This window comes from Candidatus Doolittlea endobia, from assembly GCF_900039485.1.
Taxonomy (GTDB): domain Bacteria; phylum Pseudomonadota; class Gammaproteobacteria; order Enterobacterales; family Enterobacteriaceae; genus Doolittlea; species Doolittlea endobia.
Map to the genome: position 1 here is coordinate 1 of NZ_LN999833.1, position 57671 is coordinate 57671.

Below are 57671 nucleotides of genomic sequence, written 5' to 3' on the forward strand. Positions count from 1 at the left end.
ATGAAAAATATACGTAACTTTTCTATTATTGCCCATATCGATCACGGCAAGTCAACTCTATCTGACCGTCTGATACAAACCTGTGGTGGTCTGAGCAAACGTGAAATGAAGGATCAGGTGCTAGACACTATGGATCTGGAGCGTGAACGCGGTATTACCATCAAAGCGCAAAGCGTGACGCTAGACTATAAATCCCCTGATGGTTATGTTTATCAGCTGAATTTCATTGATACCCCTGGGCATGTGGATTTCTCTTATGAAGTTTCACGATCACTTGCAGCATGCGAGGGCGCACTACTGGTAGTGGACGCTGGACAAGGAGTAGAAGCTCAGACGTTAGCCAACTGCTATGCCGCAATGGAAATGGATGTAGTAGTAGTCCCGGTGCTAAACAAAATCGACCTTCCCTCTGCCGATCCCGATCGCGTGGCGCAGGAAATCGAAGACATCCTCGGCATTGATGCTACTGACGCAGTCCGCTGTTCGGCTAAAACCAGCGTCGGCGTATCTAATGTACTGGAACGGCTGATTCGCGATATACCCCCACCGTTGGGTGATCCTAATTCGCCTTTACAAGCGTTGATTATCGACTCTTGGTTCGATAATTATTTAGGCGTAGTTTCGCTAATACGTATCAAGAATGGTACATTGCGAAAAGGTGACAAAATCAAAGTAATGAGTACCGTTCAACTCCACAATGCGGACCGTCTTGGTATTTTTAACCCAAAACGCATCGATCGTGATGTGCTTAACTGCGGAGAAGTCGGATGGCTGGTCTGTGCTATGAAAGATATTCACGGCGCGCCGGTAGGAGATACTCTAACGTTAGCGCATCAGCCGGCTGATAAGGTGCTACCAGGCTTTAAGAAAGTGAAGCCGCAGGTTTATGCTGGTCTTTTCCCAGTAAGTTCTAACGATTATGAGATATTTCGCAACGCTCTTGACAAGCTTAGCCTAAACGATGCCTCGCTATTTTATGAACCGGAAAATTCAACTGCGCTCGGCTTCGGCTTTCGGTGCGGTTTTCTTGGCCTGCTTCATATGGAAATCATTCAGGAGCGGTTAGAGCGCGAATACGGTCTTGATCTGATCACAACCGCACCGACGGTGATTTATGAGGTGCTGATGACCAATAATAGGACGGTATATGTAGATAGTCCTTCCAAATTGCCGCCGCTGAACAATATTAACGAATTGCGTGAACCTATTGCTGAATGTCATATAGTGCTTCCGCAGGCTTATTTGGGAAAAGTCATTACGCTATGTGTTGAGAAGCGTGGTGTTCAGATCAATATAGTTTACTATGGCAACCAGGTGACGATGACCTATGAAATCCCCATGGCAGAAGTGGTACTGGATTTTTTTGATCGACTAAAATCCACCTCACACGGTTATGCGTCATTGGATTATGGGTTTAAGCGTTTTCAGAACTCGGATATGGTTAAAATCGATATGTTAATTAATGGCGAACGGATTGATGCTCTAGCGCTGATTACCCATCGGGATAATGTGCCGTATCGCGGTCGCGAGTTTGTTAATAAGCTCCAGGAGCTTATACCGCGCCAACAGTTTGATATCATCATTCAAGCAGCCATCGGAAACCATATTATTGCTCGTTCTACCGTCAAACAACTGCGCAAAAACGTGCTGGCAAAATGCTATGGTGGAGACGTGAGCCGCAAAAAAAAGTTGCTGCAAAAACAGAAAGAAGGTAAAAAACGTATGAAGCAGGTAGGCAAGATTGAGCTGCCACAGGAAGCCTTCCTGGCAATTTTGCATGTGAGTAAAGACAGCAAATAGGTTTAAGGAGATTGCATGGACAATGTGTTTCCCTTGATACTAGTAATCGCGACGCTTGTCACTGGGTTTCTTTGGTGTTTGGAACACTTTAAACTGACACCGATCCCCCGCTCTTTGGAACCACAGCGAGACCAGAAAAGGCCAGACGCAGTAAGAGGAAAGTGCGGGCACAATAACGTTGCGGTGAAAATCAGCCATAAGTCTGGCTGGGTTAAAACTTGCTCGTCGATTTTTCCGGTTTTGTTTTTAGTTTTTGTCTTGCGCTCATTTATTTTCGAGCCGTTTCAGATTCCCTCAGGATCAATGATGCCTACACTTTTGGTCGGCGATTTCATTTTGGTGGAAAAATTCTCCTACGGCATTAAAAATCCCATTACTCAAACTACCTTAATTGAAACCGGCCATCCAAAACGTGGCGACGTAGTGGTGTTTAAATTTCCGCTCAACCCAAAGTTGAATTATATTAAACGTGTTGTGGGATTGCCTGGCGAACGAATCAATTATGATCATCTCAATAAGTGCTTAACGGTGCAACCTGTCTGTAAAAACGGTCAAAATTGTGCTACGTCGGTGCCAATTATTTACTGCGGTCTTGCACAAAATGATTTTGAACAAACCCATAATTTGACCGGAGCAAGAGAAGCTAGCGCCGGCTTCCTACAGATACCATCTACTCAGAAAGTAGATGGCGCTATACGATTAGTGCAGCGTCAAGAATCGTTAGGTGGTGTAGTGCATAACATTCTGACGATGTCGGGGAAACAAGATCGACTGGGGAGTTATTATCAACAGCAGGGTAGTTCTTTATCAGAGTGGGTAGTACCTAAGGGTGAATATTTTATGATGGGCGACAATCGGGATAATAGCTCTGATAGCCGTTTTTGGGGTTGCGTACCAGAAAGGAACTTGGTAGGTAAAGCGACGGCAATCTGGATGAGTCTCGAGAAGCAAGAAGGCAAATGGCCAACAGGTGTTCGTTTGAACCGTATTGGTGGTATTCACTAATTCCTTCTTTGTAAAAACCGCTTACCGATATAAAATAATTCTCAAATAAAATTATTTTCCTTCAAAGTAAGTACTTCAAACGAAACAATTTTAGATAAGCGAGTAAAGCTCAGGATTGTTTCGTTTGCTACGATTTTTGACTCATAGTTAAATTATTGATAACACATGAATCCAATTCTAACAAATAAGCTCCAGAAGAAACTGGGGTACACTTTTCAACAGCACGATTTATTGTTACAGGCCTTAACGCACCGCAGCGCCAGCTGCAGACATAATGAACGGCTGGAATTTTTAGGCGATTCTATACTGAGCTATGTTATTGCCAACGCGCTTTATCAGCGTTTCCCCCGTGTTAACGAGGGAGACATGAGTCGAATGCGTGCGACGCTGGTCCGTGGTGAAACGCTAGTAGAAATAGCGCGTGAGTTTGAGCTGAACAAATGCTTACGTCTTGGACCAGGAGAGTTAAAAAGCGGCGGTTTTCGTCGTGAATCAATTTTAGCTGACACAGTGGAAGCGTTAATCGGGGGTGTATTCTTGGACAGCAATATCCAAATCGCCAACAAATTGATTCTTGACTGGTACCGCTCCCGTCTAGATGGAATCAGTCCAGGTGATAAACAAAAAGATCCGAAAACCAGATTACAGGAATATCTCCAGGGACGCCATTTACCACTCCCAACTTACCAAGTAGTTCAGGTGCACGGCGAAGCACATGATCAAAAGTTTACTATACATTGCCCTATCAGCGGGCTGACACAGCAGGTAGTCGGTAATGGATCAAGTCGTCGTAAGGCCGAACAAGCCGCGGCAAAGCAGGCGCTCAAATTGTTGGAGCTTGAATGAGCGAACAGACGACATATTGTGGATTTGTAGCAATAGTGGGCAGGCCAAACGTTGGCAAATCCACCCTCCTAAATCAGTTGTTAGGACAGAAAGTCTCTATTACTTCTCGCAAACCGCAAACTACCCGCCACCGTATCATGGGGATTTACACCGACGGACTATATCAGGCTATCTATATAGATACTCCAGGACTGCATATTGAAGAGAAACGGATGATTAACCGGTTAATGAACCGCGTGAGTAGCAATTTAATTGGCGACGTAGAGTTGCTGATTTTCGTGGTGGAAGGTACCAATTGGACTCAAGACGATGAGATGGTGATGAAAAAACTGCGTAATGTTAACTGTCCGGTTATATTAGCAATCAACAAAGTTGATAACGTAACTAATAAACAACAACTTCTTCCTTATATTCAGTTCCTCAGCCAGCAAAAGTCGTTCCATCATATCGTACCAATCTGCGCAAAAAACGGTATGAACGTCGCAATCCTGGCCGAGATTGTAAGAAAAGCATTACCAGAAGCGGTGCACCATTTCCCGGAAGATTATATTACTAATTGTTCCAGACGTTTCATAGCTTCGGAAATTATACGCGAAAAGTTAATGCGTTTTCTGGGCGATGAGCTTCCTTATTCTATCACGGTAGAAATTAAGCGTTTTTCCAGTAACAATTTCGACGATTATGACATTCACGGGGTTATTCTGGTGGAGCGAAACGGCCAAAAGAGGATAATTATCGGTAATAAGGGTAGCAAAATCAAAACTATCGGCATTGAAGCTAGGCAAAACATGGAAGCTATATTTAAGACTCGGGTGCATTTAGAACTATGGGTAAAAGTGAAACCTGGCTGGACCGACGATGAACGTGCCTTATGTAGTCTAGGTTTCTAGGGGCAATGCCTTCTGGCCAAATTGATGTTATTTGGCCTTAAACATTTATGAAACACTCTAGCTTCTTCTATATCAAGACGTCAACAGACATAAGGGAGGCTACTTTCGGTAGTTCTAGATCCAAGATAAGTATTGGGAATAAGCCTCAATACTGTTCTGATAAATTTCACCACAGCAGGTTACTGATAGCATGTAAAATCATGCCCTGTCTCAATATTTAGAGCTAAATACACTTTACAGAAACATTAATGATGTTCAGAAAATTCACATAGCTTTTATAATTGATGTATGTTATTGAACTTATTTATCGGCTAGGAGAATACATATCTACATCCGTTTTAACTACCATACTATTTAATAGTAGTACATGAATTGGATTCCATCCAATAATTTGTATCATTTCTAATCTTAGTAATAGTTGCCCTTAAATCTTCTTCTTGATGTGTAGATACCGAATACAAAAGAGCAATTTGCCAGTGGCAAGCACTACTGGCTGTAAGAGGAAGCATTACGTCTATGTTCGGTAGTAGCCTATAGCTGCTTTTCGAATGCTAAAACATAGAGATCAGTGTGTCTTGTAAGATATTTAATTCTTGGCTTTCCGGCCGCATATGATTAAATAATCGTCGCAGCTTGCTCATCACTAGTCCCGGATAGACACTGCAAATGCAGCCCGTACTGAGATATCGCCATTTGAATGCTTTTCACGCCGCATTCACACGGCTCAAGCATGGCAGTTAAGCTACCGCTCACCCAGCGCGAAGCTTGCCCAATATACCGCTATAGTTAGAGGATAAGGCGATAGCTTGCGCATTGAGCTGATGAAGGGATTGACTAAATATAGATTACTTGGTTTTCAATTCGTGAACAGTGGAGCTAATAGTTCCAGTATAAAACATTTAAAACAGAGAAAATGTGAGAAACGTCATAGCATATCCGTCAATTTTTTTGACATTCTGTTATACTTTACACCGTTTTAGTTCTTTAACATTCTAGCGGACGATACCCATGCATCCAATGCTCAATATCGCTATTCGCGCTGTTCGAAAAGCGGGTAATTTGATTGCTAAATATTACGAAACCCTTGATGTAGTCGAAACCATCCAGAAAGGCACTAATGACTTTATCACGAATGTTAATCTGGAAGTGGAACGTTTGATTGTTGAAGTTATCTACAAGTCCTACCCGCAGCACGTCATTAGGGTTAAAGGAAACGTTGTGCGGGCCGGCAAAAACAACGAAGTAGAATGGATTATTGATCCACTGAGTGGCGCCACCAATTTCGTCAAGCGTTTCCCCTATTTTGCTGTTTCCATCACTGTACGCATCAAAGGCCGAACAGAAATTACCGTAGTTTATGATCCTATGCGCAACGAGCTGTTTAGTGCATCCCGAGGTCAAGGTGCTCAGTTGAACGGCTATCGTCTGCGTGGCAGTACAGCACGGGATTTAGACGGTACTATATTGGCTACTGGTTTTCCGTTTAAAAACAAACAGAATTTCACAAATTATACCAACATAGTAAGTGAATTATTTATTCAATGTGCAGATTTTCGCTATACCGGTTCAGCTACGCTGGATTTAGCCTATGTAGCCGCTGGACGAGTCGACGGATTTTTTGAGACCTGCATGAAACCTTGGGACTTCGCCGGCGGCGAACTACTAGTCCGTGAAGCAGGGGGGGTAGTGACCGATGTCACTGGTGACTATAATTACCTACGTTCCGGCAATATCGTGGCCGGTGGCAACCCCCATGTGGTAAAATCAATGCTATTGATTCTTCGTGCTGCACTGAGCGAAGCATTAAACATCAGTTAAAGTTGGCATGGATCTAAGTATAGTGTGTTTACAGAGCAACTTTCTTATTCTACGGCTTCGAGACCTCCATGATCCATAAATATTCCTTGTCTCTAATTTTAGAAGTAAACGCTTTTATAAGAAAGATGCTTGATGTTAGTATGTATATTCAAATTATGTTGCTATGCACATATGTTGTGCCTAAGTAGAAACAGCATACAGCATATCGATCTGGTACATGCGTTAGTTTTACGACCCAATATTAAAGCAAACCGTATTGTTGCACGAATAATACGTTGGCATGATACGCCACATTATAATCTCACCACCTCATCACTCTTTGGCACTGAGGTTGAGCTTTCTTTTGTTAGAAGCATGCATCTACACTTCAGCGAAAAATGACGGGCCTGTTAACAATAAAACCATGTTACACTTCGGTTCTGCATAAATTGACTTCGGACAAATGATAGAACACAATCATGACTACAAGGATTAAAAACTATGGGTTTTCTTACCGGTAAGCGCATTCTGGTGACCGGCGTTGCTAGTAACCGTTCAATCGCATATGGGATCGCCCAGGCCATGCACCGTGAAGGTGCAGAGTTGGCTTTTACTTATCAAAATGATAAATTAGAATCACGGGTAAAAGGATTTTCCGCCGATTTCAATTCTAGCATCGTACTTCCATGCGACGTAGCGGAAGATGCTAGCATCGACGCGATGTTCACCTGTCTAGCCGATATCTGGTCAAACTTCGACGGCTTTGTGCACGCTATTGCTTATGCGCCTAGTGACCAATTGGACGGCGATTATGTTGACGCTGTTACACGGGAAGGTTTTGCCATCACGCACGATATCAGCGCCTATAGCTTCGTCGCTATGGCTAAAGCTAGCCGAAAAATGCTTAACTTCAACTCTGCCCTGGTAACACTGACTTATTTAGGCGCAGAACGCGCTATCCTCAACTACAACGTCATGGGGTTGGCCAAAGCCTCATTAGAAGCCAATACGCGCTACATGGCCAACGCTATGGGCTCACAGGGCATTCGAGTGAATGCCATTTCTGCAGGTCCTATTCGGACTTTGGCCGCATCAGGTATTAAGAATTTCAAGAAAATGCTGTCTCATTGCGAGTCGATAACGCCGATCCGGCGTGTGGTGACCATTGAGGACGTTGGCAATACCGCCGCTTTTCTGTGCTCTGATTTATCGGCAGGGATCACCGGCGAGGTAGTGCATGTAGACGGCGGCTTCAATATCGTCGCTATGAACGAGGTTGATATAGATTAACTTCCTCCGCTATACCAATTAGATACGTATAAAATCTTAGTACTGATCAATTGCGATATCATATATCTGGTAATAGATGATTCTTCGACATTATGTCGCGCAAGCATCCTCTTCAACGCTAAAGGATTCAATGATAATTTAATTACATGATTTTAGCTATAAAATACGATATTTTTCGACACGGGAACCTTCTAGAAACGAATTTTCTGGTGCCATTTTCCTGTTTAGTGCCCTTATACTCAGATCGCCAAATTAGTCCTGTCAAACTGATACAGAGCCTAACGTTGCCGACTTGTGGCATTTGTAATTTTAGTCGGCCGCATCTGCTCAACGACAGAGAGCTGGCTTATCGCCCGTCTCTTTTTTCTGGAAATTGCCTCTGTTAACCAAGTGTTTTTAATTTCATACGAACAGGAAACTTGCTGCTACAGATTAATTCGCGTAAAATTATTTGTGATAGTTGAGATGATATAATACATTTTATGTTTCATAGATATGAAAGCACAGCTAAAACAGCAGTTCCATTCTCTTCCTACGTGTCGTAGGTGTAATTAAAGGGATGGAGAAAGAGTTTGATTTTTTTAGATCGATGCCACCTTATAAGAGGTAAGGTGCAGCGGTAAATTTTTAGAACTGGAAAACTCATTGAATCCTTTCTCACACTTTTATAACGACCTAAGTGCGGAGTTAACCAGACGTTTCAAATCAGCGATTGAGTGATGTCCGGTCCTAGCGTGCCGGATTACGATGAACTCTGACGGGACTTTAGACGGCAATGCACGATTTTACCACCTGTGCCTAACGCGTAGTACCTGTCGACAGGTCGTGCTGGATAAGCCGCTACTATAGCAGAATAGGTAATTGCTGTTCTACGCACTCACCAGATCGATCGAGAACAGCTCCACCGAGCTGCTGACGCTGAAAGGCTTTTGTGCTCTGCAACTGCGGTTGGATACCCAACACACAGACTATCTTGACAGATACATTCACCGCTTTCAGACTTTCGCCAGAATTAGCACGATGTCTAGATTCCGGTTTAGTTTTAGAGTGGACGCCAATGCTATTTAGACATCCCAATCTGTAAATACAGCGACATGACAAATCACTGTCTACCTAAAGTGCTGATTGGTATTGACGACGCTGAACGGACAGATGAGGCAGTCATATTGTATTTTATGATTCGTCACCACCGGAACCTCATGGTAGAATAGGATGTTGGCATTGGTTGTATGGCGTAGTGGCATACGGGGTATGTTGGCTTAAAAACGGCACGATACAAGTAAAAGACATAGTGTTATACCCTTAGCATGACTTCACTGAAATACGGATAGAAAACAGCTCACTGATGGGCTCGGCCAGTTTAAACCTGTCTTTAGCGATACGCCGAAAACGTAGCTAATCTCCATTGTGTTTAAGACGGGCGATCGGAAACCACGAATTTGTTATCTACCGTTCTTTTGTAGGAAATAACGATTTGATGTGTAGGTTGAAACAATAAAATAAAACTTACATAAGAAACTTAACAGCAAGTTACACCAAGCTGTCGGCACACAGTGTGTCATTTAGATCCATCTGAATGGAGATAGCAGTGTTATCGAGCTTTCCAGCGTATCCTGCGCCTTACGTTCGCAATCGTACTCATTGCAGATGTGCCGTCAACACCAAGAGGTGGTGACATAAAGAACACAGGACTAGCCATGCCAGCAATAAAAATACAGGCAATACACAAAAGCATATAGCAAGGATTAATATGATTTGCTCTCGTTGTAATGCAACCGATGAAGTGCGATGTACGGTCATTTGGCATTAGGAGCGCAACGCTAAATCTGCAAGCTTCATTTTCTATCGAAACGCTCAACTAGCCATACATCAGATTATTGTCGTATGGAGTTTTGAATGCAGGGATATATTTGCCTGTTTTTAACGCATGACGTTAGACGATCAATTCCGGCTGAGCAACTTTTCCGTGCTACTGTGTTACGTAAATAGGTTGGTTTTGCAAGCGTCACTGGTTGAATACTGCCCTGTTGATAAGACTGCCGCGCTAGCGGTAGTATATTCCGCGCGCTGGACAACAACGTATTCCCTGAAACCAGCGTTAAACCAGCATGATGCAGAAGCATCGGATAGGTCTGCCAACCAGTACCGGCGGTAGCCCAGCAGCCAGATAGCATCGCGCCTAACGACGTTATAGCCTCAGGCGAGGCTACCGTTTCGCACTCTTCACCAAGCCAAACACCCGCCTTGCGTTGATAAGGAGCCCAATACACCTCGCCCATACGGGCGTCGATAGCAGTTAATACTTGACAAATACCTGTTTGTCGCCAGGCGCCTTCTGCTAGCGCCGCTAGAGTAGACACACCGATAAGTGGCAGATTAGCTCCTAACGCCAGTCCTTGGGCAATGCCGATGCCAATGCGGATCCCAGCAAAACTGCCAGGACCGCGACCGAATACCAGCGCGTCTAGACTCTTTAGAGTTGTGCCAGCTTCCACCAGCAAACTATCCACCATGGGAAGAATATGCAGCATATGCTCGCGCGGAGAGAAAGTACAGCGTTCCAGCAAGACATCGTCGTTGAGCATCAGCGCGGCAGAACAAGCTTCAGTCGCAGTATCAATAGCTAAAATACGGATAGACATCTCAAACCTCGATCGGGAATACAACAATTTTAACAAATGCTTATAATAGCACAGCTGTTGCTACAAGGAGATACACTGCTCAGTCGAGGCCTAGAAAAGCAATGGGGGTATACAAGAGAGCAAGTGAAGCACTCAGTAAAATCTTGTTAAGCGCTAATCGCAAATAATCAGCACGCCAAGGTTATCGATATAACGTATCGACCTGCAGACACTTTCTTTCAAGGCGATGATCACCTCTTTAGATATATCTCAGAATGTTCGCTGCCACATAGTTAGCAATAATAAAAAGCAGTTTATCGATCGGAGAACGGGACATCGCCGCGCATGTCCACTGCTTTCTAAAAACTATTGGTCGCCACCAATACAGCAAAACTGGTCCTAACAAACTAGCGAAAGATTTCGCGTTTACTGGTTCCAGTCTATACACGAAGATCAGCAGCGACCGCAAGATCTAGCATCATCTGATGGTAATCGCAAGTTAGGCTGCAGAACCAAACAGATTTAAAAGCAATAGAAATATAGCGTTTTCAAACTCCGTGTGCTTCGTGAAATATTTTAATTAGCTTACCGATAAGGTCGGCGAAGAGAAGTCGCGATTACGGTATGGAATGAATTTAATCTAATTTAGGCTTTAAGTATATTAAAGCCAAGATTACTATCTTACAGGCGCCGTTAATTTATATTGTTATGACATTTCCGCTTTGTCTACCATGTCAAAATAGTGTTCTCTGACTGTCGCGCTTCATCGTACGTGCATCTACATTACTTTCAATCGGTGGCGATTGCTCTTGATCGACAGTTTTGTGCAAGATTCAAGCGGCAACTGCACTTTTTCACGCAAGTAATTTATTGTCGCAAGTGATAGTTCAGCCCATCCTCCACGAGGAAGCCCTTTCGGCAGCATAACGCCGCCGTAACGCACACGGATAAGCCGATTGACCTGCATTCCAACTGCTTCCCACAGACGCCTCACTTCACGATTGCGACCTTCCTTCAAGGTGATATTGTACCATTTGTTGAGACCTTTGCCCCCCTTGAAGGTTAAACTACGGAAAGCCGCCTGGCCATCATCCAGCTGCACGCCGCGGATTAACTGACGTTGCTTGTCAGCATGCAATGTGCCAAAGACACGGACAGCATATTCACGTTCAATTTCATAGCGAGGATGCATTAAGCGATTGCTTAGTTCCCCGTCTGTAGTGAATAACAACAATCCTGAAGTATTGATGTCCAGTCGTCCAATAGCTATCCAGCGGGAATTATTGAGATGCGGAAGGCGATTAAACACCGTTGGTCGACCTTTAGGATCGCGGTACGCACACAATTCGCCTATCGGCTTATAATAAGCCAATACGCGGCATACAGTATTTTCTCGCGGTCTAATAGAGATAATTCGCCCATCAATACGGATTTTTGTGCTGCTAAAGACGTCAACTCGACCACCGAGTATAGCAACTTTGCCGTCAACACTGACGCGGCCTTGCTCGATTATGGCTTCAATTTTTCGGCGAGAACCCTGCCCGACGCGAGATAAAACTTTTTGAAGTTTTTCGCTTTTGCTCATAGCGAACCTCGCAATACATTAAATATTTAAGTATGCATAAAGAATAAACAACATAGTTCAATCCTTGCTTTCGGCAAGCGCGATCAATATGACAAGGTCACCACCACACGGCCTTATTGAGCCACCGAAGGTCAAGTCTAGCACGCGCTAGCTAACGCTTATTACTCATAAGCCAGCAAAAAAACTTCCTGGCTAATTGGATTATACACGGTTTAGTGCTGCATTTGCGCGAGCCAGGCACTAACTATGTACCGAATACTTATCTCGCTAGATTATTACACTCCTTAATTTACGTGAATGCCGCCAGTAAAGCAAATACCTTGGAGGAATAAGTCGGAGATAGTTAGGAGGACTTCCACAGATTTTGTTTTGATATAGTGTTAACATTGAGCATTAAGGGAATCGAGCTGGTTGCGGTTGTTTGCAACGTTAAGGACTCCTATATCAGCAAAACCAGCAGTATTACCCGCCAATGACAACGATTTAGTACCGTTAGTTATTCTAACTTATTCCATGAACGTCCGTCTCGAGTAATCATTGTGACGGAGGCAATCGGCCCCCAGGTGCCGGCTTGATACGGTTTAGGCATCTCATGATTTACCTCCCAGGCCTCCATGATCGAATCGACCCATTTCCAGGCCTCTTCCACTTCATCACGGCGGACGAACAGCGCTTGAATACCGCACATAGTTTCCAGCAGCAATCGTTCATAAGCATCAGCCTGATTAAAAGTTTCAGTGAAACTCAAATCTAGCTTAGTGGTCTGCAGGCGATTTCTATGATCTAATCCAGGTACTTTGTTCAGGATCTGAATATCCATTCCCTCGTCTGGCTGCAAACGAATAGTTAATTTATTCTGGGGCAACTTCTGGTAAGAATCCCGGAACAGATTAAGTGTCGGATTTTTGAAATAAATCACGACTTCAGAACATTTAGCTGGCAACCGTTTTCCGGTACGCAGATAAAATGGCACGCCTGCCCAACGCCAATTATCAATATCGACTCGGATGGAAACAAAAGTTTCAGTGCGGCTATTTTTATTGGCGCCTTTTTCTTCCAAATAACCTGGTACCTTTTCTCCTTGCACGAAACCGCCAATATATTGGCCGCGTACCGTAGTATCACGCACATTGCTGAGATCGATGGGGCGCAGCGAGCGCAGTACTTTAATTTTTTCATCGCGGATACGATCAGTAGTTAAATCTAAAGGCGGCGACATGGCTATCATAGTCAGGATCTGTAAGATGTGACTTTGAATCATATCGCGCATTTGACCAGCTTTGTCAAAATAGCCCCAGCGCCCCTCAATACCGACTTCTTCAGCTATCGTAATCTGCACATGATCGATGGTGCGGTTATCCCAATTGGAAGCGAATAGTGAATTGGCAAAACGTAGGGCCAGCAGGTTTAATACTTTTTCTTTCCCGAGATAGTGGTCAATACGGTAAATTTGGCTTTCATGGAAATACTCCGCAACTTGATCATTTATCACTCGCGAAGATACTAGACTGGTACCCAAGGGTTTTTCCATAACAACGCGGCTTGGTTTACTGTTTAATTTCGCTTCGCCCAGGCCTTTGCAAATAGCACCAAATGTGCTAGGTGGCATAGCAAAGTAGTTCACTGTTACTCTGGACTGTTGGTCCAATTTTTTACCAAGTCGACTGAAATGTTCAGTTGCATCTACATCCAAATTACAAAAATCCAGTCGTGCGCCTAGCGTTTTCCATAATTTGTCTTCAATAGGTTCCTTCATGAAGGTTTCTAGTGCTTCACGTACGACTTTGGTATATACCGCGACATCCCAATCCGCACGTCCGACCCCAATAATGCGAGTGTCTGGATGGAGCGAACCTGTTTTTTCCAGCTGATACAACGAGGGCAACAACTTACGCCGCGCTAGATCACCTTTTGCGCCAAAAATGACCAGATCACAGGCCTGGGCCATAGATATTCCCGCCATGTTCTTCTCCTCATGCAGGATTTGTAATTTTATTTACATAATTGGAGTATCTTGTGACATTGACCGACAAAACGTCAAAAATAATATATTTCCCTCTTTTTTGACAATTATATCTGTATTTGTTTTCAACAAGTGCCATTAATTAACAATATTGTGCTTGTCTTACCATCTTGTAAGTTCGACACAGATCTGCCTTTGACTACAAGTCTTATAAAGATATCTTCATAAGGCAAAACATCAGGAAAATAATATATTTACGATTCAAATTATGGCCAAAATTCATCTAGACCATATCAGCATGATGAACACTTTGATTAAACTTAAAATGTATGGGCTACTCAAAAGTAGTGTTCGAAGTCAATCATTTTCATTACCGAGGCACTTAACTGAACATACACTAGACTGTTGTCGATATGGTCTGATTCTGGATGCAGAGATACTACACAAGTATTGTGCCGTTCTTATGCAATTTTAAAATTACGCTAAAGGAGGTAATTGGAGGAATATATAGCTAGCGACAGACCTCTGTCTCTGACCGAGAAGTTTGCATTGCCGGTCAATATGCATAACTAGACGATATTGACCGTAATGATTTGCACTTTTTTATAAAGTCGGCGAGACTTGACGTTCTTTCCGTGAAACGATCCACTAGCTGTTCGGCGATATACAAGAACGGTGTTTACCTCCAGCGCAGCCTATCCTCATCGTAAGATAGGGAAATTATAGACTTCAGTATGATGATTCAAAACACCACCACATGCGATCCAAGTTGGTCATCGGCCTGAGCTTATGTTCCCAGTATGGATTAGGTAGAAACGTATATCGTAGTTTTGCATCGTGTAGTCGAAAGACTCAAACATTATGGTCAGTTCCTTCTCGCACTTACCAAGCAGGCGAGTACCCAATATTTTAGTGAGTTCATACATTGATAGCTTTGATGCGTCGATCATGAGATCGACGCATAATCGCATACGAATCATGCAATAAGTTCTTTGCATCAGTATCGCTTTTCAGCGACAGGCTGTGAGCGGAGAGAAGATGCAGCCATCTGATGTCGCTATAGCGACGGATAAGGGAATTGTGATTGACGTTCAGAAATAGCAACTGTAGAGAAAAGCTTGTGGACCGGTTATTTTGGGATATTACGTACGTCAATGTTTGCTAACTATTGTTCGTCGCTAACATGCTGGTTAACTGCGTCAGTAACTCCACTGGCAAGTTATCAACGCAGTAAAAACCCATGTCTTCTAGCGTAAAGCACAACGGATTAAACTGATCTACCGCTGACTGTTATTAACACCATAAATACACCGCTCTGCCTTATGATAGTACCGTTTTCTCAGTTGCTGTCTTTCTTTTCTGTCATAATCTGGTATAGTTCTTTATCGTTTTGCGCGGTGCGTAAACGGCGGTAGACGGTTTTATCCGCTAATCGCTTGGCTACAAGCGAAAGAGTCTGCAAATGAATTTTGCACTGTTTTATCGGCATCAGCAACGCGAACAGTAAGTCCACGGGTTGATTATCGATTGCATCAAACGCGATGGATTGTTCGAGCCGAATAAAAACCCCAACCGCGTGCAGTGTGTTTTCTTCTATCTTACCGTGCGGCATGGCGATGCCGTTGCCAATACCGGTACTTCCCATACGTTCACGCGTTAATACGGCGTTAAACACCACTTGCGGCTCCAGGTTAAGTTGTCTTGCTGCCAGCTCGCTGATAATTTCCAGTGCTTTTTTTTTACTTTGGCAGTGAACGTCGTTACGGGTGCATTCAATATTTAACACTGAATCAATTTGCATTGCTGTATCGTTAGTCATTTCGGGTCACTCAATCGTTGGTTAACCTTTAAGACTCATCGGCTTGTTCCGTATGGACGATGAGCCGATGTGAGGTTTAGGGAGCGTTGTCATCTACGGTTTAATTAATATGGTTTAGCTTTTCTTTATACTTATTCGACTGCCGCGTGAGCTTATTGATTATCAATAAGCTATCCGGTCATGTTGAGTTGCATAGCGTCCTCCTTCTCTGTAGAGATCAAACTAGTTATCTTGCTAATTCAAAAGCTGGATTATAAAGACGTTCGGTACTGCGCTACGGTACACGCCGTGACACTATAATGTCTTATTTAGACACCAAATTGGTAAGTTGACTGTCGCTAATCGGCTGCGCCGGGTTTCCATGGGCGATCATTAGGGCTAAGATAACCGTCTAATATTGATGTGGCTTCAATTTAAAGATACCCTGTGGTGCCAGGGTATTGCTTGCAAGCATCAACTCGTGCACCGACTAGGTGCTATTCGCCAACAGCATTACCCCAAAGCGCTATCTGATGTGTGATAATACAGCGTATCATCTTTAATAAGTTTTCATGGCGGCTATCTAGATCTTTAATTAGCGAACACCACTCATGCAAATAGCTGTGAATACTGTTTGCATCGTTGTAGGTGTTGCTTTCCAGAACAGTGTACTGCTAATTAAAAGTTATCGTCATGAGTTAAAGACGGATACTTCTTTTTGTATAAAAAATAAATTAGAAACGTAGTCATACACCTTAAGGGTTGTCGTCACAAGATAGCAACATTGAGAATAGTATAGTACAGATAAAAATCATAGTCATAATTCATATTTATTGATAGTATATACGCAATCATATATTATCTAATGATTTTGTCATGCATTATCTCTGATTTTTAAAAAAATCGAGGTTCTCAAGCAGATATATACTAGAGCAGATTGCTAACAGCATAGGCCTCACGTTTTGAATAGAGTGGACTTACGTAGTACATCAAGCGTTGTTGTCGTAAAACTACAAACTACTTGTTTTTAAAGTTAAAAATTAATGCACGATAACCTATGGGTTAGTATAGAGTCATGATCATATTGATAGATAGCCTCGATTTAATGACCGAATCAACACTGCAACCAATTTCAGACTAATCATATGGTATAAAAATCATAGTTGACCAGAAAAGATCGTCACTAACTAAGCTACGCCTTGTTTAGATAAGGTCGATCGACCGCAAGCTACGAGAGCTAAATCACTAAATTCTCGCGCCGCCGACTGGATCGAAACGATGAATATGTTTAAGTGTTGTTTTGCCTTGTCTAGATAATCTTTCATCGCTGATACTATCGAGTATATATCCCGGCAGTTCTTCCGGCATGTTCTTTATCAGAGATGGAATGTTTCGCCTAGATAAACCCGCTTTACCTGCTCGTCGAGCATGACGTCGATCGGGGAACCATAGGCGATGAGTTTACCCTGGTTGACAATATAGGCTCGTTCGCATACATCGAGCGTCTCACGCACGTTGTGATCGGTGATCAGCACTCCGAGGCCGCTGTCGCGCAAATGTTCGATAATTTTTTTAATATCGACGATGGAAATAGGATCAACGCCGGCAAAAGGTTCATCAAGCAAGATGAACTTAGGGTTAGCGGCGATCGCCCGCGCGATTTCTACTCGGCGTCGTTCGCCACCAGACAGAGACTGGCCGAGATTATCGCGCAGATGGCTTATATAAAACTCTTCCATAAGTTCTTTCGCGCGATTGTTACGTTGTTTACGAGTGAGATCATGGCGAATTTGCAACACCGCCATCAAATTGTCGAAGACACTTAAGCGGCGGAAAATCGAGGCTTCTTGTGGAAGGTAGCCGATTCCGCGTCGAGCTCTGGTATGAAGCGGTAGGAGACTAATCTTGTCATCATCGATGCTAATTTGGCCGGCGTCGAGAGGGATAATTCCCACTACCATATAAAATGTGGTGGTTTTCCCAGCCCCGTTAGGTCCTAGTAATCCCACAACCTCGCCAGAGCTTACCTTTAGACTGACATCTTTCACCACGCGACGTCCTTTATAGGTTTTAACCAAATTTTCTGCAATTAATGTTGCCATAGACTCTACACTCGATTGTTTTGCCTGTTAGCGCCGGTTTTATCTTGTAGCTGCGCCGGTACTAGCACAGTAGTAACACGTTTACCTTTATCGCTAAACGCTTCCATTTGCTGTTTCTTAACCAGATAGGTAATGCGATCGCTTTTCACGTTGCTATCCAACTGCTCCAGATAGGCATTTCCCGTTAGAATCATCAAGTCGTTAGCGATTTCATAACGCACCTTCTGGGAATGACCGCACACAGGCTTTCCGTTGTCCTGCAGTTGATAGAAAATGACTGGATTACCGTAGCCTTCCACGACTTCGTTACCATCCGTTCTGTCGGGGCGGCTGATAACGACCTTATCAGCGCAAATTTTGATTGAACCGCGCTTGACCACGACATCACCACTGAGAGTTATGGTATTTGTAGTCATATCTACCGTCTGCTGCGCGGAGTCAACATAAATTGACTGCTGATTATCGCTAGTCAGCGCCAGTACGCGGGCCAGTATTAACTCACCTGCTAAAAGCAGGCTAAGGTGTAGCATTCTGAATTGCATAAGAAGTCTGAACCTTTTCGGTCAACTCGGCGGTCTTATTGCGCAAATTAGCACGCATCTTCATGCCAGTGGAGTGAAAACCAGTACCATGTAAGATTACTTTATTATCCGATAAGATGTCTTGCGTGATCAGATTGACCACCGCGTTATCTGTTGTTATGCGTTTCAGCTGAACAGCATCGGTTAAGCTATCCACTTGAACATGGCCATATAAGTAAAGTATCTTCTCCTGAATTAACTTGGCTTGGTCGGCCTTCACTGTCCAAGTCGGCATTATGCTGTCGTCGAACGTGGTAGCGATCGGTTTAGTGAACCAAGTGATCTGTTGTTCGGAGAAATGAGCCACATGATCGGCTACCAATTTATAATGCAGCCTACCTGCTGAGTTATAGGATAAGGTTGTAGTATATTCACTCTGATAGGTTGGCTCGTCTGCGTTCACCGACGTCAAAGTCGATATCGTATCGGTATCCGTTAAATTCCAATCGACAAGCACCAATGCTAATGCTAATAATCCTAGCAGAGCTATACTCCAACGTGTTATCTTGCTCATATAGACTGCTGTTTTGATCCTCCAGCTTTCCCTGGGTCAACAAGAGAAGGTCGTAGACTGCGATGTGTGTAACATAATCTACTCTGGGCTGCAACAGCGGGTGCGCATCCGCCACCGCTACACTTAATCGATCTGATCCATAACCGGGCATCAACCAGATCGTCGCCTACATAGGCGACCTGTTTCGCTATTAACTTTAATGTACTCAGGAGCTCTCTAAAGGCAAAAATCTTATCAAATTATCCCTGATACAGATGCGAAATACCTCTAGCGTAGTACAACGGTCCCCTAACAGTCTGGCAAAACGACCGCTAGTAATAGCGCTTAATACCTGCTGTTAGTAAGCGGAAAATGCCGTAACCATTACGGACATTGAACTTTTGAAGCGCTTCACCTTGATTGCCCATATAAATTAGTTCGTCGGACATAACGCCGACCATATCGCAGATCCACATGCGATGCTATCGGCCACGTCATGTCTTAATAGCAGGGGGAGTCTCTTGCATGATGTTATTCTTTATTATATCACACCAGCGCGTAGCATATCATGCATATGTACTACGCCTAACAGGTAGTCGTCTTGCGCTACCAATAGTAAAGTAATGTTGCGTGTTTGCATGAGATTCAGGGCTTCCACCGCCAGGATATCGGGTGTAACACGTACGCCTCCTGGAGTCATAACGTCGACGATACGCGCCTCTTTGAGGTCAATACCCATATTAAATGCCCGCCGCAGATCACCATCAGTAAAAATTCCGACGATAACGTTTTGCGCATCGCAAATCACTGTCATGCCTAAATTTTTGCGAGTAATTTCCACCAGCGCATCACGGAGCGAAGCTGTGCAGAACGTCTGCGGTATTTCATCGCCGCTGTGCATGATATCACTTACGCGCAGCAGCAATTTACGTCCTAGTGCGCCGCCAGGATGGGACAAAGCGAAATCTTTGGCGGTAAAGCCCCGTGCCCGCAGAAGTGCTACCGCTAGCGCGTCGCCCATAACCAACGCGGCAGTAGTGCTAGCGGTTGGTGCTAAGCCTAGTGGGCATGCTTCTTCTAGAACGTGCACACACAAATGAATTTCTGCCGCTTTTCCCATAGTACTTGCCGGTTGGCCTGTCAAACAGATAAGAGGGATACTCAGGCGTTTAAGCACGGGAATCAGCGCTAAGATCTCATTGGATTCACCGGAATTTGAAAGCGCAATAACAATATCCTGCGTCGACACCATGCCCAAGTCACCATGACCGGCCTCGCCGGGATGGACAAAAAAAGCAGGCGTACCGGTACTGGCAAAAGTAGCGGCTAGCTTACGGCCGATATGACCGGATTTACCCATGCCCATCACTACTACTTTGCCAGCACAAAGAAACAGCGCTTCGCAGGCACGACGGAAATCGTCGTTAATATACTGCTCCAGTTGCGCCAGACCCGCCCGCTCAATATCGAGCACTTCCTTTCCGGCGGCGATAAAATCAAAATCCTGGTCTAATTTATTCTGCGGCATAAAACATATCCTAATTATTCGCGGTGTAGGAAGCCTGATAAACAGTATCAGAAGATAAGTGATAAACTCACACACCGGTAAGCCAAATTATTTCAAGCAAAAACATCGGAATTAAATTTTCCTGAAGAAATCGGAGGCCTCTGCTTGCCAGGACTATGTGATCATTCAACAGTAGGCATGCACATGTATCATTTCTAACTTTGAAGGAAAATAGTTTTGACCAAAAAGACATTTAATGCGGGAATACAAATTTAAGTTATCAAGCCATGTTGATTAACAGTGTTAATAATTTCTGTAACGTCTATGGATTTCATGCTCCAAAAATATAAGAAAGGCTCGTTTCTTATACAGAGAAAAAATGGGAATAGTCGTACCTCTTAGATTGAATTAAATCAATCGTTATGCTGAGATGCTGGGTGTGACTTTAATTTAGTTTTCATATTATTCTCAATCTTTGAGGCTTGTGGTAATTCTGCACGTCTAACAACTCAAAGTAAAACACGGTAAGAGATTAATTTTCGGCAACAAGCCTGATTAGTTGAAAATTCCATGAATGAACCTTCTTATTCTACTATTATTACTGTAGACCGTAGGTATATGAAGAAAAGGCGGTAAACTATGAACCATAGCGATAACTTAGTTGAAATTCGTAGATTAAGCTTTTGTCGGGGCAATCGCGTTATTTTCGATAATATTAGTACGCAATTTCCGCGTGGAAAAGTGACGGCAATCATGGGGCCATCGGGCATCGGTAAAACGACGCTACTTCGCCTTATCGGAGGACAATTATCGCCGGATAGTGGCGAAATTTGGGTAGATGGCAATAATATACCTACGTTGTCACGCCGTCGACTATATGAAGTGCGTAAAAAAATTAGCATGCTATTCCAGTCTGGCGCACTGTTTACAGACGATACTGTTTTCGAAAATGTGGCGTTTCCGCTTCGTCGTCATACTCATTTGCCGGAGCCGGTTCTTCGTAGCACGGTATTTATGAAACTTGAAGCAGTAGGATTGCGTGGAGCGGCATCGTTGATGCCGGCAGAGCTTTCTGGCGGTATGGCGCGTCGTGCGGCGTTGGCTCGCGCCATTGCGCTAGATCCTGAACTAATTATGTTCGATGAGCCGTTTGTGGGACAAGATCCGATCACTATGGGAGTGCTGGTAAAGCTTATCGACGAGCTGAATCATGCACTGGACATGACCTGTATCATCGTATCACATGACGTGCCGGAGGTCTTGAGCATCGCTGATTACGCCTATATTATTGCCGAGCAGCATGTTATAGCGGAAGGGACGCCAGATAGCCTACGTGGCAACCAGGATTCTCGGGTAAGGCAATTTCTCGACGGCATTGCAAGTGGGCCGGTTCCGTTTAATCTTCCGGCTGAAGATTATCAGACCCAGCTATTGGGGTAGGGAGTTAACCTGAGTCATGATACGAGAAGCAATCGAGTCATTCGGACGTCGTGGGATCAACATCTTTCACGGTTTTAGCCGAGCTGCTGTTATGCTATTCAATGCGCTAATAGGTAAACCAGCGCTACGCGAACAATGGCCGCTACTGGTCAAACAACTTTACGGTGTTGGCGTATTATCTCTGATGATTATTATACTATCTGGCTTGTTTATCGGTATGGTATTGGGATTGCAGGGCTATATCATTCTCACTACCTATAGCGCAGAATCTAGCCTGGGAATGCTGGTTGCGCTATCACTGCTGCGCGAACTAGGGCCTGTAGTGACCGCGCTGCTGTTTGCCGGTCGGGCTGGCTCTGCGCTTACCGCAGAAATAGGCTTGATGAAGGCCACTGAACAGCTATCCAGTTTGGAGATGATGGCGGTGGACCCTCTGCGCCGGGTAGTGGCACCGCGTTTTTGGGCTGGCATGATCAGTATGCCTCTTCTAACGGAGATTTTTGTTGCGGTTGGCGTCTTGGGTAGCGCTGTAGTCGGAGTTGAATGGAAAGGAATCGACAGCGGATTTTTTTGGTCCGCAATGCAGAGCGCCATAGAGTGGCGACAAGATTTAATAAATTGTGTTATCAAGAGTGTGATTTTTGCTATTAGCGTCACCTGGATTGCACTGTTTAATGGTTATGATGCAACACCGACCTCCGAGGGGATCAGCCGAGCAACTACTCGCACAGTGGTTCATGCTTCGCTGGCGGTGTTGGGATTGGATTTTATGCTGACAGCATTGATGTTTGGGAACTGAGTGAATGCAAATCAAAAAAAGTGAAATCTGGGTCGGCGCGTTTATGATTATCGCCTTCTGCGCCATCATGTTTCTTTGTCTGAAAATGGCGGATATCCATTCGGTGAGTAATGCAGCAACTTATCGAATCAGTGCTTCTTTCGACAATATCGGTGGTCTTAAAATACGATCTCCGGTGAGAGTTGGTGGGGTTGTTATCGGCCGGGTTTCAGATATTACCCTCGATCCTAAAACTTATACTCCAAAAGTTACCATGGACATTGAACAGACCTATAATCACATACCTGATACCAGTTCCCTAGCGATCCGTACCTCAGGTCTATTGGGGGAACAGTACCTAGCGCTGAACATCGGTTTTGATGATCCAGAAATGGGCACCTCGATACTGGAAGACGGCAGTGTTGTTCAGGATACTAAATCAACTATCGTGCTGGAAGACTTGATTGGTCAGTTCCTCTATAAGAACAGCAGCGGCGAAAATAATGCCACCTATGCAGGTCAGGTTAATAGTACTGATCGCGGTAATGGGTCTGGCGTGAACTAGTGCGACAGCAACGGCTGTGTAGCCGGACAGCAAAAGAGTTCTCGTGGCCGGAAATTCTTAGAAAGACTAAAATCATATTAACGAGATTAAACCATGTGCGTTTTTGTTCAGAGTCGCACCAGGTTGCACCGCCATATGGAGCAACACAACCATACCAGGAGACATGCATGCTTAAACGTTTATTCATAGTGGCGCTACTAGCGATTGCATTCCTGACGCGTGCTGCTGATCAAAGCAATCCTTATCGCTCAATGCAGGATGCGGCAAGAAAGACCTTCACGCGCTTAAAAAATGAACAAAGCAAGATTTATCAGGATCCTAACTACCTACGTACCGTAGTGCGAGAAGAGCTGCTTCCTTATGTGCATGTGAAATACGCTGGCGTGTTAGTACTTGGACGCTATTATCGTGAAGCAACAACGGCGCAGCGCGACGCTTATCTTAAAGCATTCCAAGACTATCTGGACCTGGCTTACAGCCAGGCGCTGGCGCTTTACAACAATCAGACTTACCAAATCGCGCCGGAAAAACCACTCGGTGATGCCACGATTGTCCCTATTCGTGTGACGATTATTGACCGTGGCGGACGACCGCCGATTCGCCTTGATTTTCAGTGGCGTAAAAACAGCGTCTCAGGACACTGGCAAGCCTACGACATGATTGCCGAAGGGGTCAGTATGATTACTACTAAGAAAAACGAGTGGGCCTCTACGCTGCGCATCAAGGGTATCGACGGACTGACACAACAATTGCAAGCCGCCGCCAGAACACCAATTATCCTGGATAAACAGCGTAATGGGTGAAGAATTGCGTTGGCATACGCAAGAGCATACATTAATCTTGCATGGAGAGCTAGATCGTGACACGTTGCTGACGCTCTGGAAGAAACGGCAGCTATTACTTGTCGGTATTCGGTTTTTAGATGTCTCTAACCTGCGGCGAGTCGATTCTGCCGGTGTAGCGCTTATGCTGCATTTTTGCTATTATCAACAACAGCAGCGTAACGCTACCCTTGCCATTACGGGTGTTACCGATAGGTTGCGTACGCTCATCGTGCTATACAAGCTGCAAGAAATCTTGCCTTATATAACAGTTGTTGCTCATGAATCGTCCTCTAAATTACCTTGTAGTTAAAAGAGGAGGCGAAGAAGTAATGTTTTCTCGAATGTGAACAATTTCGTTGTAATGAGACTAATTAGGCCAAGCTGTGCTATCCAATCAACTTGGTTGTTAAACATTCCCGTATTCAATACTATGTATTAGTATAGAGATGATAGTCTTATTTATGTCTGAGCACTTTGATAGCGAAATAGAACTTGAACGTTTCCAGACATGGCTTGCAATGGCAACTCAATAGAGTTACGATCCAAACTGTACTTGTTTTTAATTCGACAGCTTTTAAACGGAAGCAGTAAAAGCCAGAAGGAAAATCCACGAAAGCGACCAGTAGAACCTTCATCATGCTCTGTCATTGTCATACGGAGTATAGCAGTCCGAGTTACACTCTAGTCAACAATGTCGCGTAAGCGACCGAACCCAGGTTGAGTAAAAATGTTTGACAATTTATCCAATCGATTATCACACACGTTGCGCAATATTAGTGGAATAGGTCGCCTGACTGAAAAAAATATAAAAGATTCCCTTCGGGAAATCCGAATAGCACTGTTGGAAGCGGATGTAGCATTACCGGTGGTTCGAGATTTTGTCAATCATGTCAAAGCGAGCGCGCTAGGACAGCAAGTCAATAAAAGCCTAACGCCTGGGCAGGAATTCCTCAAGCTCGTGCGTGCTGAGCTGGTAAATGCCATGGGTGATGAAAACAATGCCCTTAATCTGTCGACGCAACCGCCGGCTGTCGTACTCATGGCAGGATTGCAAGGAGTTGGGAAAACCACGAGCGTCTGCAAACTCGGGAAATATCTTCATGAAAAGCAGAAAAAGAAAGTATTAGTGGTATCCGCCGACATCTATCGCCCAGCAGCAATTAAACAGCTTGAAATCCTGGCCAAGACCGTCGGCGTCGATTTCTTCCCGTCCAACACCAGCCAGAAGCCGATCGACATCGTCAATCAGGCGCTGAACCAAGCTAAGATTAAGTTCTATGATGTACTTCTGGTGGATACCGCAGGCCGCCGGCACGTAGACAATACGATGATGGCAGAAATTGTCGCTATTCACGCTGCTATCAGACCGATAGAAACCCTGTTTCTAGTTGACGCCATGACCGGGCAAGATGCTGCTAATATCGCTAAAGCGTTTAATCAGGCTCTGCCGCTAACCGGGGTTATTTTAACCAAAGTAGACGGCGATGCTCGCGGCGGCGCGGCGCTTTCCATTCGACACATTACCGGTAAACCGATAAAATTTATTGGTGTCGGTGAGAAAACAGATGCGCTGGAGCCCTTTTATCCCGATCGTCTGGCCGGACGTATACTTGGCATGGGTGACGTGTTGTCGCTTATTGAAGATATCGAGGCTAAAATTGATCGCACTCAGACAGAAAAATTGGTTAATAAGCTAAAAAAAAGCGATAATTTTTCTCTTACTGACTTCCTTTATCAGATTCAGCAACTACGTAATATGGGCGGTATGGCCAGCATAATGAGCAAGCTACCCAGCGTTGGTCAGCTGACAGACAATGTCAAGCCGCAGATAAACGATAAAGCCTTGATGCACATGGAAGCAATTATCAATTCTATGACCACTAAGGAGCGCATCAATCCAGAGATTATTAAAGCTTCACGCAAGCGTCGCATTGCCGTTGGTTCTGGCGTGCAGGTCCAGGATGTCAATCACTTGCTAAAACAATTTGACGACATGCAGCGCATGATAAAAAAAATGAAAAAGGGCGGTATGATGAGTATGATGCGCAATATGAAAAATATGATGCCTGGTCGTTCACCTCGCAACGAATAGAAATCTAAAATTTTTTTTACAGTAACCGGTCTTCAATAAGGTCCGTTTTTTTGATAAAAGAGGATGTTATGGTAATCATTCGTTTAGCACGTGGCGGCGCTAAAAAACGTCCGTTCTATCAAGTTGTCGTAACCGACAGCTGCAATGCGCGCGACGGTCGCTTTATTGAGCGTATTGGCTTTTTTAACCCGATTGCAACCAGTCAAGAAGAAAGTCTGCGTTTAGATTTAAATCGTATTAAACATTGGGTTGGTCAGGGTGCAGCGGTTTCCGAACGCGTTTCTGTGTTAATTAAACACGCGAAAAAAGCAGCTTAACCGTCTACTAGTGGTGAAAATACGTAAACTACCCTGTAGCGCAGCACCCATTGAGCCTATAGTCGTGGGGACGATAGGTTCGGCATATGGCATTCATGGTTGGCTCAGAGTAACCTCATCCACTGATAAGGCCGAAAACATTTTTAATTACCAGCCTTGGTTTATCAAAAAAACCGATGGGTGGTGGCTAATTGACCTAGAAAGCTGGAAGCGTAACAATCAAGCTCTGATCATTAAACTCAAGGATATCGAAGACCGAGAAACGGCCACCTTGCTGACTAATTGCGAAATTGTTATCGACGCGTCGCAATTACCAAATCTGGAGGGCAGCGGTGAATACTACTGGAAAGACCTTCTGAAGTGTCAAGTTATCACCGTTAGCAATTATCATCTTGGCAAAGTTATTGATTTAATAGAAACCGGCTCGAACGACATCCTGATAGTAAAAGCTAACTTAAAAGATGCCTTTGGCGTACAACAGCGCTTAATTCCATTCCTTGACGGGCAAGTGATTAAAAGGATCGATCTCGCAACCCACGTTATTGAAGTTGACTGGGATCCAAGTTTTTGACTTCTGAACTTAAGGGTAATGATAACAGAAGTGTTGAAATGTGGATTGGAATTATCAGTTTATTTCCCGAAATGTTCCGTGCTATTACCAACTATGGGGTGAGTGGCCGGGCCGTAACGAATGGCATACTAAAAATGCACTACTGGAATCCGCGTGATTTTGCCCGCGATAGGCATCGTACTGTGGACGATCGTCCTTATGGCGGTGGACCTGGGATGCTAATGATGGTGCAACCTTTGCGGGATGCGATTCACGATGCAAAAAACAAAGCAGGCGAAGGGACTAAGGTAATTTATCTTTCCCCACAGGGCCGCAAGCTTGATCAGAAAGGTGTGAGAGAGCTTGCGGCTAATCTGAAGATGATTCTGGTCTGCGGTCGTTATGAAGGCATTGATGAACGCTTAATCGCCATCGAGATTGATGAAGAATGGTCAATAGGTGACTGTGTGCTTAGTTGTGGTGAATTAGCGGCAATGGCGCTGATTGATTCAGTATCCAGATTCATCCCAGGTGTACTGGGACATGAAGCTTCTGCGGAAGAGGACTCTTTTGCCAAAGGGCTGTTGGATTGTGCACACTATACCCGTCCTAAGATATTGGACGGCATGAAAGTGCCGTCAGTTCTGTTGACGGGCAATCATACTGAGATCCGTCGCTGGCGTCTGAAACAATCTTTGGGTCGCACCTGGCTTAGAAGGCCAGAATTGCTGGAACACTTAGCTCTGACTGATGAACAAACAACGTTGCTGACCGAGTTCCAGCACGAATATTGGGTAAAACAACACAAATAATTAAAAGCATTGGCTGGGGTTGGTTAACCTAAACATCAATTTCCTTAGAATAAGCGATTAAATTATGAATAATATTATCAAACAAATTGAACAAGAACAAATTAAACAGAATATACCGTTATTTCGCCCTGGCGACTCGGTTGAAGTCAAGGTATGGGTTGTGGAAGGAAGTAAAAAACGTCTGCAGGCATTCGAGGGCATAGTTATTGCTGTTCGTAATCGCGGGCTACATTCAGCATTCACTGTTCGAAAAATTACTAACGGGGAAGGCGTTGAACGTGTATTTCAGACCCACTCCCCTGCTATCGATAGTATGATCGTCAAACGTCGTGGCGCTGTGCGCCAAGCTAAACTGTATTACTTGCGTGAACGTATCGGAAAAGCAGGGCGTATCAAAGAACGTTTAGACTAAGAAAGGCAGATAAGTCATCTTTTCTATATGCGACCCTCTTCGAGATATTCATCTTCTCATGCAAGTTGACCATAGGGATGAACGCTTATAGTATAATAACGCTGGGTTGACTGATTAAGGTGGGGTGTCCGAGCGGCCGAAGGAGCACGCCTGGAAAGCGTGTATACGCGAAAGCGTATCGAGGGTTCGAACCCCTTCCCCACCACCACTATAATCTGAAATACGAGCCTGGATGATTCAGATATACTACCAAGTAAAAAGATAATCCTCTATAGCTGTGAATATCACTAACTACGAAGCAAATGCGATATATAACCTTCACTAGACTAGTGAAGTCCCATCATCTACCTTTCTTCTGTGATAATTCTGTTGTCGGCATTTACAGCGAAAATGCCGACATCTCTTTTTCCAAACAACACAATCCTCTGTTAACAAGCACATTAGAACACGTAGGTCATACCCATTGCTAAAATATTGCCAGTAGAGATCTTCGCGTCACGAGTGAAGTCGTTTTTAGACAGTAGATTAATACGATAATCAATGAATGTTAGCATATTCTTGTTAAAGTTATAACTACTTCCCACTTCGAGATATTTTTTTACGATTTGACTTTTCCTCTCATCATCGCCGTTGCTGTTAATCTGTGATTGCAGATAGCCGATCGATGGGCGCAAACCAAAATCGAGCGCGTACTGTGCAACTAATTCAAGATTTTGAGCTTTTTCAGCAAAAGCGTGCTTTGACTTGCCTGAAAAATCCCCATAAGGGGTCATGTTACATGTTTCGCCGTATAGTGCCGCTAGGTATAGGTTATTTGCGTCATATTTTAGGCCAAGAGAGTAAGCTTCAGCCCTGACATCCTTACTAGGCGTGCGATTAAATATACGCTGCGCCAAAGTCAGATTACTGCTGGTATAGGCGGCACCGGTCGAAATACCGTTTCCCCAATCATAGGTTATAGATAGTCCGTAACCATCGCCGTTCGCTTTGTTTAAGCTATGCTCGTCTTTATCATTCTTCTCGTTTTTACCCTGATACTGCAGCGCAAGGTTCAGACCATCAATCATGCCAAAGAAATTAGCATTACGATAAGTAAATACGCCATTAGCGCGCCCGGTCATAAAGTTATCGGTTACGGTGGTATCACTGCCGAATTCTGGCATCATTTCGGTCCAGGCGGCAATGTCATGCAGTACGCCGTAATTACGGCCATAGTCAATGCTACTCGCATCGGCGAATTTGATTCCAGCGAAGCCTAGACGAGCAAAGTTGTTTTTCCCGATTTCGCTTTCAGCGTGGCTCAGTCCAACCTCCTGCTCCCAAGTCCCAAAACCGGTAATATTTTTGCTAAGCTGAGCTTCCCCGCTAAAGCCATAACGAATAAAAGAGCGATCGCCGTTTTTAGTATCATCACTGGATGTGTAGCGCATGCCGTTGAGTTTACCGAATAAATCTACTTTATTGCCGTTTTTATTATACACTTCTGCCGCCCCAGTGTGACCGGCTATTATCATAGCCGAAACGAGCACAGACAGATACTGTAGTTTCATATTCATACCCTCTAGATTTATTATATTTGCTATTAATGAGTTGATATCCGTAGAAGCTCAAATAAAAACAAAAAACAAGCATTCAACAGATTTTACTATTACTGATAATCGAATCTTGAACCAACGGCGGAATCATACTCGAGGAGCTTGAACCTTTCAAGTCATTGAATATCAATAAACAAACAACATACATCACAATGATATTAACAAAAATAATAAAATGCCATATTAACAGGACAGTTAATAGTTTCAATCTAAAAAGAAAAGGTTTACAGTACATTATATTAAATATTTTCAGCAATACTCCTTAAAAGCGCAATACAATATAAGTTCTTGCTATCTACCATCGTTATTGTTCAAAGACTGTTGCCATAAGTTAAAGACAGGCATTGGGATATATATCATCTAATGATTTTGTTATGCATTGTTTTGTTATTTGTAATTTTTAAAAGAATTCAGAATATAGAAAGTCAATAAATATGAGTTACATTCGGTAGTAATCTTACACCGAGCATACGGGTCGTGTGGTCGGTGCTTTTAAGCACTAGATCTATAATATTCAATTAATTCTAGTATTGCTGAAGTCGAAATGTGGATCGTTTTATATGTTTTTGAACGTGATAGACTCATTTAAAATAGCAGTTCAATTCCCGATCTTGCAAAGAAAATCCTATATGACAGCATGTGAAGTTAAAGCGGTGCTTATGAAAGCCCTGGCGCTAAGCGAAGCTTACGTAAGAGGCGAAGGCAGCCATTTTCAAGTTATTGCTGTCAGCGAGCAGTTCGCTGGTATGAGCCGGGTAAAAAAACAACAGACGATATATATACCGCTGATGGAATATATCTTAGATAATCGCATCCACGCCTTATCGATTAAAACCTACACCCCTGATGAGTGGCAGCGCAATCGCAAGTTAAACGGTGTTTAAATGTTGGCTCTGGGCAGCCAATAGCCTTCCCATGCACTACGGAGAGCAGTCGTCATGGAGAAATTTTGTGTCTACGGTCCTACCCGGTTAAGCGGAGAGGTCACCATTTCGGGGGCTAAAAATGCCGCGCTGCCAATTTTGTTCGCCACGTTACTGACGGAAGAACCAGTAGAGATTCAAAATGTTCCTAAATTAAAAGACATCGATACTACTATGAAACTGTTGAGCCAGCTCGGCGCCAAAGTGAAACGGAATGGATCGGTTTATGTAGACGCCAGCGACGTTAGCGTTTATCGCGCACCCTATGAGTTGGTAAAAACCATGCGCGCATCAATTTGGGCGTTAGGACCGCTGGTAGTCCGTTTCGGCCAAGGGCAGGTTTCTTTGCCGGGTGGCTGCGCTATCGGCGCACGTCCATTGGATTTACATATCAGCGGTTTGAAGCAGCTTGGTGCTACCATCAGGTTGGAAGATGGTTACGTTAAAGCCTCGGTATGTGGTCGTTTGCATGGCGCTCATATTATCATGGATAAAGTAAGCGTCGGCGCCACGGTGACGATTATGAGCGCGGCAACTCTAGCAATCGGCACAACTATCATCGAAAACGCTGCCTGCGAGCCAGAAATTGTCGACACAGCTAATTTTCTTATTACGCTTGGTGCTAAGATTAGTGGCGCCGGTACGGATAAAATTACTGTCGAAGGAGCCGAACGACTCGGAGGCGGCGTTTATCGCGTGTTGCCAGATCGCATCGAGACCGGGACATTTCTGGTAGCAGCGGCTATCTCCCGCGGCCATGTGGTATGTCATGCTACCCGCTCTGATACACTGGACGCTGTACTGGCTAAGTTGCAAGAAGCGGGCGCAGATATTGCCATCGGTGATGACTGGATAAGTTTAGACATGCATGGTCAGCGGGCAAAAGCGGTTACGGTACATACCGCCCCACATCCTGGTTTCCCCACCGATATGCAGGCACAGTTCAGTCTCCTTAATCTGGTAGCCGATGGAATCGGTGTTATCACTGAGACTATCTTTGAAAACCGCTTCATGCACATTCCTGAATTAATTCGGATGGGAGCACATGCGGAAATCGAAAGTAACACCGTTATCTGCCACGGTGTTGAGAAGTTATCGGGAGCACAAGTAATGGCGACCGATTTGCGCGCTTCCGCCAGTTTGGTACTGGCCGGTTGCATCGCTGAAGGCGTAACAGTGGTAGACCGCATTTACCATATCGATCGCGGTTATGACTGTATTGAGGGAAAATTACGGAGCATGGGCGCTAATATCGAACGCATCAGAGAGGTATAAAGCTGTACTCGATGTTTGAATTCACAGGCGCGTATACTGTATTTTGGTATATTTTTAGCCGAAAAGACCCGTTATCTTGCAGCTAAAATCTAGAATATTATAAGCTCTGCTAATTTATACTAGGGTTATAGACACAAACTACCGTGGGTGCGGCACACCTCTGGTTATAAATAACGAGTTTGCGCTATTGCTATCATCGTCGGAATGTAATAACTAGCCGGTCGTGAAGTAAAACGTAGGCACGAAAGTGCTAACCATAAGGCTGCGAAGATAAAATGGATAATAACGATACGGAGCAACTTTAAAAGTATAAGATCCAAAAGAGTAGTGGGAAATGGCGTCAGGGTAGAAAACGGACACTACAGTAGTTCCAGTGTCCGTTTTTCAAGACTAGATAAAATCATAATTATGGTCACAATTTATCCAGAATTTTCCTAAAAAATAGAAAGTCTCTATATCACAAGATTGTAACTCTTATTCTACATTTGCAGACTGTGCTTAAACACATGACAGCTTTATTTTCATTATCAAAGCGCTTAACTAAACATACATCAAAATATCATCGAATGTAAATTTCGTGCTTATAAAATCAGTTGGTTTTAAAAATTAGAATCGTTGCATTAATTATTTCTTATATCTACTTTTTTAACAAAAAATAAAAGTGACAATACTTTCTAGCGTAATAATAGGTAAATATCCGTGTCACCACGTACGATGTTCAGCGCCATAACCGCCGGTTTGGCTGACAGCACTTTGCGCAACCGAGCGACGCTTTGTACTCGTTCGCGATTCAAACCGATAATCACATCGCCCTTTTGCAAACCAATTGCGGCTGCGGGAGAATCTTTTATCACTTCCTTTACCTGAACACCTTTAGTGCCATTCTTTAGTTGGCCATTACTGAGGGAAGCCCCCTGGAGCGCCGGAGTTAGAATCTCCTCGCTGGAGGTAGCAGATGAGCTATCATCCAAGATCACTGACGCCATTTGTTTTTTCCCGTTGCGCAGCAGACCAAGTTTTACGGTTTTACCGGGTGCGGTAGTGCCAACCTTCACTCGCAGTTCGGCGAAACTCTGAATTGGTTTTCCTTCAACCGACACAATGATATCACCAGCTTTAATGCCGGCTTTGGCGGCAGCAGAATTCGGTAATACCTCACTGATAAAGGCGCCACGCTGCGCATCTATATTGAAGGCTTTGGCAATGTCGGCGGTCAGTTCGGTTCCTTTAATACCCAATTGTCCGCGTTTGACTTCACCATATTCAATTAATTGCTGACTTAAGTTTCTGACGATATTACTGGGAATAGCAAAACCGATACCGATATTACCGCCTCCAGGTGCTAGGATGGCAGTATTGATGCCAATCAGCTCACCATTGAGATTAACTAACGCACCACCGGAATTGCCGCGGTTAATAGACGCATCGGTCTGAATGAAGTTTTCCAAGCTTTCCAGATTAAGACCGCTGCGGCCCAAAGCGGAAACAATACCAGAAGTAGCGGTCTGGCCGAGACCGAATGGATTGCCTACCGCGACGGCAAAATCTCCAACCTTCAGAGTATCAGAGTCGGCCATAGTGACTTCACTGAGGTTTTTCGGTGTGGACAATTGCAATAGTGCCAGATCGGTCTGCTCATCACGTCCAACCAGTTTAGCATTGAATTCACGGCCGTCATTAAGCTGCACTTTAATTTTATCTGCGCCGTTGATAACGTGATTATTGGTAATCACATAACCTTTTTCGGCGCTGATGATGACCCCAGAACCCAACCCTTCAAACGGACGTGATCCGCCATTGCCTCCCGGGATATCAGGCCCAAAAAAGTATTTAAATTCCTTTGGCAGCGCTGGACGCCGGACCGGTTGGGAGTTTTCGACGTGAACGCTTACTACCGCTGGAAGAACTTTAGTCAGCATAGGCGCTAAACTTGGCATGAATGATTCCATCATTTCGGCCGGCAACGCTGCCTGCGGCGCCGCAAAAGGAAACAGATTTAGCCCAATGCTAAATGTCAATGCGCTGAAGAGTAGTATTGTTTTCATTGTAATCTTAACTCGCTCATTTTTGTATTAGATACCTTGATCCAGGCATCCGATGCTGACATCATAATTGTTATTACATCCTGTTTCTGTGAGAGCACTGATACCGACGCAGCTATAGGGCTTAATGCTCGTAAGCTATGTGTTGTATGTAACAAACCGATCGTGCTTTCTGGATACACCTGCATTTCTTCTGAAATTTAATTATTGTTTGCTTCTGCTTCGGTGAGGCGATACCAGAACGGATTGTCTTCACGCTGATTCAGTAGCAGACTATCAAAATTCTTAATCAGATGCTGATAGAACTGACAGTAATCGTTGACTATACTGTCCAGTAGTACTGTGCAACCAACGAAATGGCTAGTCAACTTTTCACGATATAGCTCGGTTTTCTTTTTTCCAGTTCGTGTTGAAGCGTTTGATGCCAACGTAACTTACGATTACTGAAACGTATGACGACCACTCTAATCATTATGGCTGCTATCAAACTAACTAGTGTATATCCTAAAGTTATAATAACTCTTACTTATATAATTAGCTCCATTGTAGCTGGACAGGCTATAAGCGGAACCCGAGAGGATGACGACGGTTTAACGTTAACCACATGTAAGCTGTTTCTCCGTTGTTTCTTTATCAGCAAAGGTGAAAATATTTAGCCTGATGGCTTTCAAGCTGGACATTGCCGTCTAGACTAGACTCACTAGCAATTAAGCACGGCGCGGACCGGTATTGTTAGCGCTTAGTCGGAACAGCTTGGCTAATTGGACAAAATAGCTGGGCAAAAGCAAACACGCAACCGACAAATTGGTCTCAGGTTTATATATGTCTGATGGTATATTTACCGTAGCTGACCAAAAGTGCGGCGTAAACTGCGACCGCAGTTCACCTCCTCATGCTACGAGTGCATAAAGAAGATAATGCGCGAGATCGTTGCTAACGACTTCAAGTCCGACGAATGTTTCGTGACCAATATACTCATTTGATGTTGTTTGGCACGTTGATATTAGCGCTCTTTGTACGCTGATATGCTCACATAGTGACATCAAACATTTCATGGACAATCTTTATCACAACAGCTTGTAAGCAATTAGATGCAAAAAAAATTAATTACTGCTTGCGCATCTAGAAGCACTTTAGACTGACGCATTACCATTAATGACGTAAAAAAGATCGATCTTTTGGGATGACTTCTTTATAATTTCACGGTTTCACGTTACATTGAAGTTTTACTGAAATTTTAATTGTGCCAGCAGTAGCTGCCCTAAAGGTAAGTTGACTGAACTAAAACTGTGTAAGCCTCATCACTATTCATTGAGGCGTTTGGATTTTACTAACGTGCAACTTAAATTGGATAAGCTTTTAATGAAAACTTTTTCAGCAAAGTTAGATATGGTCAAGCGTAACTGGCATATTGTCGACGCCGAAGGGAAAACTCTTGGCCGTCTTGCTACAGAACTGGCTCGTCGTCTGCGAGGCAGACATAAAACGGAATATACGCCGCATGTAGATACCGGAGATTATCTCATTGTTCTAAATGCTGACAAAGTGACCGTGACTGGACACAAGCATAAGGATAAAATCTACTATCACTACACCGGCCACGTAGGTGGTATTAAACAAGCAACTTTTGCAGAGATGATTACCCGCCGCCCTGAGCATGTGATTGAAATTGCGGTTAAAGGCATGCTGCCAAAGGGGCCGTTGGGTCGTGCTATGTTCCGTAAACTGAAAGTTTACGCCGGTACCGTGCACAATCACGCGGCACAGCAACCGCAAGTTCTGAATATTTAATCGGGATTGTAGGCAATGGCTGAAAATCAATATTATGGCACTGGTCGACGCAAAAGTTCTTCCGCGCGCGTCTTCGTTAAGGCAGGCAACGGTAACATCCTTGTTAACCAGCGTAGTCTAGATCAATACTTCTGTCGTAAAACCGCCTGTATGGTGGTTCGTCAACCGCTGGAACTGATCAATATGATTGATAAACTAGATTTATACATTACCGTTATAGGTGGCGGTATCTCCGGTCAGGCAGGTGCCATTCGCCATGGTATTACTCGTGCACTGATGGAATATGACGAAACGCTACGCGCGGATTTACGTAAAGCCGGCTTCGTTACCCGTGATGCCCGTCAGGTTGAACGTAAGAAAGTCGGTTTACGTAAAGCGCGACGTCGTCCGCAGTTCTCAAAACGTTAATATCCACTTTTTTACAGAACGTAAAGTCCGGATCCGTCCGGGCTTTTTGTTTGTCGCGTCTTAATTCGCCTGGAATTTTAACCGTAAAATCTGACGCTCTCGTAAAGACTCAACATCTAAAATCTAAAATGTTACAGCTATTATTAATAGTAACAAAACCTATGTTTTGATAAAAAATATACAGATATTATAAAAATACTAATTTTGTTAATAAATTTAAAATAGTTTTGTACATGATTGGTGCATGTTTCCTTTATAAAATCTTATTAGAATTCAACTAGTGATAACGCAAAATATACTCAGCGGATAGAATGATATACTTGAATTTAGGTATCTATATAAAATGTCTTGATCGTAAAACCAGTCGTATACTGATATAGTAATTTCGGCTTTTTATATAGCAGGACAAAAGATTTTCTGTGCCAAGCATAGAATTCCGTTTATGCCGCGCTGCAGTGTAAACCAATTAAAAAACATCGATCACGGTCAATTGCATCAAACGGTTAGCACCTGTTCGTATAAGCACATTCAGCGCCAGAGTCAAAGAAGCCTCAAACACCATCGGCGAGTTTGGCGAGGTGATAACAATAACTATTACATCATGGTGCTAGCGCTGAGAATTCTACCAACATTTGTGCGCCAAATATGCAAAATTAACGTTGCATCACTGACATTCATACAGCTCACGCATTATGCAATATCTTTTGAGTAAACTATCAGAATACATCATATCATGGCTACACTACGGCGACATTGAGACTATTTTAATTTGCTCCAAATTTACTAACGCGGCCTCGAAGATCTCACGAATATAAGAAATCAAGGCCATCATCTTTATCTACGTTGCGGTTTGTGCATACGGAATCCTATGCGTCAAACTTTGAACGAAGTTTCACTTAACATCATAATAGCCTTTATTATTTAAAGGGCGGGAAAACGGTTGATAGTTGTTAATGTCGGTTGTCCGGGGTAAGACAGCGTTGCTGGAATAGATAGCGGTTTGAAGGGCAAGCAATTTGAACCAATTTGGTAACTCAGTTTTGATCTTTTCAGCATATTCATGGATGTTTGTGATTTTACACAAAATTTGATGCAACACACTACGAGTTAGTAGTTAAAAATAGTGAAGGCAAGAGGCCTTGCGTATTTTTCTCAGAATATGATTGTATCTAACTTTCAAATCGATAAGCATCAATAATGTTGTTCATTAATTACATTGTTGAAAATAAAGACAGATATAATTTAATAATGTAATAAAATCACAAATTCTGCAAAAGACAAATGAGGCAATCTTATACACGCAAGTGCTTGTTCTCTTTATATCACAGCTGGCAAAAGTAGGCTCCTTCATCCAAAAACATATCTGATTAGGATCAAGTGCGCAAATTAAGCTATCAAGGTATATGCTAAAATCGTACCAAAAATTTTGGAAACCCTTATATGGAGAGATCCATTGATGATAAATTACAATTAACCCTAATCACTCGGCTAGTATGGATTTTGTATGAATATAGACCATATCTTGAATTTTAGATATACTATGCCTGATAATTTCTATCTTGTAGCAACAAGTCTCTAGAAGAGAGCTAACATGAAATCAGCGCGAAGTAATAAAACAATTGAAGCGCCTGTTTCATGGAATGAAATTCCTTACGGGGCTTATTATCGTCAGGCGCTAGAACGAGGTTTGAAATTTTGGTGGCCAAAATTATTCGGCTGCCATTTACTTAAAATCGGCGCGCTAAGCGCGGATTTGGATACTGGCGCCTGTGCGATTGCTCATCAGGTAAACATTGGCCTTAAAGGCCAATGTTTGCAGGTTATTTCCGATCCTTATCAATTGCCATTTGCCAATAAGTCAGTTGATGCTTGTCTGCTAGCCCATACCTTGTCTTATATCGGAAATCCCCATCGTCTGCTGCGTGAGGTGGACCGCGTGCTTATTGATGATGGGTGGCTAATCATCACGACTTTTAACCCAGTAAGTGTGTTGGGATTAAGTAAAATCTGCCAAGTTTTTTTTCTCCGCCAGTCGTACAGACGCCGCATGTATACACATACGCGGCTACTGGATTGGTTAAGCGTACTGAATTTTGAAGTTTTACAATGCACTCATTTGCAGGCGCTGCCCTGGCAACACCAAGGGTGGGGAAGATTGCTTGACAGCTATTGCCAAGTTATTGGTTGCTTAATCCTAATTGTCGCTCGAAAACGCACATTTCCTATCAACCTAATGCCCTTGAAGAATCCAACGTTCTTGCGTGGATTACACCGACCGATTAACACCGTTACTTGCACTTTCCGCTTTTTCGTTTAATCTAGAAAAGCAAACCATTTATGAGTATGCTGTGGATACAGTACTGCAAGTGATGCCGTTCTATCCGGTAAGTGCTTGTTTAGCTGACAACATAACTGCTTGAATCTAACAAGACCTTATGAACAGGTCATATATCATGCATATCTCGTTTAGAAAATATGAGCAAGGATTTGTTAAACGCTAGTCGAGTACATTAGAATAGTACTAATGACACTTAAATGTTTTTAAACACAGTTTTCAGATGTACGTTGAGCGCCCGATGACGAATCAACAAAACAGATCACGTTTCTAACGCCTTCAGATTTCGCTGAATAACCTTGGCACATCCTATTAGACAAATTCTATCCAACGAAACGGTACCTATGGATATTGTGCCAGCAAATGTACCACACTATTGCCACTTCGCAAATCAGTACGCCATTTCACTAAGACAGTCAGGAAACAGAATTGGAACAAACGTTTCTTGCTGCTCAACGTTATGCACCCTGTATATTGGTATTCTGCCTCTGAATAAGCAGAGGCGCAGGTTACAGAAATACAACCGTCACTGGTGCATCTATCAATTAGATGCTCCGGAGAATAACGTGCTCGATCACACGTATACTCACTGATAAAAGATCCAGAGGAAAACAGTCTGTGCAACACTAGACGCAACGCTTCTTTTCGAAGATTATTGATATCGTGAGGCAATGGATATACGCAGCATTTCCTGTATAGTATACGTTTCCGATACTATCAGTTCATTCTTTACAGATTCAGCTTGTATCAACAAGCGTTAGAGTTTAATCACACGAGGGAAAAACTGTAGGCAGTACATTCTAAAGGTTACGGCGCTACATTCTCTCCGTCAATAAAAACTAATGCAAAACCCAAGGTGTAAATATATAATGAAGAAACGATATGCGTTGGCCGAAGATGAGCTGCAGCTTTTCAGGCAAACGGTGGAGGATACCAAACCGCTATTTCAGGATCGGGTTAAACCCTCTTCATCGCAGCGTACTCAAATCGCTCTACTAGAGCAAAAATTTATACAAAAGCAAGTCGACGCTAATTTCTACTTCTCCGATGCGTTTCAGCCATTGCTTCAACAGGAAAGCCCACTCTGTTATGCGCGGTCTGACGTCAGTTCTTATGAAATTAAAAAGTTACAACGCGGCGATTATACGCCTGAGTTGTTTTTAGATCTACACGGACTAAACCAAACAGAAGCCAAGAAAGAATTAGGAGTGCTAATTGCTGCCTGTCGGCGTGAACATGTGCACTGTGCTTGTGTCATGCACGGGCATGGTAAACATATTTTAAAGCAACAGATACCGCTGTGGCTGGCACAGCATCTTGACATCAGAGGCCTACATCAGGCACCCAAAAAATTAGGCGGGAGTGCGGCACTGTTAATTCTGGTAGAATTAGAATATTAAAATACTTTAACGCGCCCTATATTAGGGCTGTCGTGACGAGTTTTGTTAGAGGAAAAATTATAAGGATATACTTTAACTTTAAATTTGAATAGAAAAATGAATTTTATTGACGTGAAAAGAATTACGTCCTAACTTCTTGTTAACAAAGTCAATAAAGTGGCGCCAGCAGGATAACAAATCAGTCTTTTAGATCTTATGGAAAAAATTATGCTACTTTGGCATAACTGTTAAATATGGAATGTTTAATGATTCATGCAATTCATATGAAATCTACTTTCATGTTACCTGAGCTGTGGTATGAACGATACAAGGGATTTATAAAAGTAGTCTTAACACTAAACTACACCTGTCATCAATGTGTACGGTATGACACTCAGAATGATTTTAATGCTCAGTAGTTGTTCCTACTGAGTCTTCAGGCTCGTTTAATATGTTTACTGTAAATTATGTGTTGGTTGACTAGGCTTCTGGTTGCGCTGCAATTATTTTATGGAAAGCTTTCAATTGGTCTGAAAGCTTGTGATAATTAACGTCCTACTACGCCGATTTTACACTATCAATAAAGCACTTCGACACGCCAAACTGTAGAGCAGTAAACGCGGTGCAGCAATCAATATCCATACAAGATGGACCAAGCAACCTCACTCAGACTTTCTACAGCAGGCAGGCCGGTCCAACTTGCCACTACCTCTAACAGCGTTCGGATTGCGGAAAATCAAACAGTGACGGCTGCTTTTACTGACATAAATCTGCTACCAGATATCTGACTAGTGGCAGATAAGCAATGAGCAATACTTAGTTTAAGTCCTTACTCCCTGGTGCCTAGGGTATCGGCTTACTAGCCTAGTATCACTGCTCGTGTTAGTCTCGGTAAGACTTCATGACGGCCTAATAACACCATATACGCTTGTAAAATATCAAGCGTCTACCGGGCGGGTAGATAAGGACTAATCAAAATCTGATCAATGTTCGCCACCTGATTGCTAAGTCAGTACGCCATCAAACCCGATTCATCATGACCACGATCGGTCATTGGTCTTGCTATACCGCTCTTGTCTTTAGAAAAGCATTGCCGTGCCGAAAAATTAGGACTTGCATAATACACTGTTATCGTTGTGGAGAGTCAGACAACACAAGGCATTTACACTCCCGTGATGCCGATTGAATGAGCATCTTTTACTCCCGGCGGGACATCGGGTCAGACGAAAATTTTATTGTTTCTATATAGCGCAGATCTAATCGCACTTTGCAAGCTATGGTTAAAACTGTTCCAGTTGCATTTTTAACCATAGTTCTGAATGAATGGATACTGCACATGTATTGAGCATTAGCTTCAATACACTTCTAGTGTATCTAAAAAATTACGTAAAGTACATTACTAATGACATTTGACCTAAATCTCGTCTTAAGGTAGCCTTAACTTTATCGAACACTATTACAGTAATGCATGGCTTATCCATTATGTCGTGTTGGACTCCGTGTCCATATTAAACGTCTTGTTTATGAAGCTATTTTTGTTCTGATCAACGTTATACTATTCTTGCTAGATCTAAAATATGATCAGTAATATTAATAATTTATATCGACAACGATCATTTTTCTTGCACTAAAGCTCAGTTTTATCAGCAACTTGCTTTCTTGTAATTTTTTGAATACCTTAGGAGGGTGTCAAGGCTAATACTTGCGCAATACTCCTGAATTCAGGATCATGCATTGTCATATCGACGATGAACGCTGAGATAGCAAAATGTAGCTAGAATATTTTTAGACATCGCGCAGATATAGCGTTAAACTTCCGATGCGGATGAGCATGTATGTATTTAAAAATAAAAGATAAAAAATAAAAAGTAATCAATATAAATCATAACCATTTCCACATGGATTTTTGTTTAACTCGTGACAAAGCCCCTATAAATCAATCGCCATATTAGTGTTAGGCACATTTCAACTTTAATTTCGATCTTCAATATATTATTCTTATCTTGTGATAATCTCCTTTAGTAATAACAATATCGTTGTGCTGTTACTAGAATCGGCTACGGCATTAATTCTACTAATTGAGAGCAAGTCGGGAACTTGACACATATTCAGAATTAATAGAAATAGTAGTGCTATATCAGATTAAACATGAATATCCGTTTAGGTTATTTCAACCTTCGATGATAAAAGAAGAAGCACGCTGTGATGTTATCAACTTTTAAATCAAGTAAACACCAACAACACCTTACGCAATTGCCAAAAATCCCTCAGACGGTTGCAGATATTAAAACGCTTTACAGCCCTGAAGATTTCTATCATACTCTTATGGAAACCATCTCCAATGCTCGGAAACGAATTTATCTGGTCGCATTGTATCTGGAGAAAGATCAGGGCGGTCAACGAATCCTTGAAGCCGTTTATAAAGCTAAAAGTAACGATCCATCGCTAGATGTAACGATCTTGGTCGATTGGCACCGGGCGCAACGCGGTCTTATTGGTGTCACAGATGCTGATACCAATGCCGACTGGTACTGCCGTATGGCCAAAGCGCACCCCGGTGTTGATGTGCCAGTTTTCGGTGTACCGGTTAATACTCGAGAAGCACTTGGTGTTTTACACTTGAAAGGTTTTATTATTGATACCCAAGTAATTTACAGCGGTGCAAGTCTAAATGACGTTTATCTGCATCAACAAGATAAATATCGCTATGATCGTTATCAGATTATCCGTAATCCTTCTCTGGCTGATACGCTATTTGCTTATATCAAGCAGAAATTGCTTACGGCGCCAGCGGTAAACCGACTGGATAATGTTGCACGGCCTACAAACCTTGAGATCAAAAATGATATCCGTCTGTTTCGCCAGACCCTGCGTAGAACAGCCTATCACTACCAAGGTGAAGCAAGTCCTAATGAGCTAGCCATTACTCCGTTAGTAGGATTGGGCAAAAAAAACCCGCTGAACAAAACGATTCATCATTTACTATGTGCTACTCGAGACACTTTGACGTTGTGTACGCCATATTTCAACTTACCTACGTTATTGATGCGGGATTTAATTGATCTTCTACGTCTAGGCAAGCAGGTGGAAATCATTGTCGGCGATAAGACTGCCAATGATTTTTACTTTCCTGAAGATCAGCCGTTTAAAATTATCGGTACTCTGCCGTATTTGTATGAAATCAATTTGCGCTGTTTTCTTAGCCGCCTGCAGCGTTATATAGACAACGATCGATTAGTAGTACGTATATGGAAGGACGCAGACAATACTTATCACTTAAAAGGGATATGGGTAGACGAGGAGTGGCAGCTGCTGACCGGTAATAATCTTAACCCGCGCGCTTGGGGGCTTGACTTAGAAAATGCGCTGCTTATTCACGATCCCGCACAGGCGTTGCGACCGCAACGTGAGCAAGAGCTTAATCAGATTCGTACCCACACCCAGGTAGTACAACATTTTACCATACTTGATAGTATTACCGATTATCCAGTTAAGATTCGCAAGCTTCTTCGCCTATTGCGTCGGATCCGTATTGATCGTTTGCTTAGCCGGATCCTTTAAATCAATATGCCTATCCTGGTGAGGATGGATGCCTTAAAGTGTTATATCGTTGATGATGGTTAAAGCCCATTGATGTGCAGAAGCTGCTTTTATCATTACCTAAACTGTTACTACTTCTGTTATGCACGAGTACAGCCACCTGGTATTGGACTAATCGTAACAAAGTACTTTATTGTCCCGATGGTAATACTTGCATCGGGCGAAGTTGTAATTTCGTAATATTGGTTTTAGATTGCCTATTGCTTTCGGTGTTCTAAAAAAAGGCCTTGAACGCCGCTAGCGTAGCTTTTCCCTAAAGCAATTAGCTTGTTGTCATTGATCTTTTTCGAACGGCGAAAATTTCAGAAAGAAAATATGTCATTATTTTTAGGTTTAATGAATTCATAATGACATAATTGTATTCGCATTTTCCTAATATTTTATCTTATGACAATGCTATATTCTTGAAGTTGCGATACACGCCAATCTGAGTACTGATTTGAGTTAATGGCGGCGTGAAGACACACATTTGCTAATGGTGGTAAGGCTTTGGGAGATTATAAATAGCCAACGTCTTGTCGACACTCTAAGCTATGTACTGATGAGCGCGCTGACGCCATAGCTCATTGTGTGAATTTGTTAACAACTTAATTTGGTTTATGATGGCGTAAAGGGCGTGCAATGTAAACACTATATAGGTTGGCATAGTGGTCGCAATGGATAACATGTAATTCGACCAATATATCTATAGGTTTGTCGGCGGACTTGTACATTAAACAGTAGGGGCTGTCGTCACGCATAAAGATAGATATAGATCATTTTTTGAAATAAAACAAATGGAGTTATCGATCCCTTGCTTTCTCCTAGAAAAAGCAAATGGGGCTGCATCGCGATAGTTAACTGTATGTCTAAGTTGAGCACTTTGCGAAAATGCAGTGTTTTAAATATTAAAACAACCACTGCCTCCTGTGAAGGCAGGCCATGTGATTATGACCATTAAAAATACCGCCGTAGTCCTTAGAAAACCTAAGGAACATTGATCTTGAAAATCTTACTACAGCATATGTACTTAATGATTAATGCGATTCATATAAATTCCACTTTTGTAATATCTGAGTTGTAGTGGAGGCAATGCTTTGGTGGCAATGCAATCGTTACACAAGAACAGAATAAAGCGATACAGTACTTATAGTACTACTATGAAAAACAGCAAGCAAAAAGGTTAATACTGAAATTCGCAAAAGCGTCATCCTTAATGACAAGCATCCAGATTTAATTTAGCTTTAGTTTGAAATTTTACCACCTTTTTGTTTATTTTTTCTTAACAACTAATGCTTATTTTAACTTATAACAACAGCTCTTATAAAACACGCGCAATTAATGCTGCTGTATCGGACTGCATGTGCAATGCCCTTATAAGGAAAAGGCCGCCAGTGCCGTATGTTTAGATGTAGGCTAAAGGTCAAGCGTGGGATTTAAGCTTAGACTCAAACTGCAACTTGGACTAGAACTGAAATTATAATAGCAAACATAAGATAAGTATCTGTGCACACTACCAACTCCGTTATTGCAGAAAAGACAAAACCTTATGTTTAACCCAAAATCTTTGGCGTGTCAGTATTCTAAGCGACTGAATAACCGAACTGCACTTTTCGTTGTCAAACAAACGAGAATAACAGTGAGGACAGCGCCGTTTGACATCAATACTTCTTATGCGCGATATTGAATAGAATATTCTACGTTTGTTTTGAATTAACAGGATAATTGTTTATTCACTTTATACAGCGCTTTTTGTCCTCCATATGCATTTGCCACACTTTTTCTGCACCAGATCTAAATACTGCTCATGCGCTATTACTTCCTTATTATTAGCATAAATCACCTTCAGCGACGTCTGAACGCGCTGGACCCGTTGAATTTGCACGGTTTTACCTATATCGCGTTGATCTTGCTCTCCTTCCATGAAAAAATGCATTGTGGTCTGGCCACCTGTCATTAGCAGGAAAATCTCTGCTAAAATTTCAGCGTCAAGCAACGCGCCGTGGAAGGTGCGTTTACTATTATCAATCTGATATCGATCGCATAATGCGTCTAAGCTATTACGTTTACCTGGGAACAGGTTGCGCGCTAGTCGTAAACTATCCGTTATCTTACAAAAGGTGTCGATCTTGGCGATACTGCCGTTTAGCATGCTAAACTCATAATCCATAAAGCCGATATCGAATGGAGCATTATGAATAATCAGTTCGCTGCCATAGATAAAGTGTAGCAATTCATTTGCCACGTCTGAAAATGTCGGCTTATCCGCCAGAAACTCGTTGCTAATGCCATGCACATTAAACGCTTCGGGATCGACGAGCCGGTTTGGTTTCAAATAGACATGAAAATGCCGGCCTGTCAGGCGGCGATTAATGATCTCCACCGCGCCAATTTGAATAATTCGGTGTCCTTCATAATGGACTCCTGATTTGTTCATACCGGTAGTTTCAGTATCCAGAACAATCTGTCGCGTAATATTAATGCTCATAATGCTCGTTTATGTCAGACTTAGGTTTTTAACTTAAAACAAGTTTATCAAAATGCGTAAACGAGTCGCAATTTTTACCGACGGTTCGTGTTTAGGTAATCCAGGTCCCGGCGGTTATGGCGCGATACAGCGCTGTAAACACTACGAAAAAACTCTCAGTGCCGGTTATCGTCTGACCACCAATAATCGTATGGAGCTAATGGCTGTAATTGTAGCATTGGAAGCGCTAACAGATGCTTGTGAGGTAGTGCTTAGTACCGACAGTCAGTACGTCCGACAAGGAATTACCAAATGGATACACAATTGGAAAAAGAGGAGCTGGAAAACCGCTGACAAGAAACCCGTGAAAAACATCGACTTATGGCTGCGCCTAGACGCAGCTATTCAGCCTCATACCCTACAATGGGATTGGGTGAAAAGCCACGCGGGCCACCCGGAAAACGAACGTTGTGATGAACTAGCACGCAAGGCGGCCGCTCTTCATATATTGGAAGATGTCGGGTATCGAGTGAAGGCGAAAACTGGCGGTAGCCGAATGGACTAGAAGTTGTCATCGTGTCGTCACCACAAAATAAATGAAAAAATGACACGGATTTGCTGATAAGGTGTATAAATCACATATTATCCAACATTCTTGTCATGCATAATTTTAAAACACAAATAATTCTACGAACAAGGCGTTTGGTAGATACGCCAATTCAAGTTTCTTCCCTATCTGCAGAGTATATTTTTTGTTATAAGGCATTGTATAGGTTGTACTACCAGTAATTTATTTTAGCATAATTTTTTATACTAAATAATATTGAAAATAATTCCATATCCATGTATTTACATGATAATCTATGTAGGTACAGCGTTGACCTCCAAATGCTATGTGGCAATGACATCGACCATATCAGATTTGCTACAATAAAATAACATTAATATTCAATATCTTTTTAAAATAAAAGAAAAGAAACCAAGTAATAGATTACTGCTGTGATAAAGGAACAATCGCTGATCTTAATATAGCGGTAGCAACAGGATAGTTCTTTAAGGTTTAATTAAATTACTAAACATATTATTCTCGATATTGTCGTATTGTAACGACAAACATCTAATATACACAAAGCCTTTTAATAATTGTCGTGTAACTGTTTATTTGTACAATGATCACAAGCAAATAATTACATAATACAAATATTGTATGATTACTATATGACTGCTCGCGGGCATTTCATCTTTGCTTTAGCAAGCGCTATTTTTGCGAAGAAATTAGAATTATCACCCGTGTTAACTCACGGACACTGGGCGCATATCCTTATTGGCGGCATATTAACTTGCCTACTGCCAGATATTGATCACCCAAAGTCTTTTTTGGGCCAGAAATTGCAATGGCTTTCAATACCCATTGCGAAAGTGTTCGGTCATAGAGGCATTACTCACAGTTTTCTGGCTATTATAGGGTGCAGCATATTTTTTTCTACAGATTTGTTATTGCGAACCATTATTTCGCTACCGGTAGATTTTGTCTATGCAATGGTCGTTGGCTATGCCAGTCATATTATTGCTGATATGTTAACACCAGCAGGGATACCGTTGCTATGGCCATATCGTCGGCGTTTTTGTGTGCCCATACTGAATCCTAATAAATATCTTGAGTTGGAACGAATATTTTGTATTTTGACACTTATATGTGCTTTCTTATATCCCTTTGACATATTAGAAGATGTCATCAAAGAATGTAAACTATAACGTTGTTTTAAAAAGGAAAATAATATAGTACATCAATTCAAGTGATACTTCTCATCTCCAAAGCGGACGTCGGTAGAATATTAGCAAAATACAATACCGGTACGCAAAACACGGTTATTTTCCTCGATAGGAATGAGGTGCTGCAATAGATTGACCAAGGTAAGTCAAGATTAATTTTTTACGATCTGGCACTTTGTCTTTATGATTTGCATGTTGACCGAGAAAACGTTGTCTGCAGTGAGGCAGATAGGTTTTGCACGCTGTCTTTAAAGCTGTTTTTCAATGTAGTCGTTTGTTGATTATCTGTATTTTGTACCGTTACCAGACGTGCGGTCAATTCGCTATAAAGCAAGCTGTCGAGGAAACTATTTAGAAAATATGCCGCGTTTGCGGAATATGACGCATTGCACGTTCAGTCAGAACGCGATGGATTTATTACTTGGTAAATTATTAATGGTATTATTGATCACGCTGATCTTATTTAGCTCGGCTTCGTTCACCTTTTTACGCAGAATGCCGGTGTCCATAGCACGCTCTATCCATGCCTGCATCTCAGGCTACGATAATTTTCTGCACCGCACTTAAATTACACGATACTCTTGCATTAACGGGAGCGGCGATGCTTTTGAACTGTGTTTTTATATTCTTCATACGTCGTGAAGCCTTAGCTAAATTGGCTGCGTCGACGATGGCGCGTGAGCTCTTGAGCAAAACAGAGGAGATGATGAACGAAACGGCGAAAGCAGCAATAATAGCAACCAAGTTAGCAACATAGCTCCCTCTTGACGTCATAACTAAATACTAAATAGCTAAGATAGAGCCGGAGGGAAAGGTCGGCGAAACCAGACCGCTACTTAAACAATTCAGTGTGAATACGCCAGTCGCATCGCCAAAGATAACTGCGATCAACAAACGTGGATTCATCAGCACATAGGGGAAATAAATTTCGTAGATACCGCCCATAAAATGGGCGGTGGAGGCACCGCCGGCGGATTGCTTAGTATTACGTGGCCAAATATCATATCTGCTATCAAAACAGAGCTTTAATAAAAATATCGATTTACCAGTCCCGGTTGTCTGCTGAATGTCAAGAGGCGTACCGTGGTTAATAGCTTTATTCAAGAAAAGGATTTTAGCCGGCTCGACAAAAATAGACGTCAGTGAAAAGATGTTCTAGGTCATCCACGCCGCTGTCGGCGCCTTTAACACAGTTAAGCCACCTAAAGGGCCAGCAACCATTGTACCGAGGTATATCGGTGTCTCAGTACCGGCGATCACTCAATAGCGGTAATCGCACCGACGACACCACCGCGTTTGGCTCCCACCATTCGGCCACCAGTATAGCTACAATCAGCAGCGGTAACAGGCACGTAATCATCGGGTCGACTAATTGTGTTAAGTATCCAACCGGACAGGAAGAAACAGCGCAGTGATAATACTCCAAGCAATAAAAGCGCCAATATTAGGCTTCCTCATATTGCTGAGGAAGCGATCAAATTTTACGTTCTTGCCTTAAGATCCGAAGATATAAAAGTCAACCATATTTAAAAACACACTATACAAATAAGAGCGCAAGACTTGTTACAGCGTTGTACATCATGAGCCGGTATTGCTACAGTAGTACTGTTTTATCGCACTCTTTTGTGTATAGCGTAGAAAAGTCAATTATTGTGATTATAATCACGATATGGCTCTCTGTTTAGAGTTATTTAGTAGATCACAGCAATAAACGAAACATATTTATGTACCACTGAGTAGATTGAACTTCATGTATGATACATTATTTGATGGCTAATTTAAAAAGTATAAATCATGCATCTAATAGTAGTATCTCGATTAGAGCTTAATAGAAAGTGTCGTGTATACTATGGATGGACTTAATTTATAATTTTGGTTTAAACAACATAGCGATTTTAGGCATATATACACTATCCAATAATCTTTCATGCACCGTTTCTGATTTTAAAAATAAAATAGCGAGAAAGCTGTTTAATATGGATACGTAGACGATTGCTTTTGCTTGCTTTCAGTCATACTGGGATCTGAGCGGATTTAAGAAGCATATTCCTAAAATTAACTTTCTGTAGATAAAACTGATAGCGATCAAGTGGATCTGATGGAGTGCGATGTAAAGAGTATTCGGCATCAGGCGAATATCCTCACATCCGTAAATTATATTTGAAGCTCCAAATTGTATTTTATTTTTTGCAAATCATTGATGTGACGTACACCATCAAACCTTTTTCTAGTTTCTGATAATAACGTTTATCGTCATTATAATGATATTCTGCATCGATTAATGTATGCAGGAAGTTATAGCCAGCTTAATTTTAGCATGTGTTACAAAGGAGAAAACTGTGCCTTTCTTACATCTGTTTCGTTTTTGTAGAACAGCATTCTCAACACGGCGGCAGTAACTGGAATAGTTTTTAGATTACGTCCTACGCGCTATTTCCCGGTTCCAGCGAATTTCTTAAAAGAGCTCCACAATTCTCTTAGCATCTCGAAAAGTTTTAAACAAGTATTTTGACATTTTAGCAAGTGCCATAAACCTTAATCCCTCAAAGATATTTGGAAGCGTTGCTTTAATGCTGCCACGCATTTCGCAACAATTGCGGCAATCTCCTTATCTTCTAATGTACGAGTGGTATCTTGTAAGATCAGACTAATAGATAAACTCTTAAAACCTTTAGCTACGCCTCTGCCATGATACATGTCAAATAATTTTGCGCTAACTAACTGATTTGAATCAATTGTCTTACACTCTAAGATAATATCTTCTGCGTCGACGTTATCAGCTACCACTATAGCAATATCTCGGCGGTTAGCTGGGAAACGAGAAATGTCAATCGCTTTAGGTACTTTGCGTTCAGCCACTTTCTCCCAGAGAAGTTCAAACACCACCGTACGGCCATTTAAATTTAATTTCGCTTCAAGTTCGGGATGAATGGCGCCAATGAAGCCAATGGGTTCATTATTCAGATAAATAACAGAGCTCTGCCCAGGATGAAGAGCGGGATGCTGTTTTGCTTTGAATCTAAAATTGTCTAATTTGCCAGTAAGCTCAAGGATTGCCTCAAGATCGCCTTTAGCATCGTAAAAATCTACCTGCTGGTTCGGTTGATACCAATGTTCATCAAACTGTAGACCAGAAATAACACCGGCTAGCATAAGATCCTGACGAATGCCAAGATCGGCTGCGTCATCAGAAACAAAGCACAAGCCGCTCTCAAACAATCGGACTCGTTGCTGCTGTCGATTCTGATTATAGACAACAGCGCCAAGAAGCCCAGTCCAGAGTGACAAACGCATGACGGACATGTCTTGAGAAATCGGGTTGGGTAGTACTAACGGTGCCTGATGAGGATGTAATAGAGCTTGAGTTTTTGGGTCAACAAAACTGTAGGTAATCGCTTCTTGGTAGCCGCGGTCTACCAACAACGTCTTGACCCGATCTAGCGGTAGCGCCGCTTCTCGGCTGTGTGGCATCACCAAGTTGGCGCACATCGGCACACTTGGTATTGCGTCATAACCGTATACCCGTGCGATTTCTTCTATTAAATCTTCTTCGATAGCCATATCAAAACGCCAGCTCGGCGCTATGGCTTTCCAGCCTTTCGATACACGGCTAATCTGGAAACCTAAACGAGTCAGAGTATCGCTTACGTCCTCGTCTGAGATAATATGGCCAATCAAACGATCCAGTGTTTTTCGACGCAAAGTAATGATGGCCGGTTTCGGCTGAGCGGATATAGAAGTCACATCGATAATCGGGCCAGGCTGACCGCCGCAGATAGTCATTAGAAGCGCGGTCGCTCGTTCTATAGCTCGCGCCTGAAGGTCCGGGTCCACGCCGCGTTCATATCGGTGCGATGCATCGGTGTGCATTCTGTAGCGGCGGGCACGGCCAGTGATAGCTAAAGGATTAAAAAAGGCGCATTCTAACACCACGTCGTGGGTAATCGAGCTGATACCGGACGCGGTACAGGCAAAAATTCCCGCCATTGCTAGCGTCGTCTGGTCGTGATCGGCAATCACTAACGTATCAGGTGATAGTGTCACATCGTTTCCGTCGAGCAGAGTCAACGTTTCATCTTGCCTGGCATAACGCACCACAATGCCACCTTTGATGCACGCGAGATCGTAAACGCACATCGGTTGACCAAGTTCTAGTAGAATATAGTTAGTAATATCTACTACAGCATCCACCGAGTGCAATCCACAGCGGCGCAGTTTTTCCTTCATCCATAGTGGCGTCGAGATACCAACATTAATATTTTTCACTACACGGCTTAAATATCGCGGGCAAGCTTCAACCGCATCGACGTGAATAGGCAATGTATCGTTAATTTCCATCTCCACTGTCTCAATGGCCGGCATGCGCAATGGCAGGTGATTGCGTACCGCCACATCGCGGGCAATCCCAAGTAGCCCTAAGCAATCTGCACGATTCGGCGTCACATTAATATCAATGGTATTATCGTCAAGCTGCAAATAATCGCGAATACTCTGTCCAATAGGCGCATCAGAAGGTAATTCAATGATGCCGTCATGATCGCTTATAATGCCTAATTCAGAGAACGAACATAGCATACCTTCAGACAGCTCGCCGCGCAGTTTAGTAGCTTTAATTTTGCACGCACCTGGCAGAACAGCACCGGGTATAGCTACCGCTACCCGCAGATTAGCGCGGCAATTAAGGGCTTTACAGATGATATTCAATAGCCGATCTCCGCCAATATCTACTTTAGTAACGCACAATTTTTCGGAATTGAGATGCTGACAGCACTCTACTACTTGACCGACTACCACGCCGGTAAACCAGCCAGCGACCGGTTCCACGCTGTTTACTTCCAGCCCGGACATGGTAATTTGTTCTGCAAGCGCCTTGCTGTCGATGGCTGGATTTACCCATTCACGTAGCCAAAGTTCACTGAATTTCATGTGCAATCCCGTTTTTATTTAAACTGTTTAAGAAAACGCAAATCGTTTGCAAAAAATGCACGCAAATCCGTGATACCGTAACGAAGCATAGTCAATCGCTCTAGGCCTATGCCGAAAGCAAAGCCGGAGTAAATTTCCGGATCGATTCCGACATGGCGTAGGACATTCGGATGTACCATGCCGCAGCCCAACACTTCAAGCCAATGGCTGTTTTTTCTTATCATGTCTACTTCAATGTCTACTTCAGCAGAGGGTTCAGTAAACGGAAAATAAGACGGGCGGAAGCGGATCTGTAAGTTTTCTTCAAAAAAGTTACGCAGAAAGTCATACAACGTGCCCTTTAGATTAGTAAAACTAATATTAATATCGATAATCAGTCCCTCCATTTGATGGAACATTGGAGTATGAGTCTGATTATAATCGTTACGGTATACCCGTCCTGGCGCGATAATCCGAATCGGCGGCTGTTGCGCCTTCATGGTACGGATCTGTACGCCGGAGGTCTGGGTACGCAAAAGCCGGGTTGTGTCAAACCAAAATGTATCGTGATCGGCACGTGCAGGATGATGGGGAGGAATATTTAAAGCATCAAAATTATGATAATCATCTTCAATTTCCGGTCCGGTCACCACTGAAAAGCCTAATGCGCCAAAGAAATGTTCAACACGCGCGATAGTATGGGATATCGGATGTAGACTCCCATTTTCCATTCTACGTCCAGGTAGCGAAACATCCAGCGTTTCAGTTGCTAACAGTGCTTCTATCTCCGCGCTTTTCAGCGTTGCTTTACGATGAGCCAACGCTTGCCGTACGTCCTGTTTGGCCTGATTTATGACCATACCCGCTGTAGGCCGCATGTCCGGCGATAGATCCCGCAGCGCCTTTATTTGCTGAGTAACATACCCTTTTTTGCCTAGATATTCTACGCGGATCAACTCCAACGTCTCTATATCCTGAGACTGTTCAATCTTTGCTTTGGCCTGAACAACTAAATCTGCAAGATGTAGCATTGCTTTCTTCTTTTCCTACCGTAGATGACTGAATCGTAAATGAGCGAGAGGCTTGTCAAGCCGTACAGATATCATCAATAAAAAACCTCCAATTTAGGAGGCATTAGAGCTATTTTCGTTTTTTTGATTTACGTGCATGCTCTCGGACTACAGGCGCTCAAGTAAAAAACGGAAAATAGCAGCACCCATAGTTGCATGACCTTATTGAGGCTATATTATGCTTTGCCAACTCACCGATATTTATGAAAAAAGGGAGACAGCTCCTCTTCTTAATAGGCTTGTGTCAGGACCCCACCTTTCGCTTTATCGGCCAAAGCGCTGAAAGTTGCTTTATCAAACATAGCGATATCTGCCAAGATTTTACGATCAATATCAATCGCAGCCTTTTTCAGGCCATTGATGAACAGACTGTAAGAAATACCATTCTGACGAGCCTCGGCATTAATACGAGCGATCCATAGTTGACGGAATTGACGTTTTTTCTGACGACGATCACGGTAGGCGTATTGATCTGCTTTAATAATCGCCTGGAAGGCAACGCGATAAACGCGCGAACGGGAACCGTAATAACCTTTCGCTTGTTTCAAGATTTTTTTGTGACGTGAACGCGCTACCACACCGCGTTTTACGCGCGCCATATGCTCTCTCCTTAAAAATGACGCTTACGCGTAGGGCAGACAACGAACAATTAAACTCAGATCCCCTTTGGAAACTATAGATTTCGAGCGCAAATGACGCTTACGCTTAGTGGATTTTTTTGTAAGAATATGACGCATGTTAGCATGTTTACGCTTGAAACCGCCAGAAGCCATTTTCTTAAACCGCTTTGCGACACTGCGTGCTGTCTTGAGTTTTAACATAAGAGCATCCTACTTCATATAGTTAATAACACGCATCAGTGAAGCAGAAACGACGCTGAAGCGACATCTTATTCGTCAGACCTTACTACTTCTTCTTGGGTGCGAGCACCATGACCATTTGGCGACCTTCAACTTTAGATGGGAAAGACTCTAATACCGCCAGTGCACTTAGATCGTCACGAACGCGATTGAGCACTGCGATACCAATCTGTTGGTGCGCCATTTCACGTCCGCGGAATCTCAAAGTAACCTTGGCTTTATCGCCGTCTTCCAGAAAACGAACCAGGTTTCGTAATTTGATCTGATAGTCGCTTTCATCAGTGCCAGGTCGAAATTTGATTTCCTTAATCTGAATAATTTTCTGCTTTTTTTTCTGTTCTTTAGTAGATTTACTCCTCTCATAGAGGAACTTGCCGTAATTCATAATTCGGCAAACCGGCGGTTCGGCATTAGGGCTGATTTCAATTAAATCAACACCGGCTTCCTCAGATTGTTCAAGCGCTTTATTCAGACTGACAATACCCATCTGCTCTCCGTCGATACCCGTTAAACGAACCTCTGTAGCACGGATTTCTCGGTTAATGCGATTGGAACGCACCAGTTGAACTCGTTTCCCGCCTTTAATACTTTATTCCTCCAGTTGTAGTTGATAAGGACTACGGCTGTAAATTTCATTCTGCAGTTTGGTAATAAACTCATTAATGTCGATGCTTCCTAGATTTTTACTGTGGCGCGTACGTACGGCAACCTTGCCTGATTGCATTTCTTTATCTCCGCAGACCAGCATGTAAGGCACTCGTTTCAAAGTATGTTCGCGGATTTTAAAGCCTATCTTTTCATTTCTCAAGTCTGCTTTCACACGAATTCCTATTGCTAACAGTTTTTCTGTCAATTTTTCGACATATTGCAATTGATTATCGGTGATATTCATCGCAATAGCCTGCGTCGGTGCTAACCAGGTTGGATAGAAACCCGCATACTCTTCCGTCAGGATACCAATGAAGCGTTCCATTGACCCTAAAATAGCACGATGGATCATGACCGGTACCACCCGTTCGTTATTTTTTCCAACATAAGAAGCATTTAAACGACCGGGTAGTGAGAAGTCAAGCTGCACGGTACCACACTGCCAGGCACGATCCAGGCAATCAAAAAGTACAAATTCAATTTTAGGACCATAAAAAGCACCCCCGCTAGGCTGGTATTCAAAGGCAATACCGTTTTCCGTCAGTGCGGCAGCTAGATCGTGTTCCGCTCGGTTCCAGGTATCATCGCTGCCGATACGTTTTTCCGGACGGGTAGAAAGTTTCACTAGAATTTTTTCGAAGCCAAACGTTCCATACACATCATATACCATTTTAATGCAATTGTTTACTTCATCGAGCACCTGGTCTTCAGTACAAAAAATATGGGCATCATCCTGAGTAAAACCGCGCACCCGCATGAGCCCATGCAATGACCCTGACGGTTCATTACGGTGGCAACTGCTGAATTCGGCCATCCTAAGAGGAAGATCACGATAAGACTTCAAACCTTGATTGAAAATTTGCACATGACCAGGACAATTCATCGGTTTAATACAGTATTCTCGGTTTTCCGACGATGTGATAAACATATGCTCGGCGTAATTGTCCCAATGTCCGGTTTTTTCCCAAAGCACACGGTCCATCATAAATGGCCCTTTCACTTCTTGGTACTGATAAGCCTTATGCTTCATACGTACAAAGGTTTCTAGTTCGCGAAAAATAGTCCAACCACTATTGTGCCAAAACACCACACCAGGTGCTTCTTCCTGCATATGATACAAGTCGAGCTGCTTACCAATTTTACGATGATCACGCTTCGCTGCTTCTTCCAAATGCTGGAGATACGTATTGAGCTGCTTTTTGTCTCCCCAGGCTGTACCATAAATGCGCTGTAACATTTTATTTTTACTGTTTCCACGCCAGTAAGCGCCGGAGGTTTTTTGTAGGGTAAAGTAGTGGCATAAACGCATGTTGGGGACGTGCGGACCACGGCACATGTCGACATATTCTTCATGATGATAAAGCACGACATAATCATTGCGGGGGATATTCTCATCGAGAATAGCGACTTTATAATCCTCGCATCGCGTCGCAAACAAATCACGGGCCTGTTGCCAGCTTACTGTTTCTTTGATAACATTGTAGTCTTTTTCAGCTAGTGCATGCATCCGTTTTTCTAACAAATCGAGATCATCTCGCGTCAGAGTATGATCGATATCGACATCATAAAAGAAACCTTTATCGATAACCGGACCGATAGCCATTTTCGTTTGCGGCCACAGTTGTTTGATAGCGTGTCCGAGCAAGTGTGCGCAGGAATGGCGAATAATGTTCAGCCCCGCTTCATCTTTAGCAGTAATGATAGCAAGCTTGGCATCGTGCTTAATAACATCAACGGCATCAACTAATTCTCCATTAACGCGCCCGGCAATACAGGCTTTGGCCAGACTAGGGTCGATATTGCAGGCAACATCAAGAGGAGAGACGGAATGGGGGAATTGATGCTGACTACCATCAGGGAGAATTATAACGGGCATGCGGTTTCCTTAAATTGCAGTGGTGATCTATATGCAAGATCACTTACGTTTCATATTTCTTGTGCATTTCTGCTAATGCCGCTTCTAACCAACAATCTCTAGTGTATATGTAATGCTCCTTACTACCGCAGAGACAGCAAATTGTTTGCGGCGCTATAATATCATGACAAACAAAGCATTCGCAAAAGCTATAATGATGCGGTTAATAACATAAAGAAGGGAGAAAAGCCTAGCGGCAACACGCAACGCTATGTTTCTCGTTTAGTATTTAAACGTACAGAACGCGGCTTAACGTAAAAGGATATATCCTGTCTTCTTGAAAGATAACAGAGCCTCATCTACAATAACGACGTTCACCGCCGTAATGACAAGCATGTCACTTATTTACGTTAGCTATCAGTTACTATTGACTGCTCTTATAACGCTTAATGAAAGCCTATTTAACTATGACTCAATTCACAAAAAAAATGTTGGTAACTTGTGCGTTACCTTACGCTAACGGTTCCATCCATCTTGGTCATATGCTCGAGCATATTCAGGCGGATATTTGGGTCCGTTATCAACGAATGCGCGGCCATCAGGTCTATTTTATTTGTGCTGATGATGCTCACGGGACGCCAATCATGCTTAAAGCGCAGCAGTTGGGTGTTGCGCCGGAAGAGATGGTCAACGCAATA

General features: G+C 43.0%; 46 protein-coding genes, 1 tRNA gene and 6 pseudogenes (1 of these 53 running past the window's edge). 27 read left to right on the top strand and 26 right to left on the bottom strand.

Annotation, left to right across the window (positions count from 1 at the left end; genetic code table 11):
- From lepA to era, 4 genes are all read left to right on the top strand, one after another.
- A complete protein-coding gene (lepA, locus tag A4A68_RS00005; RefSeq protein ID WP_067565106.1) occupies nt 1-1800 on the top strand; it encodes a translation elongation factor 4 in 1800 nt (599 codons plus the stop codon).
- Between the two features lie 15 nt (nt 1801-1815).
- Complete coding sequence (gene lepB / locus A4A68_RS00010; protein ID WP_067565110.1) at nt 1816-2805, top strand: signal peptidase I; 990 nt, start codon at nt 1816-1818, stop codon at nt 2803-2805.
- Between the two features lie 165 nt (nt 2806-2970).
- Nucleotides 2971-3651, top strand: a complete 681-nt coding sequence (gene rnc, locus A4A68_RS00015) for a ribonuclease III (protein WP_067565113.1) — start codon at nt 2971-2973, stop codon at nt 3649-3651.
- Complete coding sequence (era, locus tag A4A68_RS00020) at nt 3648-4541, top strand: GTPase Era (protein WP_067565116.1); 894 nt, start codon at nt 3648-3650, stop codon at nt 4539-4541. The genes rnc and era overlap by 4 nt, the downstream gene beginning before the upstream one ends.
- 551 nt (nt 4542-5092) lie before the next feature.
- On the opposite strand, the pseudogene A4A68_RS03620 reads toward era, so the two are convergent.
- Nucleotides 5093-5224 (bottom strand): annotated as a pseudogene (locus A4A68_RS03620) (tRNA (cytosine(32)/uridine(32)-2'-O)-methyltransferase TrmJ); the annotation flags it as partial.
- A 325-nt stretch (nt 5225-5549) separates the two neighbouring features.
- Here A4A68_RS03620 and suhB point away from each other — a divergent pair.
- Both suhB and fabI read left to right on the top strand, forming a co-directional pair.
- Nucleotides 5550-6359: an inositol-1-monophosphatase gene (suhB, locus tag A4A68_RS00025; protein ID WP_067565119.1), complete on the top strand. Its 810-nt coding sequence runs from the start codon at nt 5550-5552 to the stop codon at nt 6357-6359.
- Nucleotides 6360-6839: 480 nt separating this feature from the next.
- Nucleotides 6840-7628, top strand: coding sequence for an enoyl-ACP reductase FabI (gene fabI, locus A4A68_RS00030; protein WP_067565122.1), 789 nt, complete (start codon nt 6840-6842; stop codon nt 7626-7628).
- Between the two features lie 843 nt (nt 7629-8471).
- Here the strand turns inward: fabI and A4A68_RS03370 are convergent.
- The 11 genes and pseudogenes from A4A68_RS03370 to kdsD all read right to left on the bottom strand — a co-directional run bounded on the left by A4A68_RS03370 (nt 8472) and on the right by kdsD (nt 20299).
- On the bottom strand, nt 8472-8705 hold the full coding sequence (locus A4A68_RS03370; protein ID WP_158648157.1) for a hypothetical protein: 234 nt from the start codon (nt 8703-8705) through the stop codon (nt 8472-8474).
- A gap of 797 nt (nt 8706-9502) precedes the next feature.
- The gene (gene tsaB / locus A4A68_RS00035; RefSeq protein WP_082800160.1) at nt 9503-10264 is read right to left on the bottom strand and encodes a tRNA (adenosine(37)-N6)-threonylcarbamoyltransferase complex dimerization subunit type 1 TsaB; all 762 of its coding nucleotides are present in this window, start codon (nt 10262-10264) and stop codon (nt 9503-9505) included.
- 719 nt (nt 10265-10983) lie between these two features.
- Nucleotides 10984-11834, bottom strand: a pseudogene (gene rluB, locus A4A68_RS00040) (23S rRNA pseudouridine(2605) synthase RluB).
- A 496-nt stretch (nt 11835-12330) separates the two neighbouring features.
- The gene (gene zwf / locus A4A68_RS00045; protein WP_067565126.1) at nt 12331-13797 is read right to left on the bottom strand and encodes a glucose-6-phosphate dehydrogenase; all 1467 of its coding nucleotides are present in this window, start codon (nt 13795-13797) and stop codon (nt 12331-12333) included.
- Nucleotides 13798-14715: 918 nt separating this feature from the next.
- A pseudogene (locus A4A68_RS03800) lies at nt 14716-15039 on the bottom strand (RNase adapter RapZ).
- A gap of 97 nt (nt 15040-15136) precedes the next feature.
- Complete coding sequence (ptsN, locus tag A4A68_RS00055; RefSeq protein ID WP_067565132.1) at nt 15137-15616, bottom strand: PTS IIA-like nitrogen regulatory protein PtsN; 480 nt, start codon at nt 15614-15616, stop codon at nt 15137-15139.
- A gap of 1355 nt (nt 15617-16971) precedes the next feature.
- Entirely contained in the window at nt 16972-17697 is a 726-nt protein-coding gene (gene lptB, locus A4A68_RS00060) for an LPS export ABC transporter ATP-binding protein (RefSeq protein ID WP_067565135.1), read from the bottom strand.
- Between the two features lie 5 nt (nt 17698-17702).
- Nucleotides 17703-18239, bottom strand: coding sequence for a lipopolysaccharide ABC transporter substrate-binding protein LptA (gene lptA, locus A4A68_RS00065; protein WP_067565138.1), 537 nt, complete (start codon nt 18237-18239; stop codon nt 17703-17705).
- Nucleotides 18214-18792 carry an LPS export ABC transporter periplasmic protein LptC gene (gene lptC / locus A4A68_RS00070; protein WP_067565141.1) on the bottom strand — a complete coding sequence of 193 codons (579 nt, stop codon included), beginning with the start codon at nt 18790-18792 and terminating at the stop codon, nt 18214-18216. The genes lptA and lptC overlap by 26 nt, the downstream gene beginning before the upstream one ends.
- Nucleotides 18793-18808: 16 nt before the next feature.
- A pseudogene (locus A4A68_RS03625) lies at nt 18809-19247 on the bottom strand (HAD hydrolase family protein); the annotation flags it as partial.
- Nucleotides 19248-19312: 65 nt separating this feature from the next.
- The gene (gene kdsD, locus A4A68_RS00080) at nt 19313-20299 is read right to left on the bottom strand and encodes an arabinose-5-phosphate isomerase KdsD (RefSeq protein ID WP_067565144.1); all 987 of its coding nucleotides are present in this window, start codon (nt 20297-20299) and stop codon (nt 19313-19315) included.
- Nucleotides 20300-20917: 618 nt separating this feature from the next.
- On the opposite strand from kdsD, the gene mlaF reads away from it, so the two are divergent.
- The 11 genes from mlaF to A4A68_RS00135 all read left to right on the top strand — a co-directional run bounded on the left by mlaF (nt 20918) and on the right by A4A68_RS00135 (nt 28276).
- Nucleotides 20918-21718 carry a phospholipid ABC transporter ATP-binding protein MlaF gene (gene mlaF, locus A4A68_RS00085; protein WP_067565147.1) on the top strand — a complete coding sequence of 267 codons (801 nt, stop codon included), beginning with the start codon at nt 20918-20920 and terminating at the stop codon, nt 21716-21718.
- A gap of 16 nt (nt 21719-21734) precedes the next feature.
- Nucleotides 21735-22517, top strand: coding sequence for a lipid asymmetry maintenance ABC transporter permease subunit MlaE (gene mlaE, locus A4A68_RS00090; protein ID WP_067565150.1), 783 nt, complete (start codon nt 21735-21737; stop codon nt 22515-22517).
- A 4-nt stretch (nt 22518-22521) separates the two neighbouring features.
- A complete protein-coding gene (gene mlaD / locus A4A68_RS00095) occupies nt 22522-23061 on the top strand; it encodes an outer membrane lipid asymmetry maintenance protein MlaD (RefSeq protein WP_067565153.1) in 540 nt (179 codons plus the stop codon).
- Nucleotides 23062-23228: 167 nt separating this feature from the next.
- Nucleotides 23229-23864 (top strand): phospholipid-binding protein MlaC, encoded by a 636-nt coding sequence (gene mlaC, locus A4A68_RS00100; RefSeq protein WP_067565156.1) that lies wholly within the window; start codon nt 23229-23231, stop codon nt 23862-23864.
- Nucleotides 23857-24195 (top strand): lipid asymmetry maintenance protein MlaB, encoded by a 339-nt coding sequence (gene mlaB / locus A4A68_RS00105; protein ID WP_067565159.1) that lies wholly within the window; start codon nt 23857-23859, stop codon nt 24193-24195. Before mlaC ends, mlaB begins: the two co-directional genes overlap by 8 nt.
- A 417-nt stretch (nt 24196-24612) precedes the next feature.
- A complete protein-coding gene (gene ffh / locus A4A68_RS00110; RefSeq protein ID WP_067565162.1) occupies nt 24613-25977 on the top strand; it encodes a signal recognition particle protein in 1365 nt (454 codons plus the stop codon).
- Between the two features lie 68 nt (nt 25978-26045).
- Entirely contained in the window at nt 26046-26294 is a 249-nt protein-coding gene (rpsP, locus tag A4A68_RS00115) for a 30S ribosomal protein S16 (RefSeq protein WP_067565164.1), read from the top strand.
- A 19-nt stretch (nt 26295-26313) separates the two neighbouring features.
- Entirely contained in the window at nt 26314-26865 is a 552-nt protein-coding gene (rimM, locus tag A4A68_RS00120) for a ribosome maturation factor RimM (RefSeq protein ID WP_067566470.1), read from the top strand.
- A gap of 38 nt (nt 26866-26903) precedes the next feature.
- Nucleotides 26904-27656, top strand: coding sequence for a tRNA (guanosine(37)-N1)-methyltransferase TrmD (gene trmD / locus A4A68_RS00125; RefSeq protein ID WP_067565165.1), 753 nt, complete (start codon nt 26904-26906; stop codon nt 27654-27656).
- A 64-nt stretch (nt 27657-27720) separates the two neighbouring features.
- Nucleotides 27721-28068 (top strand): 50S ribosomal protein L19, encoded by a 348-nt coding sequence (gene rplS, locus A4A68_RS00130; RefSeq protein WP_067565168.1) that lies wholly within the window; start codon nt 27721-27723, stop codon nt 28066-28068.
- 118 nt (nt 28069-28186) lie between these two features.
- Nucleotides 28187-28276, top strand: a tRNA-Ser gene (locus A4A68_RS00135).
- Nucleotides 28277-28508: 232 nt separating this feature from the next.
- Here A4A68_RS00135 and A4A68_RS00140 read toward each other — a convergent pair.
- Nucleotides 28509-29618: a porin gene (locus A4A68_RS00140; protein ID WP_067565171.1), complete on the bottom strand. Its 1110-nt coding sequence runs from the start codon at nt 29616-29618 to the stop codon at nt 28509-28511.
- Nucleotides 29619-30292: 674 nt separating this feature from the next.
- Between A4A68_RS00140 and ibaG the strand changes: the two genes are divergently transcribed.
- Entirely contained in the window at nt 30293-30547 is a 255-nt protein-coding gene (gene ibaG, locus A4A68_RS00145; protein ID WP_067565174.1) for a BolA family iron metabolism protein IbaG, read from the top strand.
- 54 nt (nt 30548-30601) lie between these two features.
- Nucleotides 30602-31861 (top strand): UDP-N-acetylglucosamine 1-carboxyvinyltransferase, encoded by a 1260-nt coding sequence (gene murA / locus A4A68_RS00150; protein ID WP_067565177.1) that lies wholly within the window; start codon nt 30602-30604, stop codon nt 31859-31861.
- A 674-nt stretch (nt 31862-32535) separates the two neighbouring features.
- On the opposite strand, the gene degQ is transcribed toward murA, so the two are convergent.
- Together degQ and A4A68_RS00160 are read right to left on the bottom strand one after the other, a co-directional pair.
- Complete coding sequence (gene degQ, locus A4A68_RS00155; RefSeq protein WP_067565180.1) at nt 32536-33906, bottom strand: serine endoprotease DegQ; 1371 nt, start codon at nt 33904-33906, stop codon at nt 32536-32538.
- Between the two features lie 197 nt (nt 33907-34103).
- Complete coding sequence (locus A4A68_RS00160) at nt 34104-34331, bottom strand: ZapG family protein (RefSeq protein WP_070097363.1); 228 nt, start codon at nt 34329-34331, stop codon at nt 34104-34106.
- A 934-nt stretch (nt 34332-35265) separates the two neighbouring features.
- Here A4A68_RS00160 and rplM point away from each other — a divergent pair.
- The 5 genes from rplM to pssA all read left to right on the top strand — a co-directional run bounded on the left by rplM (nt 35266) and on the right by pssA (nt 43377).
- Entirely contained in the window at nt 35266-35694 is a 429-nt protein-coding gene (gene rplM / locus A4A68_RS00165) for a 50S ribosomal protein L13 (protein ID WP_067566472.1), read from the top strand.
- A gap of 15 nt (nt 35695-35709) precedes the next feature.
- Complete coding sequence (rpsI, locus tag A4A68_RS00170; protein WP_067565183.1) at nt 35710-36102, top strand: 30S ribosomal protein S9; 393 nt, start codon at nt 35710-35712, stop codon at nt 36100-36102.
- 1591 nt (nt 36103-37693) lie between these two features.
- A complete protein-coding gene (locus A4A68_RS00175; protein ID WP_067565186.1) occupies nt 37694-38419 on the top strand; it encodes a class I SAM-dependent methyltransferase in 726 nt (241 codons plus the stop codon).
- 887 nt (nt 38420-39306) lie between these two features.
- A complete protein-coding gene (gene smrB, locus A4A68_RS00180) occupies nt 39307-39837 on the top strand; it encodes an endonuclease SmrB (RefSeq protein WP_067565189.1) in 531 nt (176 codons plus the stop codon).
- 2181 nt (nt 39838-42018) lie between these two features.
- A complete protein-coding gene (pssA, locus tag A4A68_RS00185; protein ID WP_231938060.1) occupies nt 42019-43377 on the top strand; it encodes a CDP-diacylglycerol--serine O-phosphatidyltransferase in 1359 nt (452 codons plus the stop codon).
- Between the two features lie 1756 nt (nt 43378-45133).
- Here the strand turns inward: pssA and dnaQ are convergent.
- Nucleotides 45134-45883, bottom strand: coding sequence for a DNA polymerase III subunit epsilon (gene dnaQ, locus A4A68_RS00190; protein ID WP_067565195.1), 750 nt, complete (start codon nt 45881-45883; stop codon nt 45134-45136).
- Nucleotides 45884-45935: 52 nt separating this feature from the next.
- On the opposite strand from dnaQ, the gene rnhA reads away from it, so the two are divergent.
- A complete protein-coding gene (rnhA, locus tag A4A68_RS00195) occupies nt 45936-46427 on the top strand; it encodes a ribonuclease HI (RefSeq protein WP_067565198.1) in 492 nt (163 codons plus the stop codon).
- Between the two features lie 653 nt (nt 46428-47080).
- Nucleotides 47081-47617, top strand: a complete 537-nt coding sequence (locus tag A4A68_RS00200) for a metal-dependent hydrolase (RefSeq protein WP_067565200.1) — start codon at nt 47081-47083, stop codon at nt 47615-47617.
- Between the two features lie 416 nt (nt 47618-48033).
- On the opposite strand, the gene A4A68_RS03805 is transcribed toward A4A68_RS00200, so the two are convergent.
- From A4A68_RS03805 to thrS, 10 genes and pseudogenes are all read right to left on the bottom strand, one after another.
- Nucleotides 48034-48168: a hypothetical protein gene (locus A4A68_RS03805; RefSeq protein ID WP_408605374.1), complete on the bottom strand. Its 135-nt coding sequence runs from the start codon at nt 48166-48168 to the stop codon at nt 48034-48036.
- A 1-nt stretch (nt 48169) separates the two neighbouring features.
- On the bottom strand, nt 48170-48379 hold the full coding sequence (locus tag A4A68_RS03810) for a hypothetical protein (protein WP_197651230.1): 210 nt from the start codon (nt 48377-48379) through the stop codon (nt 48170-48172).
- A gap of 39 nt (nt 48380-48418) precedes the next feature.
- Nucleotides 48419-48739, bottom strand: a complete 321-nt coding sequence (locus A4A68_RS03815) for a hypothetical protein (RefSeq protein ID WP_067565207.1) — start codon at nt 48737-48739, stop codon at nt 48419-48421.
- Between the two features lie 84 nt (nt 48740-48823).
- Nucleotides 48824-49093: pseudogene (locus A4A68_RS03820) on the bottom strand (PTS mannitol transporter subunit IICBA); the annotation flags it as partial.
- Nucleotides 49094-50170: 1077 nt separating this feature from the next.
- Nucleotides 50171-52561, bottom strand: coding sequence for a phenylalanine--tRNA ligase subunit beta (pheT, locus tag A4A68_RS00220; RefSeq protein WP_067565213.1), 2391 nt, complete (start codon nt 52559-52561; stop codon nt 50171-50173).
- A 14-nt stretch (nt 52562-52575) separates the two neighbouring features.
- Nucleotides 52576-53571 (bottom strand): phenylalanine--tRNA ligase subunit alpha, encoded by a 996-nt coding sequence (gene pheS / locus A4A68_RS00225; protein ID WP_067565216.1) that lies wholly within the window; start codon nt 53569-53571, stop codon nt 52576-52578.
- A gap of 269 nt (nt 53572-53840) precedes the next feature.
- Nucleotides 53841-54209, bottom strand: coding sequence for a 50S ribosomal protein L20 (gene rplT, locus A4A68_RS00230; RefSeq protein WP_067565218.1), 369 nt, complete (start codon nt 54207-54209; stop codon nt 53841-53843).
- Between the two features lie 24 nt (nt 54210-54233).
- A complete protein-coding gene (rpmI, locus tag A4A68_RS00235; protein WP_067565221.1) occupies nt 54234-54431 on the bottom strand; it encodes a 50S ribosomal protein L35 in 198 nt (65 codons plus the stop codon).
- A gap of 85 nt (nt 54432-54516) precedes the next feature.
- Nucleotides 54517-55056, bottom strand: a complete 540-nt coding sequence (gene infC / locus A4A68_RS00240) for a translation initiation factor IF-3 (RefSeq protein WP_067565224.1) — start codon at nt 55054-55056, stop codon at nt 54517-54519.
- Between the two features lie 3 nt (nt 55057-55059).
- On the bottom strand, nt 55060-56994 hold the full coding sequence (gene thrS, locus A4A68_RS00245; protein WP_067565227.1) for a threonine--tRNA ligase: 1935 nt from the start codon (nt 56992-56994) through the stop codon (nt 55060-55062).
- 446 nt (nt 56995-57440) lie between these two features.
- Between thrS and metG the strand changes: the two are divergent.
- Nucleotides 57441-57671: pseudogene (gene metG / locus A4A68_RS00250) on the top strand (methionine--tRNA ligase); its annotated part runs 1407 nt beyond the window's last position; the annotation flags it as partial.

Excerpts from the sequence above, each read along its gene's own strand:
- rpsP (WP_067565164.1), top strand. The coding sequence starts at position 26,046 with ATGGTAATCATTCGTTTAGCACGTGGCGGCGCTAAAAAACGTCCGTTC.
- ptsN (WP_067565132.1), bottom strand. The coding sequence starts at position 15,616 with ATGACTAACGATACAGCAATGCAAATTGATTCAGTGTTAAATATTGAA.
- pheS (WP_067565216.1), bottom strand. The coding sequence starts at position 53,571 with ATGCTACATCTTGCAGATTTAGTTGTTCAGGCCAAAGCAAAGATTGAA.
- lptA (WP_067565138.1), bottom strand. The coding sequence starts at position 18,239 with ATGCAATTCAGAATGCTACACCTTAGCCTGCTTTTAGCAGGTGAGTTA.
- rplS (WP_067565168.1), top strand. The coding sequence starts at position 27,721 with ATGAATAATATTATCAAACAAATTGAACAAGAACAAATTAAACAGAAT.
- murA (WP_067565177.1), top strand. The coding sequence starts at position 30,602 with ATGGAGAAATTTTGTGTCTACGGTCCTACCCGGTTAAGCGGAGAGGTC.
- rpsI (WP_067565183.1), top strand. The coding sequence starts at position 35,710 with ATGGCTGAAAATCAATATTATGGCACTGGTCGACGCAAAAGTTCTTCC.
- kdsD (WP_067565144.1), bottom strand. The coding sequence starts at position 20,299 with ATGCCGCAGAATAAATTAGACCAGGATTTTGATTTTATCGCCGCCGGA.
- mlaC (WP_067565156.1), top strand. The coding sequence starts at position 23,229 with ATGCTTAAACGTTTATTCATAGTGGCGCTACTAGCGATTGCATTCCTG.
- lepA (WP_067565106.1), top strand. The coding sequence starts at position 1 with ATGAAAAATATACGTAACTTTTCTATTATTGCCCATATCGATCACGGC.
- rnc (WP_067565113.1), top strand. The coding sequence starts at position 2,971 with ATGAATCCAATTCTAACAAATAAGCTCCAGAAGAAACTGGGGTACACT.
- trmD (WP_067565165.1), top strand. The coding sequence starts at position 26,904 with ATGTGGATTGGAATTATCAGTTTATTTCCCGAAATGTTCCGTGCTATT.
- A4A68_RS00175 (WP_067565186.1), top strand. The coding sequence starts at position 37,694 with ATGAAATCAGCGCGAAGTAATAAAACAATTGAAGCGCCTGTTTCATGG.
- dnaQ (WP_067565195.1), bottom strand. The coding sequence starts at position 45,883 with ATGAGCATTAATATTACGCGACAGATTGTTCTGGATACTGAAACTACC.
- mlaE (WP_067565150.1), top strand. The coding sequence starts at position 21,735 with ATGATACGAGAAGCAATCGAGTCATTCGGACGTCGTGGGATCAACATC.
- mlaD (WP_067565153.1), top strand. The coding sequence starts at position 22,522 with ATGCAAATCAAAAAAAGTGAAATCTGGGTCGGCGCGTTTATGATTATC.
- suhB (WP_067565119.1), top strand. The coding sequence starts at position 5,550 with ATGCATCCAATGCTCAATATCGCTATTCGCGCTGTTCGAAAAGCGGGT.
- A4A68_RS00200 (WP_067565200.1), top strand. The coding sequence starts at position 47,081 with ATGACTGCTCGCGGGCATTTCATCTTTGCTTTAGCAAGCGCTATTTTT.
- lepB (WP_067565110.1), top strand. The coding sequence starts at position 1,816 with ATGGACAATGTGTTTCCCTTGATACTAGTAATCGCGACGCTTGTCACT.
- A4A68_RS03805 (WP_408605374.1), bottom strand. The coding sequence starts at position 48,168 with ATGCAGGCATGGATAGAGCGTGCTATGGACACCGGCATTCTGCGTAAA.
- fabI (WP_067565122.1), top strand. The coding sequence starts at position 6,840 with ATGGGTTTTCTTACCGGTAAGCGCATTCTGGTGACCGGCGTTGCTAGT.
- mlaB (WP_067565159.1), top strand. The coding sequence starts at position 23,857 with ATGGGTGAAGAATTGCGTTGGCATACGCAAGAGCATACATTAATCTTG.
- thrS (WP_067565227.1), bottom strand. The coding sequence starts at position 56,994 with ATGCCCGTTATAATTCTCCCTGATGGTAGTCAGCATCAATTCCCCCAT.
- rnhA (WP_067565198.1), top strand. The coding sequence starts at position 45,936 with ATGCGTAAACGAGTCGCAATTTTTACCGACGGTTCGTGTTTAGGTAAT.
- lptC (WP_067565141.1), bottom strand. The coding sequence starts at position 18,792 with ATGAGCAAGATAACACGTTGGAGTATAGCTCTGCTAGGATTATTAGCA.
- smrB (WP_067565189.1), top strand. The coding sequence starts at position 39,307 with ATGAAGAAACGATATGCGTTGGCCGAAGATGAGCTGCAGCTTTTCAGG.
- lptB (WP_067565135.1), bottom strand. The coding sequence starts at position 17,697 with ATGGCAACATTAATTGCAGAAAATTTGGTTAAAACCTATAAAGGACGT.
- degQ (WP_067565180.1), bottom strand. The coding sequence starts at position 33,906 with ATGAAAACAATACTACTCTTCAGCGCATTGACATTTAGCATTGGGCTA.
- mlaF (WP_067565147.1), top strand. The coding sequence starts at position 20,918 with ATGAACCATAGCGATAACTTAGTTGAAATTCGTAGATTAAGCTTTTGT.
- A4A68_RS00140 (WP_067565171.1), bottom strand. The coding sequence starts at position 29,618 with ATGAAACTACAGTATCTGTCTGTGCTCGTTTCGGCTATGATAATAGCC.
- rpmI (WP_067565221.1), bottom strand. The coding sequence starts at position 54,431 with ATGTTAAAACTCAAGACAGCACGCAGTGTCGCAAAGCGGTTTAAGAAA.
- rplT (WP_067565218.1), bottom strand. The coding sequence starts at position 54,209 with ATGGCGCGCGTAAAACGCGGTGTGGTAGCGCGTTCACGTCACAAAAAA.
- rplM (WP_067566472.1), top strand. The coding sequence starts at position 35,266 with ATGAAAACTTTTTCAGCAAAGTTAGATATGGTCAAGCGTAACTGGCAT.
- ibaG (WP_067565174.1), top strand. The coding sequence starts at position 30,293 with ATGACAGCATGTGAAGTTAAAGCGGTGCTTATGAAAGCCCTGGCGCTA.
- ffh (WP_067565162.1), top strand. The coding sequence starts at position 24,613 with ATGTTTGACAATTTATCCAATCGATTATCACACACGTTGCGCAATATT.
- pheT (WP_067565213.1), bottom strand. The coding sequence starts at position 52,561 with ATGAAATTCAGTGAACTTTGGCTACGTGAATGGGTAAATCCAGCCATC.
- zwf (WP_067565126.1), bottom strand. The coding sequence starts at position 13,797 with ATGGCGGGAATATCTATGGCCCAGGCCTGTGATCTGGTCATTTTTGGC.
- era (WP_067565116.1), top strand. The coding sequence starts at position 3,648 with ATGAGCGAACAGACGACATATTGTGGATTTGTAGCAATAGTGGGCAGG.